Annotated in this window: 59 protein-coding genes (2 of these 59 cut by a window edge); 32 read left to right on the top strand and 27 right to left on the bottom strand. The window is 71.9% G+C overall.

Features of this window, described 5'->3' with window-relative positions; all coding sequences use genetic code 11:
• Window positions 1-1,600, top strand: the 3' portion of a protein-coding gene (gene gcvP / locus ACZ67T_RS32200; RefSeq protein WP_469988609.1) for an aminomethyl-transferring glycine dehydrogenase. The gene continues 1,286 nt to the left of window position 1, outside the view; 1,600 of the gene's 2,886 nt are visible here — the last part of the coding sequence; its start codon lies beyond the left edge, outside the window; it ends in the stop codon at window positions 1,598-1,600.
• An 89-nt stretch (window positions 1,601-1,689) separates the two neighbouring features.
• On the opposite strand, the gene ACZ67T_RS32195 is transcribed toward gcvP, so the two are convergent.
• Both ACZ67T_RS32195 and ACZ67T_RS32190 read right to left on the bottom strand, forming a co-directional pair.
• On the bottom strand, window positions 1,690-1,887 hold the full coding sequence (locus ACZ67T_RS32195) for a DUF5999 family protein (protein WP_165914281.1): 198 nt from the start codon (window positions 1,885-1,887) through the stop codon (window positions 1,690-1,692).
• 341 nt (window positions 1,888-2,228) lie between these two features.
• A complete protein-coding gene (locus ACZ67T_RS32190) occupies window positions 2,229-2,816 on the bottom strand; it encodes a hypothetical protein (protein WP_405482880.1) in 588 nt (195 codons plus the stop codon).
• 490 nt (window positions 2,817-3,306) lie between these two features.
• On the opposite strand from ACZ67T_RS32190, the gene ACZ67T_RS32185 reads away from it, so the two are divergent.
• Window positions 3,307-4,827, top strand: a complete 1,521-nt coding sequence (locus ACZ67T_RS32185; protein ID WP_469988607.1) for a glutamate-cysteine ligase family protein — start codon at window positions 3,307-3,309, stop codon at window positions 4,825-4,827.
• A 22-nt stretch (window positions 4,828-4,849) separates the two neighbouring features.
• On the opposite strand, the gene ACZ67T_RS32180 is transcribed toward ACZ67T_RS32185, so the two are convergent.
• Entirely contained in the window at window positions 4,850-6,622 is a 1,773-nt protein-coding gene (locus ACZ67T_RS32180) for a substrate-binding and VWA domain-containing protein (RefSeq protein ID WP_469988605.1), read from the bottom strand.
• 163 nt (window positions 6,623-6,785) lie between these two features.
• On the opposite strand from ACZ67T_RS32180, the gene ACZ67T_RS32175 reads away from it, so the two are divergent.
• Window positions 6,786-7,586, top strand: coding sequence for a CPBP family intramembrane glutamic endopeptidase (locus tag ACZ67T_RS32175; protein WP_469988604.1), 801 nt, complete (start codon window positions 6,786-6,788; stop codon window positions 7,584-7,586).
• 94 nt (window positions 7,587-7,680) lie between these two features.
• Here the strand turns inward: ACZ67T_RS32175 and ACZ67T_RS32170 are convergent, their stop codons facing one another.
• A complete protein-coding gene (locus ACZ67T_RS32170) occupies window positions 7,681-8,490 on the bottom strand; it encodes a PhzF family phenazine biosynthesis protein (protein WP_469988602.1) in 810 nt (269 codons plus the stop codon).
• A 140-nt stretch (window positions 8,491-8,630) separates the two neighbouring features.
• Here ACZ67T_RS32170 and ACZ67T_RS32165 point away from each other — a divergent pair, with 140 nt between their 5' ends.
• Complete coding sequence (locus tag ACZ67T_RS32165) at window positions 8,631-9,248, top strand: PadR family transcriptional regulator (RefSeq protein ID WP_469988600.1); 618 nt, start codon at window positions 8,631-8,633, stop codon at window positions 9,246-9,248.
• 99 nt (window positions 9,249-9,347) lie between these two features.
• On the opposite strand, the gene ACZ67T_RS32160 is transcribed toward ACZ67T_RS32165, so the two are convergent.
• Together ACZ67T_RS32160 and ACZ67T_RS32155 are read right to left on the bottom strand one after the other, a co-directional pair.
• On the bottom strand, window positions 9,348-9,776 hold the full coding sequence (locus ACZ67T_RS32160) for a type II toxin-antitoxin system Rv0910 family toxin (protein ID WP_469988598.1): 429 nt from the start codon (window positions 9,774-9,776) through the stop codon (window positions 9,348-9,350).
• 123 nt (window positions 9,777-9,899) lie between these two features.
• Window positions 9,900-10,088, bottom strand: coding sequence for a hypothetical protein (locus tag ACZ67T_RS32155; protein ID WP_469988596.1), 189 nt, complete (start codon window positions 10,086-10,088; stop codon window positions 9,900-9,902).
• 161 nt (window positions 10,089-10,249) lie between these two features.
• Between ACZ67T_RS32155 and ACZ67T_RS32150 the strand changes: the two genes are divergently transcribed.
• The 3 genes from ACZ67T_RS32150 to ACZ67T_RS32140 all read left to right on the top strand — a co-directional run bounded on the left by ACZ67T_RS32150 (window position 10,250) and on the right by ACZ67T_RS32140 (window position 13,158).
• Entirely contained in the window at window positions 10,250-10,798 is a 549-nt protein-coding gene (locus ACZ67T_RS32150) for a peptidase (protein ID WP_469988594.1), read from the top strand.
• 140 nt (window positions 10,799-10,938) lie between these two features.
• Window positions 10,939-11,970 carry an EamA family transporter gene (locus ACZ67T_RS32145; RefSeq protein WP_469988593.1) on the top strand — a complete coding sequence of 344 codons (1,032 nt, stop codon included), beginning with the start codon at window positions 10,939-10,941 and terminating at the stop codon, window positions 11,968-11,970.
• A 258-nt stretch (window positions 11,971-12,228) separates the two neighbouring features.
• Window positions 12,229-13,158 (top strand): DMT family transporter, encoded by a 930-nt coding sequence (locus tag ACZ67T_RS32140; protein WP_469988632.1) that lies wholly within the window; start codon window positions 12,229-12,231, stop codon window positions 13,156-13,158.
• Window positions 13,159-13,231: 73 nt separating this feature from the next.
• On the opposite strand, the gene ACZ67T_RS32135 is transcribed toward ACZ67T_RS32140, so the two are convergent.
• On the bottom strand, window positions 13,232-13,930 hold the full coding sequence (locus ACZ67T_RS32135; RefSeq protein WP_469988591.1) for a pyridoxamine 5'-phosphate oxidase family protein: 699 nt from the start codon (window positions 13,928-13,930) through the stop codon (window positions 13,232-13,234).
• 35 nt (window positions 13,931-13,965) lie between these two features.
• Between ACZ67T_RS32135 and ACZ67T_RS32130 the strand changes: the two genes are divergently transcribed.
• On the top strand, window positions 13,966-15,297 hold the full coding sequence (locus ACZ67T_RS32130; protein WP_469988589.1) for an aminotransferase class I/II-fold pyridoxal phosphate-dependent enzyme: 1,332 nt from the start codon (window positions 13,966-13,968) through the stop codon (window positions 15,295-15,297).
• On the opposite strand, the gene ACZ67T_RS32125 is transcribed toward ACZ67T_RS32130, so the two are convergent.
• Window positions 15,288-16,304 (bottom strand): DMT family transporter, encoded by a 1,017-nt coding sequence (locus ACZ67T_RS32125; RefSeq protein ID WP_469988587.1) that lies wholly within the window; start codon window positions 16,302-16,304, stop codon window positions 15,288-15,290. The genes ACZ67T_RS32130 and ACZ67T_RS32125 overlap by 10 nt on opposite strands.
• A 75-nt stretch (window positions 16,305-16,379) precedes the next feature.
• Here ACZ67T_RS32125 and ACZ67T_RS32120 point away from each other — a divergent pair, with 75 nt between their 5' ends.
• Window positions 16,380-17,315, top strand: a complete 936-nt coding sequence (locus ACZ67T_RS32120) for a LysR family transcriptional regulator (protein WP_469988586.1) — start codon at window positions 16,380-16,382, stop codon at window positions 17,313-17,315.
• A gap of 49 nt (window positions 17,316-17,364) precedes the next feature.
• Here ACZ67T_RS32120 and ACZ67T_RS32115 read toward each other — a convergent pair whose 3' ends face one another.
• Window positions 17,365-17,832 carry a pyridoxamine 5'-phosphate oxidase family protein gene (locus tag ACZ67T_RS32115; protein ID WP_469988584.1) on the bottom strand — a complete coding sequence of 156 codons (468 nt, stop codon included), beginning with the start codon at window positions 17,830-17,832 and terminating at the stop codon, window positions 17,365-17,367.
• A gap of 126 nt (window positions 17,833-17,958) precedes the next feature.
• Between ACZ67T_RS32115 and ACZ67T_RS32110 the strand changes: the two genes are divergently transcribed.
• Window positions 17,959-18,603 carry a cysteine hydrolase family protein gene (locus ACZ67T_RS32110; protein ID WP_469988582.1) on the top strand — a complete coding sequence of 215 codons (645 nt, stop codon included), beginning with the start codon at window positions 17,959-17,961 and terminating at the stop codon, window positions 18,601-18,603.
• Between the two features lie 9 nt (window positions 18,604-18,612).
• On the opposite strand, the gene ACZ67T_RS32105 is transcribed toward ACZ67T_RS32110, so the two are convergent.
• Entirely contained in the window at window positions 18,613-19,083 is a 471-nt protein-coding gene (locus ACZ67T_RS32105; protein ID WP_469988580.1) for a Rieske (2Fe-2S) protein, read from the bottom strand.
• Between the two features lie 119 nt (window positions 19,084-19,202).
• Here ACZ67T_RS32105 and ACZ67T_RS32100 point away from each other — a divergent pair, with 119 nt between their 5' ends.
• From ACZ67T_RS32100 to ACZ67T_RS32070, 7 genes are all read left to right on the top strand, one after another.
• Window positions 19,203-20,030: a HipA family kinase gene (locus ACZ67T_RS32100; protein ID WP_469988579.1), complete on the top strand. Its 828-nt coding sequence runs from the start codon at window positions 19,203-19,205 to the stop codon at window positions 20,028-20,030.
• Window positions 20,027-20,416 carry a DUF3037 domain-containing protein gene (locus ACZ67T_RS32095; protein ID WP_469988577.1) on the top strand — a complete coding sequence of 130 codons (390 nt, stop codon included), beginning with the start codon at window positions 20,027-20,029 and terminating at the stop codon, window positions 20,414-20,416. Before ACZ67T_RS32100 ends, ACZ67T_RS32095 begins: the two co-directional genes overlap by 4 nt.
• A gap of 159 nt (window positions 20,417-20,575) precedes the next feature.
• The gene (gene fabG, locus ACZ67T_RS32090) at window positions 20,576-21,337 is read left to right on the top strand and encodes a 3-oxoacyl-ACP reductase FabG (protein ID WP_469988575.1); all 762 of its coding nucleotides are present in this window, start codon (window positions 20,576-20,578) and stop codon (window positions 21,335-21,337) included.
• 17 nt (window positions 21,338-21,354) lie between these two features.
• A complete protein-coding gene (locus ACZ67T_RS32085; RefSeq protein ID WP_469988573.1) occupies window positions 21,355-22,122 on the top strand; it encodes an SDR family oxidoreductase in 768 nt (255 codons plus the stop codon).
• A gap of 165 nt (window positions 22,123-22,287) precedes the next feature.
• On the top strand, window positions 22,288-23,868 hold the full coding sequence (locus ACZ67T_RS32080) for an ABC transporter substrate-binding protein (protein ID WP_469988571.1): 1,581 nt from the start codon (window positions 22,288-22,290) through the stop codon (window positions 23,866-23,868).
• Window positions 23,869-23,973: 105 nt separating this feature from the next.
• The gene (gene ung / locus ACZ67T_RS32075; RefSeq protein ID WP_469988569.1) at window positions 23,974-24,657 is read left to right on the top strand and encodes a uracil-DNA glycosylase; all 684 of its coding nucleotides are present in this window, start codon (window positions 23,974-23,976) and stop codon (window positions 24,655-24,657) included.
• 163 nt (window positions 24,658-24,820) lie between these two features.
• Window positions 24,821-25,372, top strand: a complete 552-nt coding sequence (locus tag ACZ67T_RS32070; protein WP_469988568.1) for a hypothetical protein — start codon at window positions 24,821-24,823, stop codon at window positions 25,370-25,372.
• Window positions 25,373-25,471: 99 nt separating this feature from the next.
• Here the strand turns inward: ACZ67T_RS32070 and ACZ67T_RS32065 are convergent, their stop codons facing one another.
• Both ACZ67T_RS32065 and ACZ67T_RS32060 read right to left on the bottom strand, forming a co-directional pair.
• The gene (locus tag ACZ67T_RS32065) at window positions 25,472-25,885 is read right to left on the bottom strand and encodes a hypothetical protein (protein WP_469988566.1); all 414 of its coding nucleotides are present in this window, start codon (window positions 25,883-25,885) and stop codon (window positions 25,472-25,474) included.
• A 151-nt stretch (window positions 25,886-26,036) separates the two neighbouring features.
• A complete protein-coding gene (locus ACZ67T_RS32060; protein ID WP_469988564.1) occupies window positions 26,037-26,651 on the bottom strand; it encodes a TetR/AcrR family transcriptional regulator in 615 nt (204 codons plus the stop codon).
• A 154-nt stretch (window positions 26,652-26,805) separates the two neighbouring features.
• Here ACZ67T_RS32060 and ACZ67T_RS32055 point away from each other — a divergent pair, with 154 nt between their 5' ends.
• Together ACZ67T_RS32055 and ACZ67T_RS32050 are read left to right on the top strand one after the other, a co-directional pair.
• On the top strand, window positions 26,806-28,107 hold the full coding sequence (locus ACZ67T_RS32055; RefSeq protein WP_469988630.1) for an FAD-dependent monooxygenase: 1,302 nt from the start codon (window positions 26,806-26,808) through the stop codon (window positions 28,105-28,107).
• Window positions 28,104-29,009 carry a Gfo/Idh/MocA family protein gene (locus ACZ67T_RS32050; protein ID WP_469988562.1) on the top strand — a complete coding sequence of 302 codons (906 nt, stop codon included), beginning with the start codon at window positions 28,104-28,106 and terminating at the stop codon, window positions 29,007-29,009. Before ACZ67T_RS32055 ends, ACZ67T_RS32050 begins: the two co-directional genes overlap by 4 nt.
• Here ACZ67T_RS32050 and lnt read toward each other — a convergent pair.
• Both lnt and ACZ67T_RS32040 read right to left on the bottom strand, forming a co-directional pair.
• On the bottom strand, window positions 28,933-30,627 hold the full coding sequence (gene lnt, locus ACZ67T_RS32045) for an apolipoprotein N-acyltransferase (RefSeq protein ID WP_469988561.1): 1,695 nt from the start codon (window positions 30,625-30,627) through the stop codon (window positions 28,933-28,935). The two genes, ACZ67T_RS32050 and lnt, sit on opposite strands and share 77 nt — an antisense overlap.
• Window positions 30,628-30,719: 92 nt before the next feature.
• Entirely contained in the window at window positions 30,720-31,244 is a 525-nt protein-coding gene (locus tag ACZ67T_RS32040) for a nuclear transport factor 2 family protein (RefSeq protein ID WP_469988559.1), read from the bottom strand.
• An 86-nt stretch (window positions 31,245-31,330) separates the two neighbouring features.
• On the opposite strand from ACZ67T_RS32040, the gene ACZ67T_RS32035 reads away from it, so the two are divergent.
• Complete coding sequence (locus tag ACZ67T_RS32035; protein ID WP_469988558.1) at window positions 31,331-32,002, top strand: maleylpyruvate isomerase N-terminal domain-containing protein; 672 nt, start codon at window positions 31,331-31,333, stop codon at window positions 32,000-32,002.
• 32 nt (window positions 32,003-32,034) lie between these two features.
• Here ACZ67T_RS32035 and ACZ67T_RS32030 read toward each other — a convergent pair whose 3' ends face one another.
• Window positions 32,035-32,211, bottom strand: a complete 177-nt coding sequence (locus ACZ67T_RS32030; RefSeq protein ID WP_469988556.1) for a hypothetical protein — start codon at window positions 32,209-32,211, stop codon at window positions 32,035-32,037.
• Between the two features lie 487 nt (window positions 32,212-32,698).
• Here ACZ67T_RS32030 and ACZ67T_RS32025 point away from each other — a divergent pair, with 487 nt between their 5' ends.
• Entirely contained in the window at window positions 32,699-34,324 is a 1,626-nt protein-coding gene (locus ACZ67T_RS32025) for a TROVE domain-containing protein (protein WP_469988555.1), read from the top strand.
• A gap of 39 nt (window positions 34,325-34,363) precedes the next feature.
• Here the strand turns inward: ACZ67T_RS32025 and ACZ67T_RS32020 are convergent, their stop codons facing one another.
• Window positions 34,364-35,239 carry an undecaprenyl-diphosphate phosphatase gene (locus ACZ67T_RS32020; protein ID WP_469988553.1) on the bottom strand — a complete coding sequence of 292 codons (876 nt, stop codon included), beginning with the start codon at window positions 35,237-35,239 and terminating at the stop codon, window positions 34,364-34,366.
• 193 nt (window positions 35,240-35,432) lie between these two features.
• The gene (locus ACZ67T_RS32015; protein WP_469988551.1) at window positions 35,433-35,903 is read right to left on the bottom strand and encodes a winged helix-turn-helix transcriptional regulator; all 471 of its coding nucleotides are present in this window, start codon (window positions 35,901-35,903) and stop codon (window positions 35,433-35,435) included.
• A 119-nt stretch (window positions 35,904-36,022) separates the two neighbouring features.
• Between ACZ67T_RS32015 and ACZ67T_RS32010 the strand changes: the two genes are divergently transcribed.
• Entirely contained in the window at window positions 36,023-37,192 is a 1,170-nt protein-coding gene (locus ACZ67T_RS32010) for a thiolase family protein (protein WP_469988549.1), read from the top strand.
• A 48-nt stretch (window positions 37,193-37,240) separates the two neighbouring features.
• Here the strand turns inward: ACZ67T_RS32010 and ACZ67T_RS32005 are convergent, their stop codons facing one another.
• Window positions 37,241-37,966 carry a TVP38/TMEM64 family protein gene (locus ACZ67T_RS32005; protein WP_469988548.1) on the bottom strand — a complete coding sequence of 242 codons (726 nt, stop codon included), beginning with the start codon at window positions 37,964-37,966 and terminating at the stop codon, window positions 37,241-37,243.
• A gap of 50 nt (window positions 37,967-38,016) precedes the next feature.
• Between ACZ67T_RS32005 and ACZ67T_RS32000 the strand changes: the two genes are divergently transcribed.
• The 4 genes from ACZ67T_RS32000 to ACZ67T_RS31985 all read left to right on the top strand — a co-directional run bounded on the left by ACZ67T_RS32000 (window position 38,017) and on the right by ACZ67T_RS31985 (window position 42,052).
• A complete protein-coding gene (locus ACZ67T_RS32000; RefSeq protein ID WP_469988546.1) occupies window positions 38,017-38,721 on the top strand; it encodes a DNA alkylation repair protein in 705 nt (234 codons plus the stop codon).
• Between the two features lie 315 nt (window positions 38,722-39,036).
• A complete protein-coding gene (gene tuf, locus ACZ67T_RS31995) occupies window positions 39,037-40,215 on the top strand; it encodes an elongation factor Tu (protein WP_469988544.1) in 1,179 nt (392 codons plus the stop codon).
• An 88-nt stretch (window positions 40,216-40,303) separates the two neighbouring features.
• Window positions 40,304-41,143 (top strand): patatin-like phospholipase family protein, encoded by an 840-nt coding sequence (locus tag ACZ67T_RS31990; RefSeq protein ID WP_469988542.1) that lies wholly within the window; start codon window positions 40,304-40,306, stop codon window positions 41,141-41,143.
• A 63-nt stretch (window positions 41,144-41,206) separates the two neighbouring features.
• Window positions 41,207-42,052, top strand: a complete 846-nt coding sequence (locus ACZ67T_RS31985) for a spermidine synthase (RefSeq protein WP_469988540.1) — start codon at window positions 41,207-41,209, stop codon at window positions 42,050-42,052.
• Here the strand turns inward: ACZ67T_RS31985 and ACZ67T_RS31980 are convergent.
• The 3 genes from ACZ67T_RS31980 to ACZ67T_RS31970 form a co-directional block, all read right to left on the bottom strand.
• The gene (locus ACZ67T_RS31980) at window positions 42,014-43,318 is read right to left on the bottom strand and encodes an MFS transporter (protein WP_469988539.1); all 1,305 of its coding nucleotides are present in this window, start codon (window positions 43,316-43,318) and stop codon (window positions 42,014-42,016) included. The two genes, ACZ67T_RS31985 and ACZ67T_RS31980, sit on opposite strands and share 39 nt — an antisense overlap.
• 171 nt (window positions 43,319-43,489) lie before the next feature.
• Window positions 43,490-44,524 carry a DUF8017 domain-containing protein gene (locus ACZ67T_RS31975; protein WP_469988538.1) on the bottom strand — a complete coding sequence of 345 codons (1,035 nt, stop codon included), beginning with the start codon at window positions 44,522-44,524 and terminating at the stop codon, window positions 43,490-43,492.
• A gap of 95 nt (window positions 44,525-44,619) precedes the next feature.
• Entirely contained in the window at window positions 44,620-45,564 is a 945-nt protein-coding gene (locus tag ACZ67T_RS31970) for a DUF8017 domain-containing protein (protein WP_469988536.1), read from the bottom strand.
• 72 nt (window positions 45,565-45,636) lie between these two features.
• Here ACZ67T_RS31970 and ACZ67T_RS31965 point away from each other — a divergent pair, with 72 nt between their 5' ends.
• The gene (locus ACZ67T_RS31965; RefSeq protein ID WP_227293497.1) at window positions 45,637-46,089 is read left to right on the top strand and encodes a DUF4442 domain-containing protein; all 453 of its coding nucleotides are present in this window, start codon (window positions 45,637-45,639) and stop codon (window positions 46,087-46,089) included.
• A 101-nt stretch (window positions 46,090-46,190) separates the two neighbouring features.
• Window positions 46,191-46,826 carry a DedA family protein gene (locus ACZ67T_RS31960; RefSeq protein WP_469988534.1) on the top strand — a complete coding sequence of 212 codons (636 nt, stop codon included), beginning with the start codon at window positions 46,191-46,193 and terminating at the stop codon, window positions 46,824-46,826.
• Between the two features lie 9 nt (window positions 46,827-46,835).
• On the opposite strand, the gene ACZ67T_RS31955 is transcribed toward ACZ67T_RS31960, so the two are convergent.
• Entirely contained in the window at window positions 46,836-47,369 is a 534-nt protein-coding gene (locus ACZ67T_RS31955) for a gamma carbonic anhydrase family protein (RefSeq protein ID WP_100597590.1), read from the bottom strand.
• A gap of 144 nt (window positions 47,370-47,513) precedes the next feature.
• Here ACZ67T_RS31955 and ACZ67T_RS31950 point away from each other — a divergent pair, with 144 nt between their 5' ends.
• On the top strand, window positions 47,514-48,281 hold the full coding sequence (locus ACZ67T_RS31950; protein ID WP_469988532.1) for an acyltransferase: 768 nt from the start codon (window positions 47,514-47,516) through the stop codon (window positions 48,279-48,281).
• A 22-nt stretch (window positions 48,282-48,303) separates the two neighbouring features.
• On the opposite strand, the gene ACZ67T_RS31945 is transcribed toward ACZ67T_RS31950, so the two are convergent.
• Window positions 48,304-49,170, bottom strand: coding sequence for an EamA family transporter (locus ACZ67T_RS31945; RefSeq protein ID WP_469988530.1), 867 nt, complete (start codon window positions 49,168-49,170; stop codon window positions 48,304-48,306).
• A 103-nt stretch (window positions 49,171-49,273) separates the two neighbouring features.
• Between ACZ67T_RS31945 and ACZ67T_RS31940 the strand changes: the two genes are divergently transcribed.
• From ACZ67T_RS31940 to ACZ67T_RS31930, 3 genes are all read left to right on the top strand, one after another.
• Window positions 49,274-49,846, top strand: a complete 573-nt coding sequence (locus tag ACZ67T_RS31940) for a helix-turn-helix domain-containing protein (RefSeq protein WP_469988528.1) — start codon at window positions 49,274-49,276, stop codon at window positions 49,844-49,846.
• Window positions 49,847-49,889: 43 nt separating this feature from the next.
• Window positions 49,890-50,447, top strand: coding sequence for a YbaK/EbsC family protein (locus ACZ67T_RS31935; RefSeq protein ID WP_469988527.1), 558 nt, complete (start codon window positions 49,890-49,892; stop codon window positions 50,445-50,447).
• Window positions 50,448-50,544: 97 nt separating this feature from the next.
• The gene (locus tag ACZ67T_RS31930) at window positions 50,545-51,402 is read left to right on the top strand and encodes a hypothetical protein (protein WP_469988525.1); all 858 of its coding nucleotides are present in this window, start codon (window positions 50,545-50,547) and stop codon (window positions 51,400-51,402) included.
• 27 nt (window positions 51,403-51,429) lie between these two features.
• Here ACZ67T_RS31930 and ACZ67T_RS31925 read toward each other — a convergent pair whose 3' ends face one another.
• The 4 genes from ACZ67T_RS31925 to ACZ67T_RS31910 form a co-directional block, all read right to left on the bottom strand.
• Window positions 51,430-51,837, bottom strand: coding sequence for a CoA-binding protein (locus tag ACZ67T_RS31925; protein WP_469988522.1), 408 nt, complete (start codon window positions 51,835-51,837; stop codon window positions 51,430-51,432).
• A 75-nt stretch (window positions 51,838-51,912) separates the two neighbouring features.
• On the bottom strand, window positions 51,913-52,845 hold the full coding sequence (locus ACZ67T_RS31920) for a M56 family metallopeptidase (protein WP_469988520.1): 933 nt from the start codon (window positions 52,843-52,845) through the stop codon (window positions 51,913-51,915).
• An 8-nt stretch (window positions 52,846-52,853) separates the two neighbouring features.
• Window positions 52,854-53,270 carry a BlaI/MecI/CopY family transcriptional regulator gene (locus ACZ67T_RS31915; protein WP_469988518.1) on the bottom strand — a complete coding sequence of 139 codons (417 nt, stop codon included), beginning with the start codon at window positions 53,268-53,270 and terminating at the stop codon, window positions 52,854-52,856.
• A 73-nt stretch (window positions 53,271-53,343) separates the two neighbouring features.
• Window positions 53,344-53,866, bottom strand: partial view of an APC family permease gene (locus ACZ67T_RS31910; RefSeq protein WP_469988516.1) — the final stretch only. It continues 1,454 nt past the right edge of the window; only the last 523 of its 1,977 coding nucleotides appear in the window; its start codon lies off the right edge, out of view; it ends in the stop codon at window positions 53,344-53,346.

Raw genomic sequence — 53,866 nt, 5'->3', positions numbered from 1 at the left:
CTCGTGTGACGAGACCACGACGCGTACCCAACTGGGCGCCGTCTGGACCGCGTTCGGTGTCGAGGCCGATGTCGACGCGCTCGACGCGGCCGCCGAGGACACGCTGCCCGCGGCCCTCCTGCGCGGGGACGACTACCTGACGCACCCCGTGTTCCACGCGCACCGCTCCGAGACCTCGATGCTGCGCTACCTGCGCAAGCTGGCCGACCGTGACTACGCGCTCGACCGCGGCATGATCCCGCTGGGCTCCTGCACGATGAAGCTCAACGCGACGACGGAGATGGAGCCGGTCACCTGGCCCGAGTTCGGCCAGATGCACCCCTTCGCGCCCGCCGAGCAGGCACAGGGCTACCTCACCCTCATCCGTGAGCTGGAGGAGCGCCTCGCGGAGGTCACCGGCTACGACAAGGTGTCGCTCCAGCCGAACGCCGGTTCGCAGGGCGAGCTGGCCGGTCTCCTCGCCGTCCGCGGCTACCACCGCGCCAACGGCGACGACCAGCGCACCATCTGCCTCATCCCGTCGTCCGCGCACGGCACCAACGCCGCGAGCGCCGTGATGGCCGGCATGAAGGTCGTCGTCGTGAAGACGGCCGACGACGGCGAGATCGACATCGCCGACCTGCGCGCCAAGATCGAGCAGTACGCCGACGAGCTCGCCGTCCTGATGATCACCTACCCCTCGACGCACGGTGTGTTCGAGGAGCACGTCGCCGACATCTGCGCGCAGGTGCACGACGCCGGAGGCCAGGTCTACGTCGACGGCGCCAACCTGAACGCCCTGGTGGGTCTCGCCAAGCCGGGCCACTTCGGCGGCGACGTCTCGCATCTCAACCTGCACAAGACGTTCTGCATCCCGCACGGCGGCGGCGGTCCGGGCGTCGGCCCGGTCGGCGTCCGCGCGCACCTCGCGCCGTACCTGCCCAACCACCCGATGCAGCCCGCCGCCGGACCCGCGACCGGCGTCGGCCCGATCTCCGCGGCGCCGTGGGGCTCCGCGGGCATCCTGCCGATCTCGTGGGCGTATGTGCGTCTCATGGGCGGCGAGGGCCTCAAGCGGGCCACGCAGGTCGCGGTGCTGAGCGCCAACTACATCGCCAAGCGTCTCGAGCCGCACTTCCCGGTGCTGTACACGGGCCCCGGCGGCCTCGTCGCGCACGAGTGCATCATCGATCTGCGCCCGATCTCGAAGGCGACCGGCGTCAGCGTCGACGACATCGCCAAGCGGCTCATCGACTACGGGTTCCACGCGCCGACCATGTCGTTCCCGGTGGCCGGGACGCTGATGATCGAGCCGACCGAGAGCGAGGACCTCACCGAGCTCGACCGGTTCTGCGAGGCGATGATCGCCATTCGCGGGGAGATCGAGAAGGTCGGTTCGGGCCGGTGGCCCGCCGAGGACAACCCGCTGCGCAACGCGCCGCACACCGCGGCCGCGCTCGGCGGCGAGTGGGAGCACGCGTACAGCCGCGAGGAGGCCGTCTTCCCCGCCGGTGTCGTGCCCGCCGACAAGTACTGGCCGCCGGTCCGTCGCATCGACCAGGCGTACGGCGACCGGAACCTCGTCTGCTCGTGCCCGCCCATGGACGCGTACGAGGACTGATACGCGCGCTGACATGCGTCAGGGCCGGTTCCGGGTTTTCCCGGGGCCGGCCCTTTCGTACGGGGGACGCCGTCGGCGTCCGGATCCGCTCAGGCCGCGGTCACGACGTGCACGGGGCGGTGCGGAGCGATGATCTGGCCGTTGGGCAGCAGCTCACCGGTGTCCTCGAAGAGCAGGACGCCGTTGCAGAGCAGACTCCAGCCCTGTTCGGGGTGGTGGGCCACAGGGAGCGCGGCTTCCCGGTCGGCGGAGTCTGCGGACGGGCACGGTGGCTGGTGCTGGCACATGGATGGGATCTTTCCCTGTGAAGTGATGTCGGTGATGGGTGTGATGTCGCTGTCTGTCCTGCGGCTCGAAGCGTTGTTCATGGCCGCCCCCCGTTTGTCGGTCGGTCCGGAACCCAGTGTTGCCCCACGGGCGTCAATCCGCAGGTATTTCGTCGCAGCGGTACTCACTGGAAGAGGACGCGTCACCCGTGCGGACGGTTCACCCCAACTGCGCTGTCCCTTCGGGTGGTTCGGGGTGGCCTGACCGGGCTAGTCCGGAAGGGCGGGCGAGGGCACGGCTGCGCCCCGCGACCGGTCGGCATCGGTAGCGGGGCGCGGGCGCGTGAGGCGGCCCGGTCGCGTCAGGCGGGTGAGCCCAGAAGTGGCGCGGGGGTCAGTCGATGGGTGAGGACGGGCAGCAGTTCGGCGACCCGGTGGGGGCGGTGGGCGGCGATGCCGGGCGGCGCGGGCGCGAGCGGGACCAGGAGGTCACTGGCCGCGGGATGTCCCGTGGAGGCGTCGGCATTGCAGTCCCCGTGCAGCCACAGGGTGAGCATGTACAGCTCCGGGACCGAGAGCAGACGCGGCTGGTAGGCCGCGGGCATGGACTCTGCCTGGCGCAGCGCGCGTTCGGTGGCCGCGACGTACGGGCCCTCGAAGAAGTGCGAGAACGCCCAGCCGTCGGCGGTCAGCATCGTGTCGGCGGCGGCCACCGCGCGCTCCCCGCAGCGGATCAGGAACCGCCAGCCGGCGAGTCGGGTCGGCGAAGGGCCCGCGCTGCCCGTGACCCGGTCCAGTACATGGACGGGCAAGGGGAGTTCGGGGCTCGCCGGTCCTTGGGCGGAGCGCAGGGAGGGGGTGCGGGCCTCGCGGACCGCGGTGGGTGAACCGAGGGCCGTGAGGACGGTGCGCAGGGCGGGCGCGGGAGCCGGAGGGACATGCAGCGGCATGGTGGGTCGCCTCTCATTCGACAGGCACGGTGGATCGAGGGCGTGGCGGGACGAGCGGACGGCGGTGTCTGCTGACCGGGCCAGAGGGGGCGGGGCAGGTACCGCGAGCGCCAACTCTCTGCCTCGTTCGCGAAGTTTATACGACACGTGTTCACGCAGTGTTTCAGCTAGCCGCCGCGAAAATGCTCGGCAAGGCGATATTCGGTCGCCGAGATGAGGGAAATCTCCCGGTTTCCAGCGGGGTCGGGTCCGTGACCTCGTAATCTTCACGGCGAGCGGACGGCCGATTCTCGTCGGCGTTTATCACCAGGCGAGCTGGAATCGGCTCCTCGACATGCCGCATGCCTCGTGAATGTGCCCCGTGACAACTGCTGCGAGAATACTCGCCCGTGGCGGGAAGCGGGGCGTTATCGATCAACTCGCCTGGGCATCATCCACCGTGACACAGGGGCCGGGCGGCCGGGCCGCCTACGCGAGGAGGGATGCTTCCATGGGGGAGAAGGTCGTGGCGGGCGCGTTCGACCTGTCCGATCGGCGGCACTACCGCAGGAAGTTGCAGCAGTGTCTGGCGGGGCTCGGGCGACTCCTGGAGGAGGAGAGGTTCGACCGTCCGAGGAATCTGATGGGCCTGGAGATCGAGTTGAATCTCGCAGGGCCCGACGGCATGCCGAAAATGATGAATGCGCAAGTTCTCGAGCGCATCGCGAGCCGTGATTTCCAGACCGAACTCGGAATGTTCAATCTCGAAGTGAACATTGCCCCCCATCGATTGGAAGGCCGGGTTCTCGACCGGCTCGCCGAGGAGCTCAGGACCGGCCTCGCCTATGCCCACCGGAAAGCGAACGAGGTGGACGCCGGGATCGTGATGATCGGCATTCTCCCGACGCTGGTGCCCGATGATCTCGTCTCCGCGAACCTGTCCGACGTGGACCGCTACAGCCTTCTCAACGACCAGATGGTGGCCGCGCGCGGCGAGGAGTTCGTGGTCGACATCGACGGGGTGGAGCATCTGCGCTGCAGCTCGGGGTCCATAGCGACCGAAGCGGCGTGCACCTCCGTGCAGTTGCACCTCCAGGTCACGCCCGCCCGCTTCGCCGACGTGTGGAACGCCGCGCAGGCCGTCGCCGCCGTACAGGTCGCGGTCGGCGCCAACTCGCCGTTCCTGTTCGGACATGAGCTGTGGCGCGAATCGCGGCCGCCCCTGTTCCAGCAGTCGACCGACACCCGCCCGCCCGAGCTCCAGGCCCAAGGGGTGCGGCCGCGCACCTGGTTCGGCGAGCGCTGGATCAACAGCGCGTACGACCTCTTCGAGGAGAACCTGCGCTACTTCCCGCCTCTGCTGCCGCTGTGCGACGACGAGGAACCGCTGCGCGTCATCGACGACGGCGGAGTTCCGGCGCTCGGCGAACTCGTCCTGCACAACGGCACCGTCTACCGCTGGAACCGGCCCGTGTACGGGATAGCCGACGGCATGCCGCACCTGCGCGTGGAGAACCGCGTCCTGCCCGCGGGTCCCACCGTCACCGACGTCATCGCGAACGTCGCGTTCTACTACGGCGTCGTACGCGCCCTCGCCGAGGACGCCCGCCCCGTCTGGACCCGCCTGCCCTTCGAGGCGGCGGCCCGCAATTTCGACGAGGCGTGCCGGTACGGGATCGAGGCGCGCCTGGACTGGCCCCGCCGGGGCCGCTTCGGCGGGGTCGAGAAGGTGCCCGCCGTGACGCTCGTGCGGGACGAGCTGCTGCCGCTGGCCGCCGCCGGGCTCGACGCCTGGGGGGTCGAGGCGGCCGACCGCGACTTCTACCTCGGGGTGATCGAGGAGCGCTGCCGGCGGCGGGTCAACGGGGCGTCGTGGCAGGCGGCGACGTTCCACCGCGCGCTGGAGAGCGGCCTGGAGCGCGACGCGGCGCTCGCGGCGACCACCCGTCGCTACTGCGAGCTGATGCACGCCGGGGATCCGGTGCACACGTGGCTGGTGGGACTCCCGGCACCGGCGGTGCAACTGGGCTGACGGGTATGCCGGTTGAGGCCGGTCAGCCCTTGGCGCCCGCCTCCACGATCGCCTTGAGGATCACCGCGTGGATCTGGGCCGGGTCGCTGACCTGGTGGCCGGAGCCGCCGGTGGCCCCGGCGATCTGCTCCACCTCGTCCTTGTCGGCGTCAGGGCCGACCGCGATGGCGATGAGCGGCACCGGGTGCCGGGGGTCGGCGAGGCGCTGGAGCCGCGAGACGAGGTGGCTGCGCGAGATGGAGCCGAGGTCCTGGTTCGCGCCGTCGGTCACGACCACGAGGGCGTTGAACTTGCCGCTCCGGTAGGACGACGTCGCCTCCTCGTAGGCCGCGAGCGTCGTGTCGTAGAGACCTGTGGCGCCGCCCGGCACGGGCTGGAGACCGCTGAACGCCTCGGACAGCTTGTCGCGCTGGGTGCCGCCGTCCTTGCGGTCGCCGAGGCGCTCGGTGGGGACGAGCTTGCGGTAGTCGCGGTTCCCGTCAAGGAGTGTGGCGAACTCCCACAGGCCGATCTCGTCCTCGGGCGTGAACGTGGCCAGCGCCTGGAGCATCGACGCCTTCGTGACCTCCATGCGGGACTGGTTGCGGCCCGGCACGTAGTTCGCCATGGAGGCGGAGGCGTCCACGACCACGGTGATCCGGGCGCTCTGCACCGTGATCGTCCACATGCCGAGGGTTTCCTGGAGCTCCTTGTCCGTCGCCGGCTCGTCGTCCGACGTCGCGTACGGCTGCGGGCTGCGGCCGTACGCCCCGGCGACCACGGCGTCCGAGGGCTCCTCGTCGTCCGTCCTGAAGCCGTGCCTGTCCAGGATCCGGATGCCGGCGTCCTCGCCGAGCAGGGTCATGAAACGGATCGCGGCGCGCCGCTCCTCCGTCGACTTGTCGCCCTCGTCGACCAGGGCGAACGGGTAGTCGAGCTGCGGCGAGCCGTCCTTCGGGTAGAAGAGGTCGAGCCCGTCCTTGTCGCCGGCGGTCGCGTTGTACCGGAACGAGGACTGCTCGGAGAGGAACAGCGCCTGATTGCGGCGCGGATTGCCCTGCTCGGTGCCGGAGGAGTCGCGCGCCAGGGTGTCGGTCAGCTGGCCGTCGCTGTCGGTGGTGCGCTGCGAGAGCGCCTTGGCCATGGCGGCGGCCCGGGTGTCGCCCTCCGACCCGGACTTCTTGGTGGAGGCGCCCAGCTGGGTCAGGGCGAGCAGACCGGTCGCGCTGCGCGCGGGGTCGGCGGTCCCGAGCCGCAGCTTGTCGCCCTCCATGTCCGCGCCGGTCAACTGCGCCCAGGTGTACTGCTTCGCGGGCCAGCCCATGCTCTTCGCGGCCGACGGCACCATGCTGATGCCGATGGGGGAGGAGGCTATGTTGCCCATCGCCGTGACCGGGGTGGCGTTCCCGCCGAGGCCGGCACGCTGGATCCACAGACTCGAATCCGGCACCCACGCCTCGTAGTCCCCGGCGCTCTTCCCGCCCTTCCGCAGGGAATCAGCGATCTTGTACGAGTCGCCCGCCTGCACACGCGTGTCGAGGCACTGACCGTCAGAGGTCAGATGCTTCTTGCGGGCGAGGTCCGCGGCGTCGCGCAGCGCGGGGGCGACGTCGGGCGAGGCGGCGATGTCGAGGTGGACCGTCTTGCCGTCGCAGGCCCCGCCGAAGGAGAGCAGGCCGCTCCTGGCCGCGAGAGCCGTACCCCCGGCGACCACCAGGACCAGCGCCGTCGCGATGGCCATGGTGCGGCCGCGCGTGCGGCGGCGGGGGGCGACCGCGTCCGTCCCATACTCGTCGGGCAAGCTGTGACGTCCCATGCGGTGGTGCCCTTCCTTCGGCCTGGCCCGACGGAAGGGGAGAGGTACACCAAAGAACGGCCTTCGTCCCCCCGGCCTGTCGCGCGCGATCTTCGTACCTGTATTCGAGACCCTAGCGGGGCTAGGTGGGGGATGAGGCGGGATTACTCAACTGGAGGCAGGTGTGCAGGCGGAGGCGGGTGCGGTGGCCGATTCTTTTCCGAACGAGCGGCTTTCGCGACGGATTCTTCGGAACGAGACACTGCTCGTTCTGGCGCTCTCGCTCGGTGCGAGCGGGGTGTCCGCGCTGATCAGCTTTGTCGGATCGGTCACCAAACCGGGGGGTCTGAAGGACCAGGCGGCGACTTTGAACGCCTCGGCGGCGCCCGGGCGGCCGTGGCTTGATCTGGCGTGGCAGTTGTTCGGGATCGCGAGCGCGCTCGTCCCGGTCGCGCTCGTCGCGCATCTGCTGCTGCGCGAGGGCGCCGGGATGCGGACGATCGGCTTCGACCGTACGCGACCGCTCTTCGACGCGACCCGCGGCGCGGTGATCGCGGCGGTCATCGGCAGTACGGGCATCGCTTTCTACCTGGCGGCCCGTGGACTCGGCTTCAACCTCACGGTGGTGCCGGAGGCGCTGCCCGACGTGTGGTGGAAGTTCCCGGTCCTGGTCCTCTCGGCGATCCAGAACTCCGTCCTGGAGGAGGTGATCGTCGTCGGCTATCTGCTGCGCAGGCTGGGGCAGTTGGGCTGGACGCCCGGCGCGGCGATCGTGGCCAGCTCGGTGCTGCGCGGCTCGTACCACCTCTACCAGGGCATCGGCGGCTTCTTCGGGAACCTCGCGATGGGCCTCGCCTTCGCGTATCTGTACCGGCGGTGGGGGCGGGTCGGGCCGCTGGTGGTGGCGCACTCGCTGCTCGACATCGGCGCGTTCGTCGGATACGCGCTGCTCGCGGGGAAGGTCGGGTGGCTGCCCACGGCGTGAGACCGGGGCGGGTGCCGGATGCAGGGGGCGTACGAGATCTTCGTACGCCCCCTGCGGCGTGCCAGGGCCTTTCCCTCGGATCGGGAGACGGGCCCTAGACGAGCAGGTCGCCCTCGATGACCGTGACGGCGCGGCCGGTCAGCAGGGTGCGGGCGCCGCGCAGTTCCGTGCGGACGAAGCCCGTGCGGGCGGAGGCCTGGAGGCCGGTGAGTTCGGCGCGGCTGAGGCGCGGGGACCAGAACGGCGCGAGGGCGGTGTGGGCGCTGCCGGTGACCGGGTCCTCGTCGATGCCGACGCGCGGGAAGAAGCAGCGGGAGACGAAGTCGTAGGCGCCCTCGGGGTCCGCGGCGCGGGCGGTGGCGATGACGCCGCGCTCGGAACAGGCGGCGAGGGCCTTGAGGTCGGGTGCGAGGGCGTGCACCGTCTTCTCGTCCGCCAGCTCGACGAGCAGGTCGCCCACCTGGCGGCCCGTGTCGTGGACGGAGAGCGGCTCGGCGCCCAGGGCGGCCTCGACACCTTCGGGGCTGTCGATACGGGTCAGCGGCGCGGTCGGGAAGTCGAGCGTGATCGTGCCGTCCGCGTGCGGGGTCGCGACGAGCACGCCGCTGCGGGTGGCGAAGCGGACCGGGCCGTCGGCCGCACCGGTGCTGTGCAGCACGTGCGCGGTGGCCAGGGTGGCGTGGCCGCACATGTCGACCTCGGTGGATGGGGTGAACCAGCGCAGCGCCCAGTCGGCGGTGCCGCCGGCGGGGAGGGGGTGGGCGAAGGCCGTCTCGGCGTGATTGACCTCGGTGGCGATGTCCTGCAGCCGGGCGTCGTCGGGGAAGGCGTCGAGGAGCAGCACGCCGGCCGGATTGCCGGCGAAGGGGCGGTCGGTGAAGGCGTCCACGATTCGAATGCGCATGGGGCGCACGCTACGGGGACGCGGAAAGCGCAGGCCAAGGCCAATTCGGGAGAGCTGGACCGGCAAGGGATTGCAAGGCGAACACTTCCGATATATCGTTGACGCATCGCGACCGATCAACGATGGAAGGAATGATTGCGATGCGTTCCCATGGCCACGAGCATGAACACGGACACGGACATGGACAGTGCGGGCCCGGCCATCACGGTCGGGGCGGCTTCGAAGGGCGGCGCGCCGCCTTCGGCCCCTTCGGGCCGGGCTTCGGTCCGGGACCCTGGGGCGGCGGAGGGCGTGGCGGCCGGGGCGGACCTCGCGGAAGGGCGCGGCGCGGCGACGTACGCGCGTCGATCCTGGCTCTCCTGAAGGATCGTCCGATGCACGGCTACGAGATGATCCAGGAGATCGCCGAGCGCAGCGGCGGAGCCTGGAAGCCCAGCCCGGGTTCGGTGTACCCGACCCTCCAGCTGCTCGAGGACGAGGGTCTGATCGTCAGCGAGAGCGAGGGCGGCAAGAAGCTGTTCTCGCTCACCGAGTCGGGCCGTTCCGCGGCCGACGAGGGACCCGACGCCCCCTGGGAAGAGGCCGGGCGCGGGGTCGACTGGGACACCCTGAACGAGATCCGGCAGGCCGGTTTCGGTCTGATGGAGGCGTTCGGGCAGGTCTGGAAGACCGGCAGCAAGGAGCAGCGCGAGAAGGCGCTGACCGTCATCAACGACGCCCGCAAGAAGCTGTACCTGATCCTCGCCGACGAGGACTGAGGTCCCCGGGGCGAGGCCCCGTGCTGAAAAAGAGTGAAGGCGCCCCGCATCGAGCGTGCGGGGCGCCTTCCACGTGCTTCGCACGCGTGCCGAACCGGCTCAGGCGACGAGGCCGGCCAGTTTGCGCAGCGACTCGTTGAGCGCGGCCGTCGCCGAGTCCTTGAGCTTGCCCGCCATCAGGGACACCGCGGCGCCGGTGAACTCGCCGTCGATGCGGACCGTCGTGCCGTCGCCGTCCGCGGTGAGGGTGTAGCGCGTGCCGACGTTCACGCCCATCGGTCCCTTGCCCCTGATGGCCAGGGTGCGGGTGGCCTCCAGGTCCTCGACGGTCCAGGTCACCTCCGCCGGGAAGCCCATGAGCTTCATGTTCTCCTCGAAGGTGCCGCCCACTTCGAGCGCCGTCGGGGCGCCCTTCGGAAAGCTCGTGTGCGTGGCGTTCCACTCCCCGTACGCGGTGAAGTCGGTGAGCTGGGCCCAGACCTTCTCCGCGGGTGCCCCGATCCGTGCTTCCGCGCTGACTTCGGCCATGCGACCACCCCTTCTCGACGAGAGCTGCGGCGGGCGCAGCCGTGGTGTCGCGGAAAGTAGCCGCAGAGCCTCGAACATTCAATACTGATGAACTGTCAGAAGGGGTGAGAGGGCAGGCCGTCGTCAGTCGAGCTTCTCGATCACGGCGGCGTCGAAGCGGTCCGATGCGCGCGGGAACGGTCCCTCGTCGTGGCAGTGCCAGGCGTCCCAGAACAGGTCGGCGAGCAGTGCGTCGTCGGGTGCGTACACCCGATACACGTACTGTCTGCCGTCGATTGCCGGCAGGGCCACGAGCCAGCACCCGCTCTTCATACTTGTGAAGGACGAGTTCCCGTATGGCTGCGGTTGCCGGAGGGGCGCTGTGCAAGGCGGCGCGCCCCTCCGGGTAAAAAGGCGCGATCTCATCCGTAAGGAGGAGAACCCGCTCATGCGTGCCCACCTTGTGTCGGACGTGGAAATGCTTCCCGCCGGGGATGTCCGGCCGGACAGGGGCTGATGAGGTGGGAGATGTGCAAAGCCCTACCCCGTCCGAGGCCGCGGCAAGCGGCCACAGTCGTGCAGATGTTGACGCCAGGCTCAGTCCCGAGCTCGCCTCGGTGGTCGCCGGCGCTCGCCGCAGAGCCGTTCGCGACGGGGACCGCCAGATCGACACCGCGCACCTCCTGCACTCGCTCCTCGAGACCGACCCGCAGGTCCGCGAGGTCTTCGACGGGGGCCCGCAGTTGGCCCGTCTGCTCGGCTATCTCGTGCAGCGGAGCATCGGCTACGGCCTCCAGTGGCAGGGCACCGTCGAGGACTCGGGTGCCGTGCCCGTCGTGACGGGGCTCGGCTGGTCGCCCGCCGCTGCGGCCGCGATGGAGGCCGCGCTCGACCGCGCCGAGCGGCGCGGCGACCCGCGTGCGCGCGGAGTCGACCTCCTCACCTCCCTCGCGGCGGACCGCGAGTGCCGCGCGGTCGAGGTGCTCGGGCGGGCCGGCGTCGATGCGGAGGGCCTGCGGCGGCAGGGCGAGGCCGGGTGCTGAAGCGAGCGGTCGCCGGTTGAGACCCGGCTCTGACGAGGGCGCGGCTCCTGAGGCCGCGCCCTCGTTCGTCATGCCCGGCGCGTCCGCCACGTGAGACAGGGGTTATTGGGGGTGACGGTCATGACGTCGGCTGTCATGATGTGCCGGTGCATGCGTCTCAGGGACTTCAGGCGAACCGCGGGCGAGGTGTCGGACTGGGGCTCGCCCTTGTCTCGGCGCTCGCCTTCGGCGGTTCGGGTGTGGCGGCGAAGCCGCTGATCGAGGCGGGTCTCGACCCGCTCCACGTGGTGTGGCTGCGAGTCGCAGGCGCCGCGCTCGTCATGCTGCCCGTCGCCTGGCGGCATCGCTCCCTGGCTGTCCAGCGGCCCGCGCTGCTCGCCGGTTTCGGCCTGCTCGCCGTCGCCGGTGTGCAGGCCTGCTACTTCGCCGCGATCTCCCGTATCCCGGTCGGGGTCGCGCTCCTCATCGAGTACCTCGCCCCCGCGCTCGTGCTCGGCTGGGTCCGTTTCGTGCAGCGCAGGCCCGTGACGCGCGCCGCCGCGCTCGGCGTGGTCCTCGCCGTCGGCGGTCTCGCCTGCGTCGTCGAGGTGTGGGCGGGCCTGAGCGTCGACCTGATCGGCCTGCTGCTCGCCCTCGCCGCCGCCTGCTGCCAGGTCGGCTACTTCGTCCTGTCCGATCAGGGCAGCGACGCGGGGGACCGGGCGCCGGACCCGCTCGGCGTGATCGCGTACGGGCTGCTCGTCGGCGCCCTCGTGCTCACGGCCGTGGCGCGCCCCTGGGGCATGGACTGGTCCGTACTCGGCGGCAGCGCCCCGATGAACGGCACCTCCGTGCCCGCGTGGCTGCTGCTCTGCTGGATCGTCCTGATCGCAACGGTCATCGCCTACGTCACCGGAGTCCTCTCCGTACGCCGGCTCTCGCCCCAGGTGGCCGGCGTCGTGGCCTGCCTGGAAGCGGTCATCGCGACCGTGCTGGCCTGGGTGCTCCTGGGTGAGCATCTGTCGGCACCGCAGATGGTCGGCGGCGCCGTCGTCCTGGTCGGGGCGTTCATCGCGCAGTCCTCGGCCCCGGCGAAGCCCGAGGTGGTGGCCGTGGCCGGCGGGACCGCCCCGGACCAGGCGTCGCCGGAGTCGCCGGACAAGACGTTGTCCGGTCGCGGCAGCGCGAACTAAGGTGTTGATCATGCATTCACGCGCACTCGTGCTTCCGCCTCCGGCCGCTTGACGCGGGCGGTGGCCGTCCGGAGCATCGCGCTCCAGCGGCACATCTGACGAAGATCCGGCTCGGCACGCCCCGAGCGGGTCACGGCTGCCCGCAGACGACAGTCCGTGTCCCTGCCCCGCCCCCGTCCACGGGTGCGGAGGCCATTCCTCGTGGAGAACCACGTGTCGCACACTGTCGCGGCTGACTCAGCCGACACCTCGTCCCGTATGTCGTCCGCCGGGGCGGCGCCCATGCTGCCCGTCGGGCGCGGGCTCCTCTACCTCGTCATCGCCGGTGCCGCCTGGGGCACCGCGGGAGCGGCCGCCTCACTGGTCTTCCGGGCCAGCGACCTCGGCCCCGCCGCCCTGTCGTTCTGGCGCTGCGTGGGCGGCCTCGCCCTGCTGCTCGTGGCGCGGGCCCTGCGCCCGCGCGGAACCCGGCCCGTCGCGGAACCGCGCCTGCGCAAGGCGGTGCGGATCGCCGTCACCGGGATCGCCCTGAGCGTCTTCCAGACCGCGTACTTCGCGGGGGTCCAGGCGACCGGACTCGCCGTCGCCACCGTGGTCACCCTGGGCGCGGGACCCGTACTCATCGCCCTCGGCGCGCGCCTGATCATGGGCGAACGGCTCGGCGGCGGCGGACTGCCGGCCGTCCTGGGCGCGCTCGCGGGCCTCGCCGTCCTTGTCCTCGGCGGCGGAGGCGCGACCGTGCGGCCCGCCGGGATCGCCTGGGCCCTGGTCTCCGCGACCGGATACGCCGTGATGACCCTGCTGACGCGCTGGTTCGGGCGGGACGGCCGCTCCGGCGACCAACTCGACACGTCCGTCCTGACGTTCGCCGTCGCCGCGGTGAGCCTGCTGCCGCTGGGCGCGCTGGAGGGCCTGGTCCCGCACACCTCGCAGCCCTTCCAGGTCCTGGGGATGCTGGCCTACATCGCGTCAGTACCTACTGCGCTCGCCTACGCCCTGTACTTCTCGGGCGCCGCGGTCGTGCGGTCCGCGACCGTCTCCGTGATCATGCTGCTCGAACCGGTGAGCGCCGCCGTCATCGCGGTCGCGCTCCTCGGTGAGCGGCTGACCGCGCCGACGGTGGCGGGCACGGTCCTGATGCTGGCCGCGGTGACCGGGCTGGCCGTCGCCGAGGCGCGCGCGAGGTAGCCGGAGAGGGCTCCCCGGTGGGCGTACCGACGCTCACCGGGGCGGCCCGCCCAAGAGGCGCCATGGAAGCGCCCTACAGACCTGTCAGGTAGTCCGGCACCGCGATGCCCGGCGCGAGGTCGTCGGCCGGGATCGGTGCGCCGTGTCCCTTGGTGAGCGGGAGGACGCCGGTCCAGTACGGCAGGCCGAGGTCCTCCTCGTCGTCGTTGGGGCCGCCGGCGCGGACGCGGGCCGAGACCTCCGCGAGGTCGAGGCGGAGGACGGACGTCGCCGCGAGTTCCTTGTCGTTCCCGGGGCGGGAGTCCTGGGAACGACCCGGCACCACGTGGTCGACGAGGGCGTCGAGGGCCGTGCGCTTCTCGTCGGGGTCGGTCACCTGGTGGGCGAGGCCGTGAACCACCACGGAGCGGTAGTTGAGCGAGTGGTGGAAGGCGGAGCGTGCGAGCACCAGACCGTCGACATGGGTGACCGTCAGACAGACCCGCAGTCCCGGGTCGGCCGCGCCCGCCATGCGCTGGACGCGCGCGCCCGTCGAGCCGTGCACGTAGAGGGTCTCGCCGACGCGGCCGTACAGGGTCGGCAGCACGACGGGGGAGCCGTCGCGGACGAACCCGAGATGGCAGATGCACGCCTCGTCGAGTATCGAGTGGACCAGCTCGCGGTCGTAGTACGTCCGTTCGCGCATGCGGGCCGGGACGGTGCGGTCGGTCGCCGGGTAGGAGGCGGAGGCGTCCCCGGAAACGACGGTGCCGGGCTCGGATGCCACGCTCATTGCAAACTCCATTGCACTAGTGCATAATCTGCTTTGTGCTAGGAGAGTATCCGATCGAAGGACGGCGCGCAGCAGAGATTGCGGCCAGCGTGGAGCGCGCGGTGGGCGGGGGTGACCTGCAGCCGGGGCAACTTCTGCCGCCCATGCGGGAGTTGGCCCAGCATCTCGGGGTCAATCCCAATACGGTCGCGGCCGCCTATCGCACACTCCGTGAGCGCGCAGTGATCGAGACCGCGGGGCGCCGCGGCAGCCGCGTACGGTCCAAGCCGGCGACGACGGCGCGTGAGCTGATCCGCGTCGACGTGCCGGCCGGCGTGCGCGACGTCTCGAACGGCAATCCCGATACGGGCCTGCTGCCCCCACTCGCCGAGGCCTTCGCCTGGGCGGCCGCGCAGGGCGACGAGGCGCCCGTCCTCTACGGGGACGGGCCTTTGGAGCCGGAGCTGGCACGCCACGCGCGCGTGACCTTCGGCAAGGACGGGATCCCCGAGGGTCCGGTCGCCGTCACGTCGGGCTCCCTCGACGCCATCGAGCGGGTGCTCGCCGGCCACCTCAAGCCGGGCGACGCCGTCGCCGTCGAGGACCCGGGCTGGGGCAGCCTGCTCGACCTGGTCCCGGCGCTCGGGCTGCGCCTGGTGCCCGTCGGGGTGGACGACGACGGGCCGCTGCCCGACGAGGTGGAGCGGGCCCTGAGCGCGGGGGCGCGGGCCCTGGTCGTCACCGACCGCGCCCAGAACCCCACCGGCGCCGCCGTCGCCGCGTCACGCGCGCGTGCGCTGCGCACGGTCCTGGCGGCCCACAAGGACGTACTGCTCATCGAGGACGACCACGGGCACGGCATCGTCGACCTGCCACTGCACCCGCTGGCCGGTGTGACACGGCACTGGGCGTTCGTCCGCTCCGTCGCCAAGGCCTACGGGCCCGACCTGCGGCTCGCTGTGCTGACGGGCGACGCGGTCACGGTCGACCGGGTCCAGGGGCGGCAGCGTCTCGGGCCCGGCTGGGTGAGCCGCATCGTGCAGCGGGCCGTCGCGCGGCTGTGGACCGAGGGGGCGGTGGACACACGCGCCGTCGCCGCGTCGTACGGACAGCGCCGCGACGCGCTCATCGCGGCCCTCGCCGAGCGCGGGGTCGAGGCGCACGGGCGCAGCGGCATGAACGTGTGGGTGCCCGTGCCGGACGAAACGGGGGCGGTCGCGCGGCTGCTCCACGCCGGGTGGGCCGTCGCACCGGGGGCGCGCTTCCGGATGGGGGCGGCGCCCGGGGTGCGGATCACCGTGTCGACGCTCGGCGCGGACGACATCGGCCCGGTGGCCGACGCCGTCGCGTCCGCCACCGGGCCGGCCCCCGCACGCCGTTACGGCTGAAGGCCCTGGGGCCGAGGGGTTCGCGCCCTGGACTGCGTGAGCGCCGCGCCCGCGAGCACGATCACCGCGCCGATCGGGGTGGACCAGGTCAGGGACTCGCCGAGCAGGGCGACTCCCGCCGCCGTCGCGATCACCGGGATGAAATACGTGACCATCTGCGCCGTGGTCGGACCGACCTCCGCCACCAGGCCGTACTGGATGAGGAACGCGAGGCCCGTACCGAGCGCGCCCAGGGCGACGATCGCGAGCAGGGGGACGACCGGGAGGCGGGCCGGGAGCGTCGTGAACACCGGGGTGACGACGGCCAACTGGACCGTGGCCATCAGGAGCTGCGCGCCGGAGAGAGACAGGTTCGAGTGGCCGGTCCCGGCCAGCGTGCGGCGCAGGTAGATCCAGCCGATGGGGTAGCTCAGCGACGCGAGCAGCGCCATCGCCGTGCCGGCCAGGTCGAGGCCGTGGAAGCCCTGCCACACCCCGAGGACCGTGAGCACCCCCAGGAAGCCGATGCCGAGCCCCGCGACGCGGCGGCGCGTGGGCCGGTCCTCGGAGAGCGCCACCAGCGAGAGGGCCATGCCCCACAGCGGTGACGTCGCGTTGCAGATACCGGCCAGCGTCGACGGGATCGTCTGTTCGGAGAAGGCGAACAGCGAGAACGGCAGGGAGTTGAGCAGGAGCGCCGCCACCGCGATGTGCCCCCACGTCCGCAGGCCGCGCGGCAGCCGCTGACGCTTCACGGCCATGGCTGCGGCGAGCACCACCGTTCCGAACGCGAGCCGCCCCAGCGTCACCTGGAACGGCGCGTAGCCCTCGGTGCCGACCTTGATGAGGAGAAAGCTGAAGCCCCAGATCAGCGACAGGACGCCGAAGCGGACGCGCCAGTCGAGAACGCGGCGGGGGCGGGCCGAGGCAGGGGACTCGGCAGGCGCGGGGACAGGGGCATCGGTAGAGATCTCGGAAGATGCGGGGGCCGGAGTCGCGGGGGGCGACGAGGAGGCGACGGTGCTCATGGACCTAACGATGCAGCCTCACAACCTCTTAGTACAAGCGAGATCTGTTGCCTGGTATCGCTTAGCATCACTTACATGTTGAACCTGGAGCGACTGCGCACCCTCGACGCACTCGCCCGCCACGGGTCCGTCAGCGGCGCCGCGGCGGGGCTGCACGTCACGACGTCCGCCGTCTCGCAGCAGATGGCCAAGCTGGAGCGCGAGGTCGGGCAGCAGCTCCTCGCCAAGAACGGCAGGGGCGTGCGCCTCACCGACGCCGGGCGGCTGCTCGCCGAGCACGCCGGGCGGATCCTGTCCCAGGTCGAGCTCGCGCAGTCCGACCTGGAGGCGCACCGCGGGCAGGTCGTGGGGGAGCTGCGGATCTCCGCGTTCCCGACCGCGGCCCGGGGCCTCTTCCCGCGCGCCCTCGCCGCCCTGCGCGCGGAGCACCCGGGGCTGCGGCTGCGCTCGCAGGAGCTGGAGCCCGAGCTGGGGGTCGCCGGGGTCGTCCGCGGCGACCTCGACCTGGCCGTCGTGCTCGACTGGTACAACAAGCCGATGCCGCTGCCCGACGGCCTCGTCAAGGCGGCGATCCTCGACGATCCCGCCGATGTCGCGATGCCGGCGGACCACCCCCTCGCCGGGCGCCGCGAGGTGGGCCTGGAGGACTTCGCCGACGACGAGTGGATCACGTGGGGCGAGGGCGAGTTCTGTCACGAGTGGCTGCTCTTCACGCTGCGCGCCAAGGGCGTCGAGCCCCGCATCGGCCATCGCGCCGCCGAGACCCACACCCAGCTCGGCCTCGTCGCCGCCGGACTCGGCGTCTGCGTGGCCCCGCTCCTGGGACGCGATCCGGTGCCGGACGGGGTCGTGACCGTGCCGGTGAGGCAGCGCGTACGCCGGCACGTCTACGTCGTGTGGCGGGCCGACGCGGACCGGCGGCCGTCGATCAGGGCGGCGGTGAGGGCGCTCCGGAGCGTGGGTGCGAGTCTGGGCGGGGGCGGCGTCGACCGGTCTTCGGTGCCGGTGTGAGCGTGGCCGTCGGCCTGAGCGGGAGTCAGGGCTTCGGCCTGCACGAGAGTCAGAGCGACGCCAGCTTCCTGAAGTCCCACGACGCGATCCGGTCCGGCGTGAGCCGGGCCCAGGCGTGCCGTCCGTCGTGCACCATCTCGTCCATGGCGAAGTTCTTGCGGGCGAACAGCCGCTCGGGGGCGTCCAGTTCGGGCACGGGCTCGCCGGTGCGCGGGCTCTCCCCGACGAACTCCACCGTGCCGGACAGCTCGGCGCCGCGCAGCTCCCCGTACTCCTCGCCCGCGTCGATCACGACGGCGATCCTCGGGTCCTTGAGGAGGTCGGCCCAGCGGCGGCTGCGCGTGATCGAGTACAGCCACAGGCAGGCGCCGTCCCAGACGAACCACAGGGTGCTGACGTGCGGGGAGCCGTCGGGCGAGACCGTGGCGACGCGGCAGGTGCGCTCGGACTCGAGGAATTCGTCCAGCTCGGCCGGCGTCATCATGATCCGGCGGCCCCGACGCTGTGTGACGGCCATGCGCGCACTCCCCTTCACGGGCTTTTCGCTGACGGTGTGTCAGATCAGAAGCATGCGGTGTCTTCCCCCGTGGCGCAATGGTGGCTAATCTCTCGCCGCTCAGGACGCCTGCGACAGGGGGACCCCGTGCCGTCGTACGAAGAGCTCGCCGAACTGCTCGATCCGGCCACCACGGTGCTGCTGACCGTGGAGTGCCAGCAGGGGGTGGTCGGCCCCGAAAGCGCCCTGCCCGAACTCGCCGCGGAGGCCAGGTCGTCCGGGGCGCTCGGCAATGTGGCGCGGCTCGTGGCGGGCGCCCACGAGAGCGGCGTGCAGGTGCTGCACGCGGTCGCGGAGCGGCGGCCCGACGGGCGCGGCGCCAACCACAACGGACGCCTGTTCCGTGCCGCCGCGCGCCTGCCCGTGCAGCAGATCTCCGGCACCAAGGCGGTCAGGATCGCGCCGCCCGTCGAGGTGGCGGACGAGGACATCGTCGTACGCCGGCTGCACGGCCTCTCGCCCATCGCGGGCACCGACGTGGACGCGCTGCTGCGCAACCTCGGCTGCCGGACGCTGATCGTCACCGGTGTCTCGTCGAACGTCGCCATACCGAACGCCGTCTTCGACGCGGTGAACCGCGGCTACACCGTCGCTGTGCCCGCCGACGCCATCGCGGGGGTGCCGTCCGACTACACCCCCGCGATGATCCGCAACACGCTCGCGCTCGTCGCCACCGTGACATCCACCCAGGACGTGCTCACCTGCTGGAAGCGCCCGCGCCGAGGCCGCTGATCCGCGTCGCTACGCGAGCGTGATCGAGTCGCCCGAGACGGTGATCTCCTTGGCGGCCAGGGGCTGCGCGGCGGGCGGGTGCTTCACGCTGCCGTCCTCGATGGAGAACTTGCTGCCGTGGCACGGGCAGTTGATGGTGCCGCCCTCGACCGCGCTGACCGGGCACTGCTTGTGGGTGCAGATGTTCGTGAAGGCCTTGAACTCGCCCTTCTTCGGCTGCGTGACCACCACGCCCGCGTCGCCGAAGATCTTTCCGCCGCCGACGGGGATGTCCGCGGTCTTGGCGAGTTCCTTCCCCGATCCGTCCTTCCCTGATCCGTCCTGGGCCGCGCCGCCCTTGGTCGCGTCGCCCGACGTCTCGGACGGTGAATCGTCCGAGCTGCCGCACGCGCTGAGCGCGGCGGCAATGCCGGCGGCTCCCACGGCCGCGACGACGGTACGGCGGGTCGGGGCGGATACGGACTCGTGCGAAGCGGTCATTACTGGTGTTTCCCTTCGATCGAGGGGGGTGGCACACACTCGTACGGGCCGCCGGACCGGAACGTTCAATGCCGGATCGACTTTTCCTACGGCGGTGGTGTGTCGCCTAACCTGGGGCAATGCTCACCGAAGTCACGGCGACCCGCTATGTCACCCCGATGAGGGAAGGCGGATCACTCCCCGGGCTCGTCGAGGCCGACGATCTCGCCCCGTACGTCATGAAGTTCACCGGCGCGGGACAGGGCCGCAAGACGCTTGTCGCGGAGGTGATCTGCGCAGGGCTCGCGCGGCGGCTCGGATTCCGGGTGCCGGGGCTCGTGCGGATCGGACTCGATCCCGTGATCGGCCTCGGCGAGCCGGACCAGGAGGTGCAGGGCCTGCTCAAGTCGAGCGGTGGCGTGAACCTCGGGATGCGGTACCTCTCCGGGGCACTCGGCTTCGACCCGCTCGCCTACGAGGTGGATCCCGCGGAGGCGGGCCGGGTCGTCTGGTTCGACGCCCTGATCAACAACGTCGACCGGTCCTGGCGCAACCCCAACATGCTGGTCTGGCACGGCGACCTGTGGCTCATCGACCATGGTGCGAGCATGATCTGGCACCACAACTGGCGCGGTGCCGAGGCCGCGGCGGCCCGCCCGTACGACGCCCGTGACCACGCCCTCGCCCCGTTCGCGCCCGACGTGGCGGCGGCCGCGGCGGAGCTCGCGCCGCGGCTCACCGAGGAACTTCTCGCCGAGGTCACCGCCGACGTCCCCGACGCCTGGCTCGCCGACGAGCCGGGCTTCGACGACGCAGACGCGGTGCGACGTGCGTACGCCGCCGTGCTGCTGCCCCGCGCGGCGACCGTCCACGAGCGGATCGGCCTGCCCGAGCCGGATCCCGACCGCCTCCCGCACGCTCCGGGCTGGCTGACCGGCACGGCGAGTGTGAAGGGCGGAACCCGGTGACCACGGCCACCCGAGACGTCTTCGAATACGCGCTGCTGCGCGTCGTCCCGCGCGTCGAGCGCGGTGAGCAGATCAACGCCGGCGTGGTCGTCTACTGCCGCGCCAAGTCCTACGTCCGCGCGCTCACGCACCTCGACGAGGCGAAGCTGCGCGCGCTCGACCCCGAGGCGGACGTGACCGGCGTCCGCGCGTCGCTCGCCGCGGTCGAAAGGCACTGCCGAGGGGGCGGTGACGCGGGTCAGGCGGCGGACGACGACGCGGGTCGGCGCTTCCGGTGGCTGGTCGCGCCGCGCTCCACGGTCGTGCAGCCGGGACCCGTGCACACCGGTCTCACCGAGGACCCCGAGGCAGAGGTCGACAGGCTTCTCGACCTCCTGGTGAGGTGACCGCGCGGTGACCCCTTCGCGGTGAGTGATCAGTCGCACCCGGTGGGTACGTTGACACCGGGTGCCAGGACTTCTAGCGTCACGTCCACAGGGTACTAAGCGGTCGCTCACCGAGTTGGGACGTGAGGGCCGCACTCTAGGGCGAGGAGACCGAAGAGCATGTCCACCACTGAGCAGCGCGTCGCGATCGTCACCGGTGCCGCACGTGGCATCGGCGCCGCTACCGCCGTACGTCTGGCCGCCGAGGGTCGCGCCGTCGCCGTGATCGACCTCGACGAGGCCGCCTGCAAGGACACCGTCGAGAAGATCACCAGCGCCGGTGGCAAGGCCCTCGCGGTCGGCTGCGACGTCGCCGACGAGGCACAGGTCGAGGCCGCGGTCGCGCGCATCGCCGAGGAGCTCGGCGCGCCGACGATCCTGGTCAACAACGCGGGCGTGCTCCGCGACAACCTGCTGTTCAAGATGAGCGCCCTGGACTGGGACACCGTCATGAACGTGCACCTGCGTGGCGCTTTCCTGATGTCGAAGGCCGTCCAGAAGCACATGGTGGACGCCAAGTTCGGCCGCATCGTCAACCTGTCCTCGTCGTCGGCGCTCGGCAACCGCGGCCAGGTCAACTACTCGGCGGCCAAGGCCGGCCTCCAGGGCTTCACCAAGACCCTCGCCAAGGAGCTCGGCAAGTTCGGCGTCACCGCGAACGCCGTCGCCCCCGGCTTCATCGTCACCGAGATGACGGCCGCCACCGCCGCCCGCGTCGGCATGGGCTTCGAGGACTTCCAGGCCGCCGCCGCCACGCAGATCCCCGTCCAGCGCGTGGGCAAGCCCGACGACATCGCCAACGCCATCGCCTTCTTCACCGGCGAGGAGGCCGGATTCGTCTCCGGCCAGGTCATGTACGTCGCCGGCGGACCGCTCAACTAGGGCCGGGGGAAACGGACATGACTGCATCCCAGCTCCCGGAGCTCTCCGGCAAGGTCGCCCTCATCACCGGCGGGAGCCGCGGCATCGGCTACGGCGTCGCCGAGGCGCTCGTCGCCCGCGGTGACCGCGTGTGCATCACCGGCCGCGGCGAGGACGCGCTCAAGGAGGCCGTCGAGGCCCTCGGCGCCGACCGCGTCATCCACGTGGCCGGAAAGGCCCACGACGAGGCGCACCAGGCCGCCGCCGTCGAGCGCACCATGGAGGCGTTCGGCCGGGTCGACTTCCTCGTCAACAACGCCGGTACGAACCCGGTGTTCGGCCCGATGGCCGAGCTCGACCTGAGCGTCGCCCGCAAGGTCTACGAGACCAACGTGATCTCCGCGCTCGGCTTCGCCCAGCAGACGTGGAAGGCGTGGCAGGGCGAGAACGGCGGGGCGATCGTCAACATCGCCTCCGTCGCGGGTATCGCCCCGTCCCCGTTCATCGGCGCGTACGGCATGAGCAAGGCGGCGATGATCAACCTGACCGTCCAGCTCGCGCACGAGTTCGCGCCCAAGGTGCGGGTCAACGCGATCGCCCCGGCCGTCGTGAAGACCAAGTTCGCGACGGCTCTCTACGAGGGCCGGGAGGCCGAGGCCGCGGCCGCCTACCCGCTGGGCCGGCTCGGTGTGCCCGAGGACATCGGCGGCGCCGCCGCCTTCCTGACCTCGCAGCAGTCCGACTGGATCACCGGTCAGACCCTCGTGGTCGACGGCGGAATTTTCCTCAATGCGGGCGTCAGCTGACAAAGCCTCCGCGAGGCTGAATCGGACCAAGTTCGCGTAACTGAAGTTCCCCGCGTACGTCACGTACGTGCGCATCAAGTGCCCTGCCGGAGTGCCTCGTTGGCCCGGCGGGGCACTGCGGTATGGTCTGCCGACCTGTGGCATGGCCGATCGAGGAGCGCGCGCGTGTTCAACCGGATCCAGGGCCCCCGTCAACTGGCGGCGATAGCGTGTATATCGCTCCTTGCCGGATGCGGACTGATGTCGTCCGGAGAGTCCGACGACACCGAACCCATCGTCGTGGGGACCACCAGCGCGCCGAGCACCCTCGACCCGGCCGCGTCCTGGGACGGTTCCTGGGAGCTGTTCAGGAACGTCTACCAGACCCTCGTCAGCTTCCCCTCCGGCGCCTCAGAGCCGAAGCCCGACGCCGCCGAGCGCTGCGAGTTCACCGACCCCTCCAACAGCGTCTACCACTGCAGGCTGCGCGAGGGCATGGCGTTCTCGAACGGCGACAAGCTCGACGCGGCGGCCGTCAAGTACTCCATCGACCGCATCGGCAGGATCAACGTCAAGGGCGGCCCCAAGGGGCTCCTCGGCAGCCTGAAGTCGGTCGAGGTCAAGGGCGACCGTGACGTCACCTTCAAACTGAACAAGCCCGACGCGACCTTCCCCTTCGTGCTCGCGACACCGGCGATGTCCATCGTGGACCCCGCCGAGTACCCGGCCGACGCGGTCCGCGACGACGGCAAGATCGCCGGCTCCGGGCCGTACGCGCTCGACGCGTACACCGACGGTGACCAGGCGGAGCTCGTCAAGAACGACCACTACGACGGGTTCGCCGAGCGCAAGAACAGTGCCGTCACCATCCGCTACTTCAAGGACTCCGCCTCGATGGTCGGCGCCCTGCGCGCCAAGAAGATCGACGCCACGTACCGCGGGCTCGCCGCGTCGGACGTGGTGGGTCTCCAGGGCAAGCAGGCCAAGGACGGCATCCAGCTCGTCGAGGGCGCGGGCATGGAGATCAGCTACCTGGTGTTCAACCCCAAGGACCCCTGGGCGCGCAAGTCCGCCGTCCGCAAGGCCGTGGCCCAGGTCGTCGACCGCGGCGCCATCGCCCACAAGATCTACCAGGACACCGTCGAACCGCTCTACTCGATGGTCCCGAGGGGCCTGACCGGGCACACCACCGGCTTCTTCGACGACTTCGGCGACCCGAACGCGGCCAAGGCCAAGGACATCCTCACCCGGGCGGGCATCACGGCCCCGGTCCCGCTCACCCTCTGGTACACCACCGACCGCTACGGGTCCGCGACCGGCGCCGAGTTCACCGAGCTCAAGCGGCAACTGGACGCGTCCGGACTGTTCGACGTCACGGTCAAGGGACGCCCCTGGAAGACGTTCGAGGCCGGGTACCGCAAGGGGGAGTACCCCGTCTTCGGACGCGGCTGGTTCCCCGACTTCCCCGACGCGGACAACTTCATCGCGCCCTTCGTCGGCCAGCAGAACGCGCTCGGAACGCCCTACGAGTCCAAGGAGATCACCGACGATCTGCTGCCGCAGTCGCGCCGCGAGAGCGACCGCGCCGCCGTGGTGGGCCAGTTCAAGCGCGCCCAGCAGATACTCGTCGACGACGCCCGGCTGCTGCCGCTGTGGCAGGGCAAGCAGTACATCGCGGCCAGCGAGGAGATCTCGGGCGGCGAGCGGGCCCTCGACCCGTCGACGATCATGATGATGTGGGAGCTGCAGCGCAAGACCAGCTGGTAGGCAGGCCGCCGGGGCCCGTTGTCAGTGGGCGCGGGTAGGTTCTGGGGTGTGCAGCGGCCGTGCCTCGTACGGCCGTGAAGTGACCGTACCCCGGAGGTTGTTGACGTGACCGACACCGCGATGCTGCCCGAGTCCTGGCGCGGCGTCCTCGGCGAAGAGCTGCAGAAGCCCTACTTCAAGGAGCTCACCGAGTTCGTCGAGGAGGAGCGCGCCAAGGGTCCTGTCTACCCGCCGCGCGACGAGGTCTTCGCGGCGCTCGACGCCACCCCGTACGACCGGGTCAAGGTCCTCGTCCTCGGCCAGGACCCGTACCACGGGGAGGGGCAGGGGCACGGTCTGTGCTTCTCCGTGCGGCCCGGCGTGAAGACGCCCCCCTCCCTGCGGAACATCTACAAGGAGATGAAGGAGGAGCTCGGCCACCCGGTCCCGGACAACGGGTATCTGATGCCGTGGGCCGAGCAGGGCGTCCTCCTGCTGAACGCGGTGCTCACGGTGCGGGCCGGCGAGGCCAACTCGCACAAGGGCAAGGGCTGGGAGAAGTTCACCGACGCGGTGATCCGCGCGGTGGCCGACCGGCCCGACCCGGCCGTGTTCGTCCTGTGGGGGAACTACGCGCAGAAGAAGCTCCCCCTCATCGACGAGGAGCGCCACGTCGTCGTGAAGGGGGCCCACCCCTCGCCGCTCTCCGCGAAGAAGTTCTTCGGCTCGCGTCCCTTCACGCAGATCGACAAGGCGGTGGCCGCACAGGGCCACACCCCGATCGACTGGCGGATTCCGGACCTGGGCTGACCTCCACGGGTACGTCTCCCTCCGGGTACGTGTCCGCCGGGTGCGGTGACCGCCCGGCCCCCGGAGGGACCTCCGCCCGCGCCTGACCGGGATTGTCGGCTGCTGCCTATAGCGTCGGAATCGTTATCAGCTTGGACGATCGGCATATGAGCGTGGAGGACCTGTGGCTGAGCAGCGGGAGCAGGCGGCGGACGACGCCATGATGGCCCGGATCGGGCAGGTGATCATGCTCCATCACGCCGGTGACCGCGAGGAGGCCAGGGACCGGTACCTCGGCCTGTGGGCGGAGATCGGGGAGGACGGCGACCCCCTCCACCGCTGCACGCTCGCGCACTACATGGCGGACGCCCAGGACGACCCGGACGACGAGCTGGCATGGGACCTGCGGGCCCTATCCGCCGCCGAGGGCCTGACCGAGGCGCGGCTCGCGCGCCACGAGCAGTCGCTCGCGGTCCGCGCGCTCTACCCCTCGCTGCACCTCAACCTGGCGGCGGACTACGCGAAGCTCGGCCGCCCCGAGGCTGCCCGCAGCCATCTGACGCGGGCGCGCGCCGTGGTGGGCGCGCTCGGGGACGACGGTTACGGGGACGGTGTGCGGGCGGCCATCGCCCGCCTGGAACGGCGGGTCGCGGTGATGCCGCCCGGCGTGGACGAGGGCACGGGCAGGGGTTCCACGGGGGGCGAGCCGCTGGGGCCGCCCAGACGGAGTTCTTAGACGGCCACCGCCCTCGCCGGGCCCCTCCACTTGACGCATGGCCCGCCTCGCCCGCCGTCCCGCAGCCCTCCTCCGTCGCGCCTCACCCTTCGTCAGGCCTCACCGTCCGTACGTCTCCCGGCAGATGCGGGCCTCGGGGCTGTCCGGGTTCCACTTGCCGTACTGATGGCCCAGGGCGCACACATCGCCCGCGATGCCCGGCGCCGCGGGGGCCGCCGTGTGCGGGTGGCGCCGCGCAGGTGCCGCGGGGCGCGCCGCGTGGTCCGGGCCCGACCGACGGGGTGGCTCCTGGCGCGGCGGCTGGGGCGGGTGCGGCGGCTGGGGTGGGCGTGGCGCACGGGTCGGCCCGGACGAGGGGGAGTGGGCCGGTGGCGTGTGGCCCATCCGGTCCAGCGCCTCCCGCACCGGCGCCTGCACGACCTGGGGCTTCGCCCGTCCGTCAGGGCGGGGCGCCGCAGGAACGGCCGGTGCGCTGGGGGACGCGGCCGGACGCTCCGGCTGCCGTACGCTCACGCAACCGGACATCGCCGCGGCCGTGGCCGCCACCGTGAGCAGAAGCGCTGCTGAGGTCGTCGTCGATCGATGCACCCGCGCAACTCTGGCGGCTACGGACCCTCGTGGCGCGCCCGTCGGCCGATGATGCCCCGCACGGGTGACGCGCAGGTCAGGACGGGGACGCGGCGAGTATCCCGCGCAGCAGCTCCCCGAACCCCTTCCGCAGTTCCGCCAGGTCCGGAACCGACGCGTGGAACGCTCCGGCCACGCACGAGAACATGATCCCCTCGGACCAGGCCACCAGCGACAGCGTGTGCCGCTCCGGATCCCGGGACCCGGCGGCCCGCAGCAGCGCGGTCAGTGGCTCGTGGAACTGGGCTCCCGTCGCGTCGAAGAACGCCCTCAGCTCGGGCCGTCGCGTCGCCTCGAGCGCCAACTCGTAACGGCAGACCAGCAGTTGCGGGTGGATCGTCAGATAGCGGTGAAGGGCGAGCGCCATGCCGTCGACGAGCGAGTGGATCCCGCCGGCCGGATCCGGCAGTTCGTCCACGGCGAGCACCCGCGACTCGCGCACGGCGAGGCGCCGCACCGTCGCCTCCAGGAGGGCGAGCCGGGTCCGTGCGTAGTTCGACGTCGACCCCTGCGGCAGGCCCGCCGCCTCGTCGACCGCTCGGTGCGTCAGGCCCCGCATCCCGCGCTCGGCGAGCAGGTCGAGTGCGGCGTCGGCGATGACTTCGGCGCGCGGTGCGCCGGCGGCGCTCGTGGCGCTGGTGCGTACGGACATGCTCCCAACCTACCGCCGGCACTACAGGTGTAGTACGGTCGACATCACGCTCACTACAGGTGTAGTGAGCGTGACGGCCGAGCCGGGCGTGGTGAGACGTAAGGAGCGCGAAGCCATGACTGCCGAACCGATGGAACCGACGGATCCCACCGAACTGACCGACTCGACGGGCACGACCCCGGCGCGACCGGAAGCACACAGCGCCGCCGGCCGCGGGCGGCGGCCCCGCGCGGTCGTCGTGGGCGGCGGCATCGGCGGTCTCACCGCCGCCGTCGCGCTCGGCCTGCGCGGATGGCACGTCACCGTCCTCGAACGGGCCGCCGAGCTGAAGCCCGTCGGGTCGGGGATCTCCCTCGCCCCCAACGCGCAGCGGGCCCTCGACGTCATCGGCCTCGGCGACGAGATCCGCTCCCTGGCCGCCTGGGATGGCGAGGGCGGCCTGCGTACCCCGAGCGGGCGCTGGCTCTCGCGCTCCGACGCGAAGGCAGCCGCCGAGCGCTTCGGCGGCTCCCTGGTACTCCTGCACCGCGCGACCCTGATCGACAAGCTGGCGTCCCGTCTCCCCGACGGAGCCGTACGCACCGAGTCCGCCGCGGCCCTCACCGACCCCGGCGTCGCCGACGACCCGGCCCGCCCCGCCCGGGTGACCACCGCGGACGGAGAGTTCGAGGCCGAACTCGTCGTCGGCGCGGACGGCATCAAGTCCGTCGTGCGCAGCGCCCTGTTCCCCGCCCACCCGGGCGCGGTCTACGCCGGCTTCACCACCTGGCGCCTCCTCGTCCCGCCCCTCGGCAGGCCCTTCGCCCAGCACGAGACCTGGGGACGCGGCCGGATCTGGGGCACGCACCCCTTCGCGGACGGCACGGTCTACGCCTACGGTGCCGCCGTCACACCCGCCGGCCGCCACGCCCCCGACGGAGAGAAGGCCGAGCTGCTGCGCCGCTTCGGCGTCTGGCACGACCCGATCCCGGCGATCATCGACGCCGCCGCGCCCGAGGAGATCCTGCGCCACGACGTCCACCACATCACCGAACCCCTGCCGGCCTTCCACCGCGGCCGGGTCGCGCTCCTCGGCGACGCGGCCCACGCCATGCCCCCGACCCTCGGCCAGGGGGGCAACCAGGCCATTGAGGACGCCGTCGTGCTCGCCCACCACGCCGACCCCGAGCACCCCGACTCCCTCGGCCTCGCCGCGTACACCGCCGCACGCAGGCCGCGTACGACCGCCATCGCCCGCAAGGCCGTCGGCGTGGGCCGGGTGAACATGCTGAGCAACCGGCCCGCGGCGGCGCTGCGCAACATCCTCATCGCCGCCCTCGACAAGACCGGACCCGCCGTCATGCTGCGCGGATTCGACGAGATCGCGGACTGGCGGCCCCCGCAGCGGCCGTATGCTGCCCAGACACAGAGGGCCTGGCCGGACAGCCGGCCCGGGGCGAGGGGAAGACGGACGTGAAGGTCGGCTGCATCGGGCTCGGAGACATTGCGCAGAAGGCGTATCTGCCGGTGCTCACCACCTTGCCGGGTGTCGAGCTGCACCTGCAGACCCGCACACCCGCGACGCTCCAGCTGGTCGGGGACACGCACCACATCCCCGCCGAGCACCGGCACACCGACCTGGACGCGCTGCTCGCGCAGGGGCTCGACGCGGCGTTCGTGCACGCGCCGACCGCTGTCCACCCCGGGATCGTGACGCGGCTGCTCGAAGCGGGGGTCGCCACCTATGTCGACAAGCCGCTGGCCTACGAGCTCGCCGACTCGCAGCGCCTCGTGCGGCTCGCCGAGGAGCGCGGCGTCAGCCTCACCGTCGGCTTCAACCGCCGTCACGCGCCCGGTTACACGCAGTGCGCCGAGCACCCCCGCGAGCTGATCCTGATGCAGAAGAACCGGATCGGGCTGCCCGAGGACCCGCGCACGCTCGTCCTCGACGACTTCATCCACGTCGTCGACACCCTGCGCTACCTCGTGCCCGGTCCGATCGACGACGTGAAGGTGCGCGCCCGTGTCGAGGACGGCCTGCTGCACCACGTGGTGCTCCAGCTCGGCGGGGACGGGTTCACGGCGATCGGCGTCATGAACCGGCTCAGCGGCTCGACCGAGGAGATCCTCGAGGTCTCCGGGCAGGACACCAAGCGCCAGGTCGTCAACCTCGCCGAAGTCATCGACCACAAGGGCCAGCCGACCCTGCGCCGCCGCGGCGACTGGGTGCCGGTGGCCCGCCAGCGCGGCATCGAGCAGGTGGTCCTCGGCTTCCTCGACGGCGTGCGCACGGGCAAGGTCCTCAGTGCCAAGGACGCGCTGGAGACGCATGTGCTGTGCGAGCAGGTCGTACGTGAGGTGCAGCGGTTCGCCGCCTGAACTGACGGACGGCCTCCGACGCGCCCAGCAGGGCGAGCACGGTGACGGCCGCGTGCACCGGCCAGTCCCCGAACCGCACGTACAGCGTCGTGCCGTGCGCCGTCGGCACCTCGTAGACCCGGGCGGCGCTCGCCGACGTGCCGAGCCACGGACCGACGCGTGAACCGTCGGGGCCGTACACGGCCGACACGCCGGTCAGCGTCGCGTGCACCATCGGACGGCCCGTCTCCGCGGCCCGTACGGCCGCGAGCGACGCGTGCTGCTCGGGCGCCCAGCTGTGCTGGAACGTGGACGTGGAGGACTGCGCGAGCAGTACCTGCGCCCCGTCGCGCGTGAGCCGCCGCGTCATGTCGGGGAACGCCGACTCGAAGCACACGAGCGGGCCGATCCGCAGGTCGCTCTCCCGCGCGGACCGCGCGTCCATCACGACCTGCCGGGTCCCCCTCAGCCGGTCCTCGCCCGCGGCCTTGCCGACCGACGTGGCCCAGCCGAGCAGGGAGCGCGCCGGGATGTACTCGCCGAAGGGGACGAGCCGCATCTTGTCGTAGCGCTGCCCCGTGAGGCCGTCCGGGCCGACCAGGACCGAGCTCTTGAAAATGCCGGGGGCGCCGCCCGGGGAGACGCGCCGCGCGTCCACGTTCACCAGGATGTCCGCGCCCACCTCGCGCGAGAGCACCGCGATCCGGCGCGCCAGGTCCGGCCGCTGCGAGAGGTCGAAGCCGACGCTGCTCTCGCCCCAGACCACCAGGTCGACGCCCTGCCCGGCCAGGCCGCGGGTCAGCTGCTCCTCCCGGTCGAAGCGCTTCTCGCCGCTGTCGGCGCCGCCTATGGGGCCCGGCTGCACGACGGCGACCCTGACCGGGGCGTCCGCCTCGGGTCGCGGGGCCCAGGCCCACGAGACCGTCGTCACCGTGGCCGTCACCAAGAGCCCCGCCACCGCGGGCGTACGGGCGCTGCGCGCCACGAGGAGGACCGTGACCGCGGTGTTCACCGCCACGACGAGCAGGCTGACCAGCCACACTCCGCCCACCGACGCGACGCGCAGGGCGGGCTGCACCTGCCACTGGCTCGACCCGATGAGCCCCCACGGGCCGCCCAGCCCCTGCCAGGACCTGACCAGTTCGACCATCAGCCACGCCGAAGGCACCGCGACCAGGGCGGCGGCCGCCTGCCCGTGCGTGGGAGTGCCGCCGAGCAGTCGCCGCAGCAGCCGGCCCCAGGGCGCCCACAGCGCACCGAGCAGCGCCGCGATCACGATGGTGAACACATGCAGACTCGGCAGCAGCCAGTGGTGCACCGACAGCATGAATCCGAGGCCGCCCAGCCAGCCGTCGAGGGCCGCGCGGCGCGGCGTGGGGGCCGAGCGGGCCAGTAGCATCCATGGCACCAGCGCGACGTACGCCAGCCACCACAGCGACGGCGCCGGGAACGCGAGGGCGGGCAGCGCGCCCGCCGAGACGGCGGCGGCGCCACGCCACCAGGGGGACGTCGCGAGGCGGGGAGCGATGCCCTGCCACGACGCGGCGGGGGCCGTCCACGACGCCGGTACCGCCGACACCGGCCACGTGTGCGTCGTACTCGACGAGCGCGACCGACCATTCCCGCCCGACCCGTCCATGCGCCGCCTCCCTCGTCGTCCGACGCCCGGTACGTGCTTTCAGTGTGCGCGCCGGGGACGATCTTTGACAGTGGGCATCGGGGGCGGTCGCGTCAGCGCGTGGTGGCCGCCGCGGCGCCCTCCGTGCGGCGCCACTTCTCGTGCACCGTCACCCCGCGCAGCCGCCAGCCGGAGCGCGTCCGCACGAGGGCGAAGGCGTAGCGGCCGCCGCACACGAAGTCGGGCGCGCCGGTGGGAGCACCCGAGGGAGCGTTCGAGGGCGCATCACCCGCGGTCCCCGCGCCGTAGCCGGCGAACCGCATCGGGTTGATGTAGTCGGCCCGCACCTCGGCCGTGTCGCCGGTGTCGTTGTCGAGGCGCCCGAACCGCAGGCGCCGGTTGACGATCAGGTGCTGGCGCATCGGGAACAGCTCCATCGTCCGGGTCAGCCACTCGGTGATCTCGGCCGCGCTGCCCTCGATGCCGCCGGCCCGCCGGTAGTCGGCGCGCCCGTCCGGACTGAAGAGTCCGCGGTACGCCGTCCAGTCCCCGTCGTCCACGGACACCGCGTAGTCGGTGATCAGCTCCTCGATGGCGAGTCGGTCCATCACGGTGGCGAGTTCTACGCGCTGTGTCATTGAGCCAGTCTTGGGTACCGGAACCGCAGATCCAAGGGGCGTGACGGGGGAGAGACCGCGACAGTGATCATTGGTACCTTCTCGGCATGTCCCCAGAGAGTGCCTCACAGACCGCCGCCGACGACCTCGCGCACTCCGTGCGGCTCGCGCTGGACACCTTCGGCGGGGCGCCGGCCGCCGACTGGAGCGTCAGGGCCGGCTCGCTGGAGTGGGACTGCTGGGAGACGGCCGAGCATCTGGCCGACGACCTGTTCGCGTACGCGGCCCAACTCGGTCCGTCGAAGCCGCCGTTGGACGTCGAGGTGCCGTTCGACTGGACGCGCCGCAGGCCGGGCGGTCCCGCGAACGTCGTCTTCGCGCAGCGCGACGCAGGCCCCGCGGGACTGCTCCAGGTGATCGACGCGAGCGGCGCCCTGCTGGTCGCGATGGTGCGGACGGCCGCGCCCGAGACCCGCGCCCACCATGTGTTCGGCCTCTCGGACCCCGCGGGCTTCGGCGCGATGGGCGTCGTGGAGACCCTCGTCCACACGCAGGACATCGCCGAGGGCCTCGGCCTCGGCTGGACCCCGCCGGCCGGCCTCTGCGCCAGGGCACTCGCCCGGCTGTTCCCCGACGCGCCGCGGGGTGACGACCCCTGGCGTACGTTGCTGTGGGCGACGGGACGCGGTGAACTGCCCGGCAGGGAGCGGCTCACGTCGTGGCGCTGGAACGCCGAAGTCCGTCCACAGGCAGACGGACAGGGCCGACCAGCCGACTGACGGGGCCGGCCGGGCTGGGAATTGACAGGGCGTCAGGCAGCGGCCTCGACGACCTCCGTGCGGACCGCGACCGCCCACTCGGTGACGAGCCGTGCGTACTGAGCGCGCTGCTCGGTGGAGAGCCGGCCACCCGCGCGCAACCACAATCCGCGGATCTGCTCGTTGACTTCCTCGGCAGACCGCGCGGAACCCGAACACTCAAGCGGCATGCGGTAAGGCTAGGGTGCGCGCCGCCCACTGGGAACCCTGAGCGACGGAACATATTCGCCAAGTGATCCTCGACAGTGCCCAGTTGGCTGCCGGCCCCTGGCGGGGGCGGTCGGAGAGGGGCGGATCACGCTGGGTCCGGCCCGGCGGAAAACCAGGTGGCAGCGTCGCGTCCCGTCACTACAGTTGCGGCGTGCCCAGGTGCGAAGGAGCGGGTTACTTCCACTGTTAATGGGGTGGTCGCGGGTTCGAGTCCCGTCGTCGGCTCCGGGCCGGCGTAGCTCAGTCGGCAGAGCACCTTGTACCTGCACCGATCTTGATCTCTGGGCAGCACACGTCACGCACCTCCCGGTGCGCGGGCCCGCGGCTGCTTCTTCTCATGAACGCACGCCGCGGGCCGACTTGATCTCGGGAGGCACCCAGCAGGGCCGCGCCCCGATCCGGTGTGCCCGCACGCGGTGCTTCCCCTCCACAGAGAGGGGCCGCCTCATGGCACGCTTCAACACCCGCGGCACCCGCCCGGTGGGCCGGTCGCCGATCGCCACCGTGACGGGCGGGAGAGCGCGCACGTACGAGGGCGCGACCGGATACCTGCGCGACGCGCGCAGCGAACTGTTCCTGCTCGCCGTCTCGAACCTCGTCGCCACGGGCGCCTTCTACGAGTCCGCGGACGACCGCGACGACCGGTACAGCACCCTCGTACGGCAGCTCGCCGTCGAGGACCCGGAGTGGACCGCGGGCCTGCTCGGCTGGTTGCGCGGCGAGGGGAACATGCGGACCGCCGCGCTCGTCGGAGCCGCCGAGTTCGTCAAGGCCCGCATCGACGCGGGCGAGCCCGGCCACTCCCGTCAGGCCGTCGACAGCGTCCTCCAGCGCGCCGACGAGCCGGGCGAGCTGCTCGGCTACTGGACCTCGCGGTACGGGCGGCGCCTGCCGAAGCCGGTGAAGCGCGGCATCGCCGACGCCGTCCAGCGGCTCTACAGCGAGCGCTCGCTCCTCAAGTACGACACCGACTCCAAGGGGTACCGGTTCGGTGACGTCCTCAATCTCGCGCACCCGGCGCCCGCCGCCGACAAGCCGTGGCAGGGCGACCTGTTCCAGCACGCCCTCGACCGCCGGCACGGCAACGCCGAGGAGATCCCGGACCGGCTGCGTACCCTGCGCGCCCGCGAGCGGCTGATGCGCGTACCGGTGGAGGAGCGCCACGCGCTGCTCACCGCGGACACCGGCCGGCTCGCCGAGGCGGCCATGACCTGGGAGTCCCTGGCGGGGTGGCTGCAGCGGCCGATGGACGCGGCGGCGTGGGAGGCGGTCATCCCGTCCATGGGGCTGATGGCTCTCGCGCGGAACCTGCGCAACTTCGACGAGGCCGGCGTCTCGGACGAGGTCGCGGAGCGGGTGGCGGCGCGGTTCGCCGACCCGGAGGAGGTGCGCCGCTCGCGCATGTTCCCGTTCCGCTTCTGGGCCGCGTACAAGCACGCCCCGTCGCTGCGCTGGGGGCACGCACTGGAGCGGGCGCTCGCGCACTCGCTGGCCGGTGTGCCGGCGCTGCCCGGCCGTTCGCTGATCCTGGTGGACCGGTCGCCGTCGATGTTCCCCGGTTGCGCATGGTCGACGCCGCACCGCTCGGACATCCCGCTCGCCGAGCAGGCGGCGGTGTTCGGCGCCGCGCTCGCGATGCGCGCGGAGCTGCCGACGCTCGTCGAGTTCGGGATGGAGAGCCGGCGTCTGAACTTCCGGAGGGGCGGCAGTGTGCTGCGGCTCGTCGAGAGGTTCGGGCAGATCTCCGGCACCGACATCCCGACCGCGGTGAAGAAGCACTTCTGCGGGCACGACCGTGTGGTCGTCGTCACCGACGAGCAGACCCGGCCCGGCTGGTTCCCGTCGAACGCCGAGGGCTTCGGCGGCATGGCCGAGACCGAGATCGACGCGCTCGTGCCGAGGGACGTGCCGGTCCACATGTGGAACATGGCCGGATACAAGGTGGGCGCGAGCCCTTCGGGGAGCGCGAACCGGCACGCCTTCGGTGGCCTCACGGACCAGGCGTTCCGCCTGATCCCGCTCGTCGAGCGGGGCGGCGACGCGCGCTGGCCGTGGGAGGCGCAGCCGACGTAGGGAAGTGGCGCGGGGCCCGTCCGGCGCAGGCCGGACGGGTCAGCCCGCCGACTCCCCCGCGTGCGGGCTCAGGACGCCCGCCGTCACCAGCGCGATCAGCACGATGCCGAGCAGGATCCGGTAGTAGACGAACGGCATGAAGCTCTTGGTCGAGATGAACTTCATGAACCAGGCGATGACCGCGTACCCGACGCCGAAGGCGATGACCGTCGCGAAGGCGGTCGGACCCCAGGAGACGGACCCGTCCGCGCCGGCGTCCTTCAGCTCGAAGACGCCGGAGGCGAGGACCGCGGGGATCGCGAGGAGGAACGAGTAGCGGGCCGCGGCCTCACGGGTGTACCCCATGAGGAGACCGCCGCTGATGGTCGCGCCGGAGCGCGAGACTCCGGGGATCAGGGCCATGGCCTGGCAGACGCCGTAGATCAGGCCGTCCTTGACGCTCAGATCCTTGAGGCCCTTGCGCTCCCGCACCGCGCGGTGCTTGCCGCCGACCTCGTCGCGCGCGGCGAGACGGTCCGCGACGCCGAGGACGATGCCCATCACGATGAGGGTCGTCGCGGTCAGCCGCAGATCGCGGAACGGGCCCTCGATCTGGTCCTTGAACGCGACACCGAGCACGCCGATCGGAATCGATCCCACGATCACGAGCCAGCCCATCTGCGCGTCGTGGTCGCTGCGCAGCGCCTTGTTCGTGAGGGAGCGGAACCACGCGGAGATGATCCGCGCGATGTCCTTGCGGAAGTAGATCACCACCGCCGTCTCCGTGCCGAGCTGGGTGATCGCCGTGAACGCGGCTCCCGGGTCGTGCCAGCCCGCGAAGGCCGCGGTCAGCCGCAGATGCGCGCTCGACGAGATGGGCAGGAACTCGGTCAGCCCCTGGACGAGTCCGAGGATGAATGATTCGAACCAAGACATGAAGTTACGCGATCCAAGTGCTGACGTGAGCTGACCGCAGACGCGCAGGCCAGAGGCGGACACGGAGAAAGGAAGGACGGACGGGCGAGGCCGTACTGGTCAAGGGGTACGGAAATGGAAGGCGCCCGCCGTGGGGCAGCGTAGCGCCCTTGTATGAAGAGACGACGAGAGGGCCTCTCCATGCGGGCGGCAGCTACGCCGCGGCCGGTCCCGCCTTGGTCCAGCCCGGGGCCTGGGGATGGGCGCTCAGGTCCTCGTGGTGGACGGAGCCGCCGCATGCGGAGCAGGTCACGACGGGGACCAGTTCATTGCCACAGGTGTGCTCGATCACCATCGGGCGGTCGCCGTCGTCGCGCAGATGACGGTCGCCCCACGCCATGAGGGTCATGAGGACCGGTTCCAGTTCGAGCCCCGCCGTGGTGGGCCGGTACTCGAAGCGCTGCGGCCGCTCCTGGTAGGCGACCTTCTTGAGGACGCCGGCGTCGACGAGGCGGCGCAGGCGCGTCGCAAGGATGTCGCGCGGCGCTCCGATGTTGCGCACCAGCTGGTCGAAGCGTCCGTTGCCGAGGCACACCTCGCGCAGGACCAGGAGCGAGTACTTCTCACCCACCACGGCCAGCGCGTCGGCGATCGAGCAGGGGCGCGGGTCCTTGGCAGCTGGCATGCGCATCAGTCTAAGCGAGGGTTTGCTTTTCCAACCTACGGGGCTATGGTGGGTTCAGTTTTCCTACTCACTGGTAATCGGTGCCGGGCACCGACCCGTCGGCCAAGGAGGCCCGCACCATGCGTGACGCAGTCATCGTCGAAGCCGTACGCACCCCCGTCGGCAAGGGCAAGCCGAACGGGGCGCTCGCACATGTCCACCCCGTCGAACTCCTCGCCCACACCCTGCGCACCCTCGTCGGGCGCGCCGGGATCGATCCCGCGCAGATCGACGACGTCATCGGCGGCACCGTCGACCAGGTCGCCGAGCAGGCCATGAACACCACCCGGTACGCCGTCCTGTCGGCGGGCTTCCCGGAGTCCGTGCCCGCCACGACCGTGGACCGCCAGTGCGGCTCGTCCCAGCAGGCCGTGCACTTCGCCGCGCAGGGCGTGATCTCCGGCGCCTACGACATGGTCATCGCCGGTGGCGTGGAGTCCATGAGCCGCGTACCGATGTGGTCGAACGTGCCCGAGGGCGCCGACCCGTTCGGTCCCGGCGTCGCCGAGCGCTACCCGGAAGGTCTGGTCCCGCAGGGCGTCAGCGCCGAACTGATCGCCGCCAAGTGGTCACTCTCCCGGGAGGCGATGGACGCCTACGCCGTCGAGTCGCACCGCAAGGCCGCCCAGGCCTGGGCGAACGGGCTCTTCGACGCCGAGGTCGCGCCCCTCGAAGGCGTCACCCGCGACGAGTCCGTGCGCCCCGGCACCACGGCCGAGATCCTCGCCGGGCTCGAGCCCGCCTACTACGACCCGCACTTCGGTGAGCGGTTCCCGCAGATCGACTGGTCGGTGACCGCCGGCAACGCGAGCCCCATCAACGACGGCGCCTCCGCCGTCCTCGTCACCACGAGTGAGAACGCGGCCCGCCTCGGCCTGCGCCCGCTCGCCCGTCTCCACAGCTTCGCCGTCACCGGCTCGGACCCGCTTCTGATGCTCACCGGCGTCATCCCCGCCACCGAGAAGGTGCTGCGCAAGGCGGGTCTCGCGCCGGCCGACATCGACCTCTTCGAGGTCAACGAGGCATTCGCGGCCGTCGTCCTCGCCTGGCTCCAGGAGACCGGCGTCGACCCGGCGAAGCTGAACGTGCACGGTGGCGCCATCGCACTCGGCCACCCGCTCGGCGCGAGCGGCACCCGTCTGATGACCACCCTGGTCCACGCGATGCGCGCCCGCGGCGCACGCTACGCACTCCAGACCATGTGCGAGGCGGGCGGGCTCGCCAACGCGACCGTCCTGGAAGCGCTCTGAATCTCCAGGGCGCGTCAGCGGGGGAGGGAGTGGCTTTCCAGGGGTGCGTCAGCCGCGGAGGCGGTCGCGCTTGCACCACGCGACCACCGCGCCCGCGAGGCCGGTCAGCGCGATGAAACCCATCGCGATCAGGAACACGGGCGACGTCGGCGTCGAGGCCCTGGCCCCGGCGACGACGTAGGCCACCGTGTTCGGGACCGAGCCGATCGCCGTGGCGAGAAGGAAAGGCGCCCACCGCATCCGCGAGACCGCGGCGCAGTAGTTGGCCGCCCAGAACGGCACCCCCGGGAACAGCCGTGCCGCCAGCATCGACCGGAAGCCGTGCCGGCTGAGCTGCCCGTCGGCCGCCTTCAGCCAGCGGCCGCGAACGAGGGGCCGCAGCGCCTCCTGACCGAGCACCCGGCCGAGCCCGAACGCCACCCCGGCGCCGAGCACGGTCCCGCCGAGGGCCGCGAGAGTGCCGAGCTGCGAACCGAACAGCGCACCCGCCGCGAGGTTGAGGAGCGGCCGCGGCACGAAGGGCACCGTGCACAGGCCGTACGCGACACCGAACAGGACGACCGCGGCGGCGCCGCTCATCTGGGGCGGCCAGCCGTGCGCGAGCAGTTTCTGGGGCTCCAGGAGCAACACCGTCGCCCCGCCCGCGGCGAGCAGCGCGACCAGGAGCGACAGTCGGGCCCATGGGGACAGCAGAACTCTCGTGCAGCGCAGGGCAAGGCCCGCCGGCCGGGCGGCGGCGAGTCCCTCGGGACGTGTCGCGACGGTGTCGGGCATCCGGGGAGACTAACCGACCCATATGTATGTTCGCCGTAGGGTTGTGTCGCATGACCGTCACAGTCCCGCGCAGCGCGCCGGCCGACACTCTGCTGGAGCGGCTCACCTCCGTGTACCCCACGGCGGCCGACCCCGAGCGGGCCGGGCAGATGCGCGCGTACATGAAGGACGTGGCCCCCTTCCTCGGTCTCACCACCCCCGTCCGCCGCGCGCTCTCGCGCACCGTCCTGGCCGGGACCCCGCGCCCGGACGAGGCCGACTGCACCGCGCTCGCGCTGCGCTGCTGGGAACTGCCCGAGCGCGAGTACGCGTACTTCGCGGTCGACTACCTGCGCAGGTACGCGGGCCGCTGTTCGTCCGGCTTCCTGCCCGTCGCCCGGCACCTGGTGTCGACGGTCCCGTGGTGGGACACCGTCGACCTGCTCGCCGCGCACGTCGTCGGCGCGCTCGTCGCGGCCGACCCGCGCCTGGGCAAGGACATGGACGCGTGGATCGAGGACGACGATCTGTGGATCGCCCGCACCGCGCTCCTGCACCAGCTCCGCCGCAAGGAGACGACCGACACGGAGCGCCTCTTCGGCTACTGCCTGCGCCAGGCCCCGCACCCCGACTTCTTCATCCGCAAGGCCATCGGCTGGTGCCTGCGTGAGTACGCGAAGACCGACCCCGATGCCGTACGTTCCTTCGTCGCCGCCCATCGGGACCGGCTCGCGCCCCTGTCGGTGCGCGAGGCCCTGAAGAACATCGGACCCTGAACTCCCCTGCGCCCCACGGGAGACGGGGCCGGGCGGCCCGCCGGAAAACCATTCGACCTGCGCCGTTCCGTAGGCAATGATCGGCGTCATGTTCCGGCACGCCTTCCCCGCAGCCACGTCCGCAGTCGCGGACGCTGCGAAGGCTGCCGTCTTCCTGGCCGCCGCAGCAGACGGCGCCCGAAGCTGACCCTCTCCGGACATTCCGGCGGACCCCGCAGGGGGAGGGTCGGTAGGACTCCGGGGTCCCCGCCTCATCAAGGAGGCCACCACACCCTGTTCCGTTGAGGAACACGTTCCGGGAGGAACCACCCAGTCATGCCCAAGACGGCATACGTGCGCACCAAGCCGCACCTCAACATCGGCACCATGGGCCACGTCGACCACGGCAAGACGACCCTCACCGCCGCCATCACCAAGGTCCTCGCGGAGCGCGGCGCCGGCACGTTCGTGCCCTTCGACCGCATCGACCGCGCCCCGGAGGAGGCGGCCCGCGGCATCACCATCAACATCGCGCACGTCGAGTACGAGACCGACACCCGCCACTACGCGCACGTCGACATGCCCGGCCACGCCGACTACGTCAAGAACATGGTCACCGGGGCCGCGCAGCTCGACGGGGCGATCCTCGTCGTCTCCGCGCTCGACGGGATCATGCCGCAGACCGCCGAGCACGTCCTGCTCGCCCGCCAGGTCGGCGTCGACCACATCGTCGTCGCGCTGAACAAGGCGGACGCGGGGGACGAGGAGCTCACCGACCTCGTCGAGCTGGAGGTCCGCGAGCTGCTCTCCGCGCACGGGTACGGCGGCGACTCGGTCCCCGTGGTGCGGGTCTCCGGGCTCAAGGCCCTTGAGGGCGACCCCCGTTGGACCGCGGCGATCGACGCGCTGCTCGACGCCGTGGACACGTATGTGCCCATGCCCGAGCGGTACGTGGACGCGCCGTTCCTGTTGCCGGTGGAGAACGTGCTCACCATCACCGGGCGCGGCACGGTCGTCACCGGGGCGGTCGAGCGCGGCAGGGTGCGCGTCGGCGACCGCGTCGAGATCTTCGGCGCGGACACCGACGCGGCGGCGACCGTGGTCACCGGCCTGGAGACCTTCGGCAAGCCCATGGAGGAGGCGCAGGCCGGGGACAACGTGGCGCTGCTGCTGCGCGGCGTGCCCCGCGACGCGGTCCGCCGCGGTGACGTCGTCGCGGCCCCCGCCAGCGTCAGCCCGAGCCGCCGCTTCACGGCCCAGGTGTACGTCCTCTCGGCGGCCGAGGGCGGCCGGACGACACCGGTCGCCACCGGCTACCGCCCGCAGTTCTACCTGCGGACCGCGGACGTCGTCGGCGACGTCGACCTCGGCGAGACCGCTGTCGCCCGGCCCGGGGACACCGTCACGATGACGGTCGAGCTCGGCCGTGACACGCCCCTGGAGGCGGGCCTCGGCTTCGCGATCCGCGAGGGCGGGCGCACCGTCGGCGCGGGCACCGTCAGCTCCGTCGGGTGAACCGCACCGCCCGCCTCCCGCACCCCGCGGGAGGCGGGCGGTCGCACGTCGGCCACACTGGACGCCGGCGCCGGCAAGGAGGTCTCACGTGGCGGGCAGGGCACTCGTACTCGGGGGCGGCGGCCTCTCCGGCATCGGCTGGATCTGTGGAATCCTCCACGGCCTCGCCGCGGCCGGTGCCGATCTGTGGGACGCCGACACCGTGATCGGCACCTCCGCGGGATCCGCCGTCGGCGCCCAGCTCACCTCCGGCAGACTCACCCCCGCCGAGCTGTACGAGCGCCAACTCGCCGCACCCGTGGGGGAGATCCCCGGGCATCTGAGTCCGGCCGCCACCCTCCGCCACGCCCGCGCCGCGCTCACCTCCCGTACCCCCGAGGACTTCGGCCGCAAGGCGGGGCACATCGCGCTGGCCGCCGACACCCCGGACGAGGCGACGCGCCGCGCGGTCATCGCGGGGCGGCTCGTCTCGCACAGCTGGCCCGAGCGGCCGTTCCTGGTGACGGCGGTGCGGGCGACGACCGGCGAGTTCCGTGTCCTCGACCGGGGCAGCGGCGTCGGCCTGGTCGACGCCGTCGCGGCCAGCTGCGCCGTGCCGGGCGTCTGGCCGCCGGTCACGTTCGAGGACAGCCGCTGGATCGACGGCGGGGTCCGCTCCCCGGCCAACGCGAACCTCGCCGAAGGCCACGACCGCGTCGTGATCATCGCCCCGATCGCGGCGGGCGGCGGCACCCTCGAATCGGCCCGCACCCAGGCGGAACGCCTCACCGAGGGCGGGGCGAGGGTCACCCTCATCACCCCGGACCGCACCACCAGAAAGGCCATGGGCCACAACAGCCTCGACCCGGCCCACCGTGCCCCGTCGGCCCGAGCGGGCCGGGAACAGGCGACGGCGCATGTGGCGGGGGTGACGGAGGTGTGGGGCTGAGGAAGGCGGGTGGCGCATGCCGCGCGGCGTCCGCCACCTCCACCGCCCGGCACAATGGACGGCGTGGATGAGCCGATACCCGTGACCAGGACCGTCGACCACGGCACCGCCAAACTGATGCCCGACGTGGACCGGCGCCGGGCCTGGCTGCTCACGGTCGACGGGGCGCCGCAGTCCTACGTGGATCTGGACGCGCCGGAACACCTCGAATTCGAGTACGCACGCCGGCTCGGGCATGTCCTCGACTGTGCGGACGAGCCCGGAAAGCCCCTCGACGTGCTGCATCTCGGCGGTGGCGCGCTGACCCTGCCCCGCTACGCGGCGGCGACGCGGCCCGGCTCACGTCAGGACGTGGTCGAGGCGGACCGCGGGCTGCTCGCCCTCGTCGCCGAGCATCTGCCCGTCCCCGACGGCGCCGGGATCACCGTCCACGGGGCCGACGCCCGCACCTGGCTGGAGTCGGCCGACGCCGACAGCGCCGACGTACTCGTGGCGGACGTCTTCGGCGGCTCCCGCGTCCCGGCCCACCTGACGACCGTCGCGTACGCGGAGGCCGCCGAGCGGGTCCTGCGCCCCACGGGCGTCTACGCGGCGAACCTCGCGGACGGCACGCCCTTCGCCTTCCTCCGCTCCCAACTCGCCACGTTCTCAGCAGTGTTCGAGCATCTCGCGCTGATCGCGGAGCCCGCCGTGCTGCGCGGCAGGCGCTTCGGGAACACCGTCCTCGTGGCCTCCCACGAGGAACTCGACATCCAGGCGCTCGCCCGCCGCGCCGCGGCCGACGCGTTCCCGGCCCGCGTCGAGCACGGCGCTCAGCTGCGCCGTTTCACCGGCGACGCGCAGCCCGTACGGGACGAGGACGCGGTGCCGTCACCCGAGCCGCCCGGCGGCTCCTTCGGCATCGGCTGAGACCGGCTCCGGCGCGGGCTGCCTGTCGGCGTCGGGGCGGCGCGTCAGCTGCCGTACCTCCGGCACGAACAGGACCGCACCCGTCGCCACGACCACGAGCGCCGCACAGCCCCACAGCGCCGGGGCCAGGCCGAAGGCGGCCTCCGCCGGGCCCGCGAGCGCCGTCGCGACCGGCACCATCGCGACGGAGCCGAACCAGTCGTACGCGGAGACCCGGGACAGCTTGTCCTCCGGGATCTCCTGGTGCAGCGCCGTCATCCAGGAGACGCTGAACACCTCGATCGTCACACCGCTCACGAACATCACGCAGACCAGCACGGCGAGCGGCACAGGCACCGCGAGCGCCGCCGAGGGCAGCGCCAGCGGGAACACGCACAGGGTTCCGGCGAGCAGCAGCCGCCGCGGCTTCCACCGCGTCATCAGGAACGCCCCGGCGACGGTTCCGACGCCGAACGCGCCGAGGGCGAGCCCCCAGGGGCCCGGTCCGCCGAGGGAGTCGCGCGCGACGAGCGGGCCGAACACCGCGTCGGCGGCGCCGACCACCGCGACCACGACGGAGAACTGCGCGACGACGCTCCACAGCCACGGCCGGCCGATGAACTCCTGCCAGCCGTCCCGCATATCGGCGAGGAGGCCCCCGCCGGGCACGCGCGGCGCGATATGGCTGACGTCGAGGAACGAGCGCAGCGCCCCCGCGACGGCGAACGCCACCGCGTCCACGGCGAGTACCCAGCCGGGCCCGATGGCCGCGACCATCGCACCGCCGAGCGCCGCGCCGCCCACGGCCGCGCCCGACATCGCCATCCGGAAGAGGGCGAAGGCGCGGCTCGCCTGTTCCCGGTCGACCGACGACATCAGCATGCCTTCGGCGGCGGGGTTGAAGAAGGCCTGCCCGGTGCCACCCAGCGCGCTGAGCAGCATCATCTGCCACAGCTCGGGCGTCCCGGTCAGGACGATCAGCGCGAAGGCGCCCTGGGAGAGGAAGTTGAGCGCGTTGGCCGCGACCATCACGTGGTGCCGCGGCAGCCGGTCGGCGACGGCGCCGCCGACGAGCAGGAACAGGACGAGCGTCAGGGTGCGTGACGCGGCGACGAGGCCGACGTCCCCGCCGTCGCCCCCTGTCTCGAGCACCGCGAAGGCGGACGCGATCAGCGCGCCGTTGCTGCCGAGGGTCGTCACGAACGCCGCCACCGCCAGCAGGCTGTAGTTGCGGCCCGCCCACGCGGGTCGGCGGGGTCTGAGCGGGGAGACGGCGGGAGAGTTCACTGAGGGACTATCGCCGCAGGGGGCGCGACTTGCCAAACGGAATTCTTTCGCTCTCACCGAACCCGGCTGTCACCGGCGCGTCGCTCCGGTGCCCGCGCCGATCGCAGCACGCCGCTGACAGCGTCCGGCCTGCCCTCCACCGGGCGGTCCGGACGCTGTGCCGTGTGCGGCTCAGTCCACGCTGGGGTCGCCCTGGAGCCGTACGGTGCTGAGGATCTTCTGCACCGTGGCGTCGGGGACCTCGTCCTTCACGCCCTTGGCGCCGTAGAACGTCCAGGAGACGAAGTCGCCCTGGGAGTTCTTGAAGGCGAACACGGTGGCCGTGCCGTCCGTGTCGCACTTGCCTGTCTTCGGCACACCGGACGAGGTGGTGGTCGCCACGCTGCCCTTGACGCCGGAAGCGGTCGTGAAGTCCTTCGGCTTACCGATCTTCAGGAGCTTCTTCGAGGAGTCCTTCTGGTCGGTGTAGCCGCCGAAGACCCACCACGCCGAGTCGTTGCGCGCGACGTCCTGGGTGTTCTTGGCGCCGTTCTGCCCCTTGGTGCCCGCGGCGGCGAGGGCGCTGCTGTCCTCGTTCCCGTCCTTGTCGTCGTCGGACGTGCACCACTTCTCTTTGAGGAACGCGGGTGCGGACATGGTGATGAGGGGCTTGGCGCCGTCGTCCTTCGCGTCGTCGAAGCCGGTGATCAGACCGTCCGACTTCACGACCCAGTCGGCCGGTACGTCGAACGCGGTCCCGTACTTGGGGTTCACGACGACCTGCCAGCCTTCGATGGTGGCCTTCGGCGCGTTCGACGGGTCGCGCGGATTGACGTCGTCGCTCGCGTCGGGGCTCGGGTCCTTGGAGGCCGACTTCGTGGGGGACTTGGACGGCTTGGAGTCCGCCTTGTCCTCCTTGTCACCCCCGAGGACGAGGAACGCGGTCACGCCGGCGGCGACCACGACCGCCGCGGCCGCGACGATCGCGGTGATCTTCGTCTTGTTGCCGCCGCCGTTGCCGCTCGGCGGCTGGGGAGCGCCGAGCGGGACGGTGGGAGCGCCCCACTGTCCGGGAGGCTGCTGCCCGGGCTGCTGCTGATACGGGTTGGGCTGCTGGTAACCCGGCTGCTGGTAGGGGTTGGGCTGCTGCTGGTACCCCGGCTGCTGGTACGGGTTCTGGTCCTGCGGGTTCTGCTCGCCCCCGGGCGGCTGCTGTCCTGGCCACATGGCGCCCAACAATAGAGGTCCCGGCAGCCGCCGGCACCGTCGCCCTGTACCGGACGTGCAACGGTTCGCCGGCGGCCTCGTTGCCGCGCCGCGTGTCAGGAGTCGCTGACGTCCACGAGCCGCACGGTGCTGAGGATCTTCCGGACCGTGGCGTCGGGTACCTCGCCCTTGACGCCCGTGGGACCGAAGAACGACCAGGACGCGAAGTCGCCGTCGGCGTCCTTGAAGGCGAACACGGCGGCCTTGCCGTCGGAGGAGCACTTGCCGTGCTTCTTCTGCCCGACGCCCGTCGAAGAGGCGGTCACCAGGCTGCCGTTGAGGCCGGACGCGGTTGTGTACGACTGGGCCGGCTTCGTGGTGATGCTCTTCTTGTCGGGCTGCGAGTATGCGCCGTAGACCCACATCGTGGCGTCCTTGGTGGCGGCGTCCTCGGTGCTCCTGGCCCCGTTGTTGCCCCGCGACCCGGTCGCGCCGAGGGAGGACTCCTCCTCGTTGCCGTCCTTGTCGTCGTCGGACACGCACCACTTCTCGTCGAGGAACGCCGGGTTGCTCATGGCGATGAGCGGCTTCTCCTGCGGGTCGCCGTCCTTGGAGACCCAGTTGACCCAGCCGTTCGACTTCACCAGCCAGGTGGCGGGAACGTCGAACGCGAGACCGTGGTCGCTGTTCACCACGGTCTTCCAGCCGTCCACGGTGGGCTGGACGCCGCCGCCCGCGCGCGGGTTGCCGGTCGCGCTCGGCGCGGCTGCCGAGGACTTCGTGGGACCGGGTCCGGCGTCGTCGTCCTTGTCGCCGCCGAGGACGAGGACCCCGGTGACCACGGACGCGACGACGACCACGGCGGCGGCCACGACGGCGATGAGAGCCGTCCGTCCGCGCTTGGGGGGTTCGGGCGGCTGGGGTGAACCGGCGGGCATCGTGGGCGCGTTCCAGACCTGCTGTCCGGACGGCTGCGGATACGGGTTCGGCTGCTGGTACGGATTCGGTTGGCGGCCCTGCGGGTTCTGCTCGCCCCCGGGACCCTGCTCTCCTGGCCACATGGCGAGCAACGATAGAGCCACCGCGGGACCGAGTATGGCCAAGGTCGCTACTCGTGGGTAACATCACGCGGCATGAGCGCAGAACAGATGTCGATCGGCGAGATGCTCGCCGCCACCGTGCCGATGGCCCGGACCCTGAACATCGAATTCCTCGAGACCACCCCGGAGAAGGCCGTGGTGGCCCTGCCGGACCAGAGCGAGTACCACAACCACGTCGGCGGCCCGCACGCCGGAGCGATGTTCACGCTCGGCGAGTCCGCGAGCGGCGCGATCGTCCTCGCCGCCTTCGGGGACCAGCTGTCGCGGGCGGTGCCGCTCGCGGTGCGCGCCGACATCGCGTACAAGAAGCTCGCCATGGGACCCGTCACGGCGACGGCCACGCTCGGCCGCCCGGCCGCCGACGTCGTCGCCGAGCTCGACGCGGGGGAGCGCCCCGAGTTCCCGGTGACGGTCGCGATCCAGCGCGCCGACGGTGCGGTGACCGGGGAAATGACGGTCGTCTGGACGCTGCGCCCCAACAGCTGAGCGGGACATCTCCGTTTTGCTCGACCGGGTAGGCTGGCCGGCGTGCGCACCCGGGGGAGCGCGCGCCGGGCACACGCCCACCGACACGGGAGGAATCGGCGTTGCACGTCCAGGAGTGGCTCGACACGGTACCGGCGGTCGCCATCTATGCCCTGGTGGCCGGGGTCATCGGCCTCGAGAGCCTGGGCATCCCGCTGCCGGGAGAGATCGTCCTGGTCTCCGCGGCGCTGCTGTCCTCCCAGCACGGTGACGTCAACCCGATCATCCTGGGAGCCTGCGCCAGCGCGGGAGCCGTCATCGGCGACTCCATCGGATACGCCATCGGCCGCAAGGGCGGACGCCCCCTGCTGGCCTGGCTGGGCAACAAGTTCCCGCGCCACTTCGGCGAGGCCCATGTCGCGACCGCCGAGCGCTCCTTCGAGAAGTGGGGCATGTGGGCGGTCTTCTTCGGCCGCTTCGTCGCCCTGCTGCGCATCTTCGCGGGCCCGCTCGCGGGCGTGCTGCACATGCCGTACTGGAAGTTCCTCATCGCGAACTTCCTCGGTGGCGTCATCTGGGCCGGCGGCACCACCGCCGTCATCTACTACATCGGCGTGGTCGCCGAGGACTGGCTCAAGCGGTTCTCGTACTACGGGCTCGGCGCGGCCGTGCTGATCGGCGTGGCCTCCATGCTGATCGTCAGGCGCAAGGCGAAGAAGGCCGCGGCCGAGGCGGAGCCCGTCCCGGCCGCCGACTGACCAGGCCGGTCAGCTGTCCTCGTGCGCGGCGCGGTGCGCCTTCGCCAGCTCCACGTAGAGCGTGCCGTTCAGGGTGATGCCCGCCCGCTCCTCTTCGGTCAGCGGGCGCTTCACCTTGGCGGGCACCCCGGCGACGAGTGAGCCCGGCGGGACCTGCATCCCCTGCGGCACGAGGGCCTGGGCGGCGACCAGGGAACCGGCGCCGATCACCGCGCCGTTCAGGACCGTGGCGCCCATGCCGACGAGGCAGTCGTCCTCGACGGTGCAGCCGTGCAGGACCGCGTTGTGCCCCACGGAGACCCGCTCGCCGACCGTCACCGGGAAGCCGGGGTCGACGTGCACCGTGCAGTTGTCCTGGATGTTGCTGTCGGCGCCGAGCACGATCGGGCCGCAGTCCGCGCGCAGCACCGCGCCGTACCAGACACTCGCCCCGGCGTGCAGGGTGACCTCGCCGATCACGACCGAGGTCGGCGCGGCGAACGCCTCCTCATCAAGCTCCGGATCCTTGCCGCCGATCCCGGTGATGAGTGCCTGCTGGCCCATCGCTCTGTCTCCTCTTCGGTCTTCCGCACAGCCTGTGTCGCGCCAGAGCGAACCGTACGGGACGGCCCCGAGCGGATGCCGCGTGGGGCGAAGATCACAGGCCAGGGCTCTGCGCGGGGGCGAACGGCTGAGTAACGTGAGGCTGTGCCGAAGAACTGGAACGCGTTCTCATCCCGCGACTTCACCGGACGTCTGGCCCATCGCGCGGTGCAGGCGGGCTGGCGCCTGGCGCAGCGCGCGGGCGCGGTGACCGCGGCGCATCCGGGCCGCTACCGATTCGGGTCCCTCGGCCACGGCACCAAGCTGGCCTTCCCGCAGGGCACGGTCTTCGGCGAGCCCTGGATCCACCTCGGCGCGCACTGCATCATCGCCGAACAGGTCACTCTCACCGCGGGCCTGATGCCCGACCTCGACCTCGGTTCCGAGCCGATCCTGCGCATCGGTGACGGCGTCGTCCTCGGCCGCGGCAGCCACGTCATCGCCGACACGACGGTGACGATCGGCAGCGACTGCTACTTCGGGCCGTACGTCTACGTGACCTCGACCAACCACTCGTACGACGACCCGCACCAGCCCATCGGCAAGCAGTGGCCGCGCATGGAGCCGGTGGAGATCGGGCCCGGCTGCTGGATCGGCACCGGCGCGGTGATCCTGCCCGGCGCGCGGATCGGCCGCAACGTCGTGGTCGCCGCCGGTGCCGTCGTGCGCGGCGAGGTGCCGGACCGCGCCGTGGTGGCCGGCGCGCCCGCCCGGGTCGTACGGAGCTGGGACGAGGCGAACGGGTGGCAGCCGCCGCTGCGCACACCCGCACCCGCCCCGATCCCCGAAGGTGTCACCCCCGAACAACTCCTCGCGCTCGCCGACCTGGAAGAGCTCGAAGAGGGCGTACAGCAGCCGGGCGCGAGCGCCTAGCGCCTTTCGTCCGGGTCAGGTCCTAACCCGTCGCCAGCAGTACCGTGCCCACCAGCGCGAGGCCCGCCCCCGCGGCCTGCACGCCGCGCAGCCGCTCGCCGAGGAAACCGCGCGCGGCCAGCGCCGTCACCACGGGGTAGAGCGAGGCGAGCACGGCGGCCACGGTGACCGGGCCCTGCTGCGCGGCCATCGCGTACGTGCCGTTGGCCGCCACGTCGGCGAGGCCCACGAACGCCAGCGCCGGGAGTGCCGACCGCACGACCGCCAGGCCGCCGTCCTCGGGCAGCGCCCGGCCACCGCGCCGCACGGACACGTACAGGGCCGTACCGCCCGCCGCCACATTCGTCACCCGCTGGACGAAGAGCGCCAGGAAGAGTCCCGTCACCGTGGTCGAGGCCTCCGCGATCAGGGCCATCACCGCGCCGAAGCCGAACGCCGCGAGCAGCGTGAGCAGGACGGCCTGGCGCTGCACGGGCGCGCCTTTGAACTGCGGACCGGCGGCCAGGATCACCCCCGCGACGGCCACGCCGATGCCCGCGAACTGGAGGAGCCCAGGACGCTCGCCGAGCACCAGGCCGACGGCCACGGGGACGGTGACACCGAGCGAGCCGAGCGGCGAGACGACGCCCATCGGGCCGAGGGCGAGGGCCTTGTAGAAGGCGAGCATGGCGACCGGGCCGACGAGACCGGCCGCGACCGCGAACCACAGCTGCGGACCCGCCTGGCTCCAGGCGCCGGTCGCGGCCACGATCGCGCCGAGCACCGCGACGGCGATGCCCTGCGAGACCACCACGACCGTGAGCGCGGGCGTTCGCCGGGTGAGGAGCCCTCCGCCGAAGTCGGCCAGGCCCCACATGAGGCTGGTGGCCAGGGCGAAGAGTGCTGTCATGGTCTGCCTCGCAGTACAGTGTGGTGAACATCGGTGAATGCTTTGTTGCACCACAGATTAGTTCAATGAATTGAACTCTGTCATCCAGAATATTGGACGGAATGTGTCGGACCTCGATCTGCTGACCCAGTCCCTCGGCCGCAACGTCAAGCGCTGGCGCACCGAGCGGGGCTTCACCCTCGACGGTCTCGCCACCCGCGCCGGGGTCAGCCGCGGCATGCTCATCCAGATCGAGCAGGCCCGCACCAACCCCAGCATCGGCACCGTCGTCAAGATCGGTGACGCGCTCGGCATCAGCATCACCACCCTGCTCGACTACGAGCAGGGCCCGAAGGTCCGCATCGTCCCGCCCGAGCAGGCCGTACGCCTGTGGAGCACGGAAGGCGGCAGCTACAACCGCCTGCTCGCCGGGACCGAGGCCCCCGGCCCCCTGGAGATGTGGGACTGGCGCCTGGAGCCGGGCGACGGCAGCGGCTCCGACCCCCATCCCGCGGGCACCGTCGAGCTGCTCCATGTGACGGCCGGGGAGCTGACCCTGGTCGTGGACGGCGCCGAGTACCGCGTGCCCGCCGGATCCAGCGTCTCGTTCGAGGCCGACACCTCGCACACGTACCGCAACGACGGCACCGAGGCGATGGAGATGACCATGGCCGTATCGGTGCCGCCCGTACGCTGAGACGCCCGACTCACCCGCCCCGGACGGCTGTTAGCGTGCCGACATGCGCGCACCCATCGGAAACTTCGACCGCGTCCGCCCCGCTCCCGAGGCGCTCGACCTGCTCACGGCCCCCGTGGCCGACGCCGTACGCAACTGGCACGGCACGGTCCCGGCGGAGCAGCTGATCCACGTCGACACCGAGCCCGAGTGGGCGGACACCGCCACGTTCGTCGAGCACTACGGCCCCGAGCTGCTCCAGGACTCCGCGAACTGCGTCGTCGTCGCGGGCAAGCGCGGCGGGGAGACGACGCTCGCCGCCTGCCTGGTCCTCTCCGGCACCCGGGTCGACGTCAATGGCGTCGTGCGGCGTCAACTGGGCGCACGCAAGGCATCGTTCGCCCCGATGGAGACGGCCACCGGGGCCACCGGCATGGAGTACGGCGGCATCACCCCGATCGGGCTGCCCGCCGACTGGCCGCTCCTCGTGGACGCGGCGGTGATCGACCGGCCGCACGTCCTGATCGGCAGCGGAACGCGCCGCGGCAAGCTCATCGTGCCGGGCAAGGCGTTCCTCGACCTGCCCGGCGCCGTCGTCCTCGAAGGGCTCGGCGTGAACTGATCCGCCCGCCGGTGAACGAACCCGGAGGCCGCCGCGTCTGAGGAGCGGCTCCGCGCAGCGGCGCGGGGCAGGGGCTGAGAAACGGGTGGGGCGAGGAATGAGAATCCGGACGGCGGCCGTGCTGGTGGCGGCGTCGGTGACGCTGATGTCCGTGGCGGCCTGCGATACGGGCACCCCGGTCCCCGAGGGCCTGGTGGTGACCGGATCCTCGCCGGCCGCCCCCTACCGCGGTCCGCTCGAGGCGAAGGCGCCCGACGTCGACGGTGACGAGGACAACGTCCAGGGCGGGGGCGCCGCCGTCCTCGCCCTCGAATGCGCGGGCAAGCCGTACCAGGGCGGCGGCGGGGACGACGGCTGGGGGGCGTCGGACGGCGCGGACTCGCCGGATCAGGCCCTGAGCGCGCTCGTGGCCGACGAGTTCTCCACGTCCCTGCCGCGCCGCGGCTATCGCGTCGAGCGCGAGGCGGGCCGCCGCGTCCTGTACTCGTACGACGTCGGGGGCCGCACGCGCGTGGCCGTGATCGTCGCCAAGGACCTGCCGCGCAGGCCGGGTTGGGGTCTGGAGACGTATGCCCAGTGCGATCCGTCCGAGTTCGCCCGCCGGGACCGCGCACACCTCGACATCCGGGTGTGGACGGACCGCAAGGGCCGGCCGGCCCCCGCGTCCGAGATCTTCAGCACGACCGGCCCCGAGCACTGCGACTGGCAGTCGGCGGAGTTCCTCCACCTCGCGGACCGCCAGTACCTGCGGGACCCCGGGCACGCGCTGCCCCGCGAACTCCTGCACTCCTCGTACGGGCCGAAGACGCGGCTGCCCGAGGGGGCCGTGGACACCGGATACCGCGACGGCCGGCGCCACCTGTGGCTCTCCGCCGACAAGCTGGACGCGTACGTGCGCACCGGGAGCGTCGTGGAGCGGTGGCCGGGAGCGATCGAGCCGATCGCGTACAAGTGAGGACGGGGACGATCGGGCCGGCGCGCTTCAGCCCAGGCGCGGGATCTCGATCGCCGGGCACCTGTCCATGACCATCGCAAGGCCCGCCTCGCGCGTGCGGTCGTACGCCGCCTCGTCGATCACGCCGAGCTGGAACCAGACCGCTTCCGCGCCGGTCGCGCGGGCCTCGTCGGCCACCTGGCCCGCGAGGTGGGAGTTGACGAAGACGTCGACCACGTCGACCTTGAACGGGATCTCGTCGAGGGACGCGTAGCCCTGCTCGCCGTGGACCGTCTCGGCCTTCGGGTGGACCGGGACCACGCGCTTGCCGAAGCGCTGGAGGACCTCGGCGACGCCGTACGCGGCGCGCGCCCTGTTCGAGGAGAGGCCCACGACCGCCCAGGTGTCACCGAGCTCCGTGAGGATCCTGCGGACCGTCTCCTGATCGCCGTACATGTGCTGCCTCCTGGGGTCGACGGGCGTTCTCCGGAGTCAACAGGGCGGTGCCCCGCGGGATTCCCCCGGACGGGGTCACAGGAACGTGGCCGCGTGCAGGATGCGGATCATGGTCACCGCCGAGTTCGCCGACGACATCGCCGACGCGGCTGTGCCCACGGCCGCCGCCCAGGCCGCGAGACCGATCCCCGTCCCGACCGGAGGCCAGCGGTGCGCCGTGGGGGCAGGGCGCAGGAGGGCCGCGACCCGGCGGGGAACCGGGCCGGGCGCCGCGAGGCCCGCAAGGGTGGGGGCCGGCGCGGCGCGCGGGACGAGGGCGGCCTTGCCGATCGCGCGGGCCACCACACGGCGGTCGTGCACGGAGCGCGCCGCGTCCTCGTCGGCCCACCGCTCCGTCGAGTACGCCACCGCCGTGCGCAGCGGCAGCAGGAACGGATTGGCCCGCGCCGCCAACTGCGCCACCAGCAGATGGCGATGGTGCCGGGCCGTCAGGTGAGCCCGCTCGTGCGCGAACAGCGCCCTGCGCTCGGGTCCGGTGAGGGCGGCGAGCAGCCCGGTCGTGACGACCACCCGATCGCGGTCGCCACCGGGCAGCGCGTACGCGTACGGCTCCGTGTCCGGCACGACCGCGACGCCCGGTGCGCGAAGGCCGGCGAGCGCCCGCCTGGCCCGGCGCCGCACCGAGCGGTGCCGGACGACCACCCGCGTACAGACCACGAGCACGGCGGCGAGGGCGGGGATCGCGGCTCTGCCCGCCACCTCGTCGTACGGCACGGCCGCCCGCACCTCGGGGTCCGACCAGGCGTCGGGGAGCGGATTCCCTGGCAGTTGGGCCGTGCCGACGACCATGAGGAGCATCAGGCACAGCGTGCTGCACGAGGCCATCACTCCCGTGACGGCCGTCAGGAGACGGGTCGCGGTGCGCGGGTGGAGATGCTGCTCGGCCAGGCGCGCCACGGGCCACGCCGTCAGCGGCAGCACCAGCGGCAGGAAGACGAAGACGCCCATCGCCCGGCTCAGCCTTCGCCGGGGCCGGGGGCTTCGTCCGGCCGCTCCGCCTGTTCGAGGAGGTCCCGCAGGAGTTGTTCGTCGCCAGGCGGCAGTGCGGTGACGAAGCGTGCGAGGACCGCCCCCCGGTTCGTCTCGCCGTCGAGCACCTTGCGCATCCGCAGGGCGGCGAGCCCCGCCCCGTCGGCGGCGGGTGTCCACAGGAAGGAGCGGCCGTGGCGGGCGCGGGTCACCGCGCTCTTCGCGAGGAGGCGCGTCAGGATCGTCACCACGGTCGTGTAGGCCAGGTCGCCGCCGATCCGCTCCTGGACCCACGCCGCCGGCACGGGGCCCGGCGCTTCGCCCAGCGCAGTGAGGACCTGGGCCTCCAGCTCGCCCTGGCCCCGGCGCCGCGGCCGCCGGCCGTCGTGTCCGTCCCGCGTCACGTGCCCTCGTCCTCCGTCCCGGCCTTCCCCCACAGGTGGGCGCCACATCCTATTCCGCCGATGCGGGCACGGGTCAGCCCACGTGGACGCGGGGCCGCAGAGCGGGGTCGGGCTCGGCGCGGCGCAGCACCTCGCGGGTGACCGGCGCGACCTCGCCGTCGCCGAACACCAGGAAGCGCAGCAGATGGCTGACGGGGTGGCCCTCGGTCCAGTTGAAGTACGCGTGCGGCACCTCGCCCGTGCGGGTCCGCAGGCTCATCAGGACGGCCGCGATGGTGTTCGGCACGCCCGCGCCCTGGACGCGCAGGCGGCGTACGCCGTGCTTCTCGTCGCCACGGACCTCCACCGGCGCGGTGAAGTCCGACGAGTCGTGGACGAAGACCTCCAGGAACAGGACGGGCCGCCCGTCCGGGATGTGGGTCTGCTCGCGCTGGCTGTACTCCTTGGCGCGGTACTCGGCCTTCGAGTGCTCGTCGGGCTCGTTCGCGATGATCCGCAGCGGGCCGTGGCCGGCGGCCTCGTCGATGATCCGCGCCGCCGTCGCGTCGAACGTCACCTCGCCCGCCCGCAGTTCGAAGGCGCGGTGCACGCGCGAC

The sequence above is a fragment of the Streptomyces sp. NPDC107517 genome (assembly GCF_055582645.1).
The sequence above is the reverse complement of the archived record's forward strand: the minus strand, read 5'-3'. Positions and strand labels throughout refer to the sequence as shown.

Excerpts from the sequence above, each read along its gene's own strand:
- ACZ67T_RS32025 (WP_469988555.1), top strand. The coding sequence starts at position 32,699 with ATGGCACGCTTCAACACCCGCGGCACCCGCCCGGTGGGCCGGTCGCCG.
- ACZ67T_RS32195 (WP_165914281.1), bottom strand. The coding sequence starts at position 1,887 with ATGTGCCAGCACCAGCCACCGTGCCCGTCCGCAGACTCCGCCGACCGG.
- ACZ67T_RS31930 (WP_469988525.1), top strand. The coding sequence starts at position 50,545 with ATGAGAATCCGGACGGCGGCCGTGCTGGTGGCGGCGTCGGTGACGCTG.
- lnt (WP_469988561.1), bottom strand. The coding sequence starts at position 30,627 with ATGGACGGGTCGGGCGGGAATGGTCGGTCGCGCTCGTCGAGTACGACG.
- tuf (WP_469988544.1), top strand. The coding sequence starts at position 39,037 with ATGCCCAAGACGGCATACGTGCGCACCAAGCCGCACCTCAACATCGGC.
- ACZ67T_RS32040 (WP_469988559.1), bottom strand. The coding sequence starts at position 31,244 with ATGACACAGCGCGTAGAACTCGCCACCGTGATGGACCGACTCGCCATC.
- ACZ67T_RS32165 (WP_469988600.1), top strand. The coding sequence starts at position 8,631 with ATGCGTTCCCATGGCCACGAGCATGAACACGGACACGGACATGGACAG.
- ACZ67T_RS32010 (WP_469988549.1), top strand. The coding sequence starts at position 36,023 with ATGCGTGACGCAGTCATCGTCGAAGCCGTACGCACCCCCGTCGGCAAG.
- ACZ67T_RS32190 (WP_405482880.1), bottom strand. The coding sequence starts at position 2,816 with ATGCCGCTGCATGTCCCTCCGGCTCCCGCGCCCGCCCTGCGCACCGTC.
- ACZ67T_RS31920 (WP_469988520.1), bottom strand. The coding sequence starts at position 52,845 with ATGGGCGTCTTCGTCTTCCTGCCGCTGGTGCTGCCGCTGACGGCGTGG.
- ACZ67T_RS32150 (WP_469988594.1), top strand. The coding sequence starts at position 10,250 with ATGTCCGGCCGGACAGGGGCTGATGAGGTGGGAGATGTGCAAAGCCCT.
- ACZ67T_RS32115 (WP_469988584.1), bottom strand. The coding sequence starts at position 17,832 with ATGGCCGTCACACAGCGTCGGGGCCGCCGGATCATGATGACGCCGGCC.
- ACZ67T_RS32060 (WP_469988564.1), bottom strand. The coding sequence starts at position 26,651 with ATGTCCGTACGCACCAGCGCCACGAGCGCCGCCGGCGCACCGCGCGCC.
- fabG (WP_469988575.1), top strand. The coding sequence starts at position 20,576 with ATGTCCACCACTGAGCAGCGCGTCGCGATCGTCACCGGTGCCGCACGT.
- ACZ67T_RS31935 (WP_469988527.1), top strand. The coding sequence starts at position 49,890 with ATGCGCGCACCCATCGGAAACTTCGACCGCGTCCGCCCCGCTCCCGAG.
- ACZ67T_RS32100 (WP_469988579.1), top strand. The coding sequence starts at position 19,203 with ATGCTCACCGAAGTCACGGCGACCCGCTATGTCACCCCGATGAGGGAA.
- ACZ67T_RS31965 (WP_227293497.1), top strand. The coding sequence starts at position 45,637 with ATGAGCGCAGAACAGATGTCGATCGGCGAGATGCTCGCCGCCACCGTG.
- ACZ67T_RS32105 (WP_469988580.1), bottom strand. The coding sequence starts at position 19,083 with ATGACCGCTTCGCACGAGTCCGTATCCGCCCCGACCCGCCGTACCGTC.
- ACZ67T_RS31970 (WP_469988536.1), bottom strand. The coding sequence starts at position 45,564 with ATGTGGCCAGGAGAGCAGGGTCCCGGGGGCGAGCAGAACCCGCAGGGC.
- ACZ67T_RS32135 (WP_469988591.1), bottom strand. The coding sequence starts at position 13,930 with ATGAGCGTGGCATCCGAGCCCGGCACCGTCGTTTCCGGGGACGCCTCC.
- ACZ67T_RS31925 (WP_469988522.1), bottom strand. The coding sequence starts at position 51,837 with ATGTACGGCGATCAGGAGACGGTCCGCAGGATCCTCACGGAGCTCGGT.
- ACZ67T_RS32155 (WP_469988596.1), bottom strand. The coding sequence starts at position 10,088 with ATGAAGAGCGGGTGCTGGCTCGTGGCCCTGCCGGCAATCGACGGCAGA.
- ACZ67T_RS32170 (WP_469988602.1), bottom strand. The coding sequence starts at position 8,490 with ATGCGCATTCGAATCGTGGACGCCTTCACCGACCGCCCCTTCGCCGGC.
- ACZ67T_RS32125 (WP_469988587.1), bottom strand. The coding sequence starts at position 16,304 with ATGAGCACCGTCGCCTCCTCGTCGCCCCCCGCGACTCCGGCCCCCGCA.
- ACZ67T_RS31955 (WP_100597590.1), bottom strand. The coding sequence starts at position 47,369 with ATGGGCCAGCAGGCACTCATCACCGGGATCGGCGGCAAGGATCCGGAG.
- ACZ67T_RS31945 (WP_469988530.1), bottom strand. The coding sequence starts at position 49,170 with ATGACAGCACTCTTCGCCCTGGCCACCAGCCTCATGTGGGGCCTGGCC.
- ACZ67T_RS32140 (WP_469988632.1), top strand. The coding sequence starts at position 12,229 with ATGTCGTCCGCCGGGGCGGCGCCCATGCTGCCCGTCGGGCGCGGGCTC.
- ACZ67T_RS32020 (WP_469988553.1), bottom strand. The coding sequence starts at position 35,239 with ATGTCTTGGTTCGAATCATTCATCCTCGGACTCGTCCAGGGGCTGACC.
- ACZ67T_RS32160 (WP_469988598.1), bottom strand. The coding sequence starts at position 9,776 with ATGGCCGAAGTCAGCGCGGAAGCACGGATCGGGGCACCCGCGGAGAAG.
- ACZ67T_RS32005 (WP_469988548.1), bottom strand. The coding sequence starts at position 37,966 with ATGCCCGACACCGTCGCGACACGTCCCGAGGGACTCGCCGCCGCCCGG.
- ACZ67T_RS32185 (WP_469988607.1), top strand. The coding sequence starts at position 3,307 with ATGGGGGAGAAGGTCGTGGCGGGCGCGTTCGACCTGTCCGATCGGCGG.
- ACZ67T_RS32035 (WP_469988558.1), top strand. The coding sequence starts at position 31,331 with ATGTCCCCAGAGAGTGCCTCACAGACCGCCGCCGACGACCTCGCGCAC.
- ACZ67T_RS32085 (WP_469988573.1), top strand. The coding sequence starts at position 21,355 with ATGACTGCATCCCAGCTCCCGGAGCTCTCCGGCAAGGTCGCCCTCATC.
- ACZ67T_RS32180 (WP_469988605.1), bottom strand. The coding sequence starts at position 6,622 with ATGGGACGTCACAGCTTGCCCGACGAGTATGGGACGGACGCGGTCGCC.
- ACZ67T_RS31975 (WP_469988538.1), bottom strand. The coding sequence starts at position 44,524 with ATGTGGCCAGGACAGCAGCCGCCCGGGGGCGAGCAGAACCCGCAGGAC.
- ACZ67T_RS32000 (WP_469988546.1), top strand. The coding sequence starts at position 38,017 with ATGACCGTCACAGTCCCGCGCAGCGCGCCGGCCGACACTCTGCTGGAG.
- ACZ67T_RS32030 (WP_469988556.1), bottom strand. The coding sequence starts at position 32,211 with ATGCCGCTTGAGTGTTCGGGTTCCGCGCGGTCTGCCGAGGAAGTCAAC.
- ACZ67T_RS32015 (WP_469988551.1), bottom strand. The coding sequence starts at position 35,903 with ATGCCAGCTGCCAAGGACCCGCGCCCCTGCTCGATCGCCGACGCGCTG.
- ACZ67T_RS32120 (WP_469988586.1), top strand. The coding sequence starts at position 16,380 with ATGTTGAACCTGGAGCGACTGCGCACCCTCGACGCACTCGCCCGCCAC.